This is a genomic window from Fodinibacter luteus (assembly GCF_039541575.1).
Lineage (GTDB): Bacteria > Actinomycetota > Actinomycetes > Actinomycetales > Dermatophilaceae > Fodinibacter > Fodinibacter luteus.
Genome location: NZ_BAABGM010000012.1, coordinates 56,828 through 113,037 on the forward strand (window position 1 = coordinate 56,828; position 56,210 = coordinate 113,037).

Below are 56,210 nucleotides of genomic sequence, written 5' to 3' on the forward strand. Positions count from 1 at the left end.
GTCTTCGACACCGGCTTCCACGCCACCCTCCCCGAGGCCGCGCACACCTACGCCGTGCCGCGGGCGTGGCGCGAGCGTCACGACGTGCGCCGGTACGGCTTCCACGGCAGCTCCTACGCGTGGGTCTCGCGGCGCACCGCCGAGCTCATGGGCCGGGACCCGTCCGACCTCGCGATGGTCGTGCTGCACCTGGGCAACGGGGCGAGCGCCTGCGCGGTCGACGGCGGGCGCAGCGTCGAGACGTCGATGGGCCTGTCACCCGCCGAGGGCCTCGTCATGGGCACCCGCTCGGGCGACGTCGACCCGGCGCTCGGCGGCTACCTCGCCCGGGTGGCGGGGCTGTCCGCCCAGGAGTACGACCGGGCCCTGAACCGCGACAGCGGGCTCCTCGGGCTCGCCGGGGTCTCGGACTTCCGCGAGCTGTCGCAGCGGCGCGAGGACGGTGACGCCGACGCCGGCCTGGCCTTCGACGTCACCGTGCACCGCATCCGCAAGTACGTCGGCGCGTACGCCGCCGTGCTCGGCCGGCTCGACGCCCTCGTCTTCACCGGGGGGATCGGCGAGCGCAGCGCGGCGCTGCGGGCGGCCGTCGTCGACGGGCTGGGCGTCCTCGGGCTGCACCTCGACGCGGCCGCGAACGCGGACGGTCCCGCCGAGCGGCGGGTCTCCGACGCGACGAGCTCGGCCCCGGTGTGGGTCGTGCCCACCGACGAGGAACGCGAGATCGCCCGCGCCGCGCTCGAGGTCCTCGGCCTCGCCAGCGCCCTGTGACCCACAGCTGGCGGGAGGGTGCTGCCGTGCCGACGACGCTCTACCACCGGGCCCGGGTGCGCGCCCCCGACCACGCCGGTGCCACGGCCCTCGTCGTCGGGTCGGACGGGGCGCTCGCCTGGCTCGGTGACGAGGCGGAGGCCCGGGCCCACCGTGACGCCGTCGACGCCGTCGTCGACCTCGAGGGGGGCCTCGTGCTCCCGGCCTTCGTCGACGCCCACGTGCACCTGTCGCACACCGGGATGGGGCTGCGCGGCGTCCACCTCACCGGGACGGCCTCGGTCGCGGCGGCGCTGCGCGCCATCGAGGATGCCGTGCGCCGGGTTCGCGGCCGACCGGTCTTCGCCCTGAACTGGCAGGAGCAGTCCTGGGCCGAGGGGCGCGCGATGACCGCGGCCGAGCTCGACCGGGCGAGCCACGGCGGGGTCGTCTACGCCTCGCGGGTCGACGGGCACTCGGCCGTCGTCTCGAGCGCGCTCGCGATGCTCTCGGGCGCCGACCGGCTCCCGGGCTGGCGCGGCGACGGGTTCGTCGTCCGCGACGCCAAGAACGCCGCGCGGGCCGCGTTCGACGCGGCGCGCAGCGCCGCCCAGCGCCGGGAGGACGTCGAGGCGGCGCTCCGGGTGGCCGCGGCGCGTGGCGTCGCCCTCCTGCACGAGTGCGGCGGTCCACTCCTCACCTCCGCCGCGGACTTCGCCGACGTGCTCGACCTCGGCCGCCGCCCCGACCTGCCCGGCACCGTCGGCTACTGGGCCGAGGCCGTGACCGAGCCCGAGCAGGCCCGCGCCCTCCTCGCCCTCCACGGTGCGGCAGGCCTCGGGGGCGACCTCAACATCGACGGCTCGATCGGATCGCACACGGCGCTCCTGCGGCGCGGCTACGCGGACGACCCGGGGTGCACGGGGACGGCGTACCGGTCGGCCGCCGAGGTGCGTGACCACGTCGCCGCGTGCGCGCTCGCGGGGGTGCAGAGCGGCTTCCACGTCATCGGCGACGCGGGGATGGACACCGTGCTCGAGGGCTGCGAAGCGGCCGCCGCGCTCGTCGGGCTCGACGTCGTGCGCGCCAGCCGCCCGCGCCTCGAGCACGCCGAGATGGTCGACGCCACCGGGGTGCGCCGGATGGCGCGGCTCGGCATGGTCGCGAGCGTCCAGCCGGCCTTCGACGCGTGGTGGGGCGGGCCCGACGGGATGTACGCCGCGCGCCTCGGTGCCGACCGGGTGCCGGGAACCAACCCCTTCGCCGCCCTCCGCACCGCGGGGGTGCACCTCGCGCTCGGCTCCGACTCTCCGGTGACCCCCGTGGACCCCTGGGCGGCCGTGCGCGCGGCGGTGCTCCACCACGACGTCCCCCAGCGCCTCGCCGTGGCGGATGCCGTCGACGCCCACACCGCCGGCGGGTGGGCGGCGGCACGCGCGGACGGGGGAGGGGTGCTGCGGGTCGGCGCACCCGCCACGCTCGCCGCCTGGGACGTGCCGGATGCCGGGCCCGACGGGCTGCCGCTCCTCGAGGCGGGGGCGCCGCTCCCGTCGTGCCGCCTCACGCTGCGCGACGGCGTGCCCCTCCACGGCACCCCCTCGGCCGAACGTGGGTGAAGACCGTCGCCCGGCCGACGATGGTCATCCACGTTCGCGGGGGTCGTGGTGACTCCCGTCGCAGATCCTGTCGTCGAGACCCCGTACCGCCGCAAATGCTTGCGCGATTGTTGGTAGATTGGCCTCGTGTCTTCACGTGCGCGCCGGCTCCTCGACCTCGACCCTTCGACCGTCCGCCGGGCCCGCACCCTCGCGCGGCGGGCCGGGAAACCGGTCGTCGACCTCGCCCGCAGCCACACGACCGTCTCGGTCGAGCGCGCCACGCTGCGCCTCGCCGGGCTGTCCGGGGCCGACCACGAGGGCGTCCCGTGGGTCAACCACCTCGTCGACGCGGTGCGGGCCGACACGGGCCTCGAGCACGGGGTCACGACGCCCGTCTGGGACGCCCTGCGCCGCGACGAGGCCCCCGACCTGCTGACCCTCGCCCAGAAGGCGTCGAGCGGGTCGGTGTCGTTCCGCCTCCCCGAGGGACGGGACGCCACGGCGGCCCGCAAGGCCGCCCGCACGGCCCTGGCCCGTGGCATCCGCACCATCGACCGGCAGCGGGCCACCCGCGACCGCCTCGTGCGTCGCCACGGGAACCCCGCCCGCACCCCGTGGATCTACCTCATCGTCGCCACCGGTGACATCCACGAGGACATCCCGCAGGCCCAGCAGGCGGCGCGCGAGGGGGCCGACGTCATCGCCGTCATCCGCTCGACCGGCCAGAGCCTGCTCGACTTCGTCCCCGAGGGGGCGACCCGTGAGGGCTACGCGGGCACCTACGCCACGCAGGAGAACTTCCGCCTCATGCGGGCCGCGCTCGACGACTCGAGCAAGGAGCTCGGGCGCTACGTGCGGCTCACGAACTACGCGAGCGGGCTGTGCATGCCCGAGATCGCGGCCCTGGCCGGCCTCGAGCGGCTCGACATGATGCTCAACGACTCGATGTACGGCATCCTCTTCCGCGACATCAACCCGGTGCGCACCTTCGTCGACCAGCGCTTCAGCCGCCAGGTCCACGCCCGCGCCGGCATCATCATCAACACCGGCGAGGACAACTACCTCACGACCGCGGATGCCGTCGAGGCGGCCCACACGGTCACGGTGAGCCAGCTGCTCAACGAGTACTTCGCCAAAGAGGCGGGCCTGCAGGACTGGCAGCTCGGCCTCGGCCACGCCTTCGAGATCAACCCCGAGGTCCCCGACAGCTTCCGGCTCGAGCTCGCCCACGCGCTGCTGGCCCGCCAGCTCTTCCCCGACGCGCCGCTGAAGTGGATGCCGCCGACGAAGCACATGACCGGCGACGTCTTCCGCGGCTACCTCCTCGACGGGTTCTTCAACCTCGTCGGGGCGATGACCGGCCAGGGCATCCTCCTCGTCGGGATGATGACCGAGGCGGTCGTCACCCCGTGGCTGTCCGACCGCGACCTCGCGCTGCAGAACGTGCGGTACGTCATGGACGCCGCGGGCGGGCTCACCGAGGACTTCCATCCGCCCCGGGACGGGCTCATCCAGACCCGGGCCCGACAGGTGCTCGGCGAGGCCGTCGACCTGCTCGAGGCGATCGTCCACGACACCGACACCGCGGGCGACCCACCCCTGCTCGCCGCGATCGCCGACGGGACGTTCGGGCAGATGCGTCGCCCCGCGAGCAAGGGCAAGGGCCTCGACGGCGTGGTCCGCACGGCCGACGGCTACGACAACCCCGCGACGACGATGCTCGAGGAAGGGGCCACCCGATGATGCGCCTCCACGACGCCCAGGACGCCCAGCGCCGCATGGAGCACCCGGTCGAGGGCGACGAGAGCCTGCGGGCGCACGGCCCGCTCGTGCGCCCCTACGGCGACACGACGGGCGACGGCATGGTGCAGACCTCGTTCACCCTCCCGCTGCCGCACGACAAGCGTGCCGAGGGGGCCGCCCTGCAGCTCGCGGCCAAGATGGGCCTGGAGCCGGCGCTCCTCGTCCACGCGAAGGCCATGGGCCCCGACTTCACCTTCTTCGTCGTCTACGGCTCGGTCAAGCACCTCGTCGACCTGCGCGACGTGCACGTCGCCGAGCGCGAGTTCCCCCTGCTGTCCTCGAAGGACGTCAACGCCGAGATCCGCAAGCGGCTGCGGCGCAAGCTCGTCGTCGTCGGGGCCTGCATCGGCACCGACGCACACACGGTCGGCATCGACGCGATCCTCAACATCAAGGGGTTCGCCGGGGAGAAGGGCCTGGAGTACTACCGGGAGATGACGGTGGTCAACCTCGGCGCCCAGGTGCTCGTGCCCGACCTCGTCAACACCGCGCGCGAGGTCGGCGCCGATGCCGTGCTCGTCTCCCAGGTCGTCACCCAGCGCGACGCGCACATCCACAACACGACGGCGATGTCGGCGGCCTTCCGGGAGGCCTTCCCGGCCGGGCAGGTGCCCCTGCTCGTCGTCGGCGGGCCGCGGTTCGAGGAGGGCTCGGCGCCGGCGCTCGGCGTCGACCGGATCTTCGGACGCGGCACGACCCCGGGCGAGGTGGCCTCCTACCTCGTCCACGCGCTCGTCACCGCGCGCACCCACCCCGACCCCCGAGGAGCCCAGCGATGACCCCGGACCCGGCCAGCACGGCAACCGGCGGCACGGGCAGCGGCCGCACCCGCGCCGAGGTCGGACAGGTCGTGACGCACCGCCGCTACGTCCCGTACTCGCACGCCCACTACGCCGGCAACCTCGTCGACGGCGCCTACTCGCTCGCCGCGTTCGGCGACGTCGCGACCGAGATGTGCATCCGCACCGACGGCGACGAGGGCCTGTTCGCGTCCTACTCCAGCGTGCAGTTCCTCGCCCCGGTCCGCGCGGGCGACGTCATCGAGGTGTCGGCGACGCTCGTGCGCGTCGGCACCCGCTCGAGGGAGATGGACTTCGAGGTGCGGGTGGTCGGCCGGGGCGCCCCGGAGCGCGGCGCGTCCGCCGCCGAGGTGCTCGACCCGCCGGTCGTCGCGACGACCGCCCGCGGGGTCGTCGTGGTCCCCCCAGCAGGGTGACCTACCGTGGGCGGGTGCCCACACCCCTTCGGTACGTCGCGCGACCGGCTGCCGCCGTCGCCGCCGGCCTGTGCCTGTGGCTCGCCTTCCCCGGCGCGAACCTGTGGTGGCTCGCCCCGGTGGGGGTCGCCCTCCTCGGCGGCGCGACCCTGACGGCGGGCGGCCGCCGCGGTGCCGCCCTCGGCCTGCTCGCCGGGCTCGCGTTCTTCGTGCCGGTGCTGTCGTGGTCGGGCATCTACGTCGGCGCGCTCCCGTGGCTCGCCCTCGCGACGCTGCAGGCCCTCTACGTCGCGGCGATGAGCGGGGTCGTCGGGTTCGCCGGCCGACGCCTGACCACGGCGGGCCACGGCCGCGTCGCGTACCTGCTCATCCCGCTCGGCTGGGTCGTGCAGGAGTGGGCGCGCAGCACGACCCCGTACGGCGGCTTCCCGTGGGCCAGGCTCGCGTTCAGCCAGGCCGACGGCCCCCTCGCGCACGTGGCGCGGTGGCTGGGCGCGCCGGGCGTCACCCTCGCTGTGGCCGCCGTCGGCACGCTGCTGCTCCTCGCCGCGACGCTCGCCGGCGAGGGGGAGTGGGCCACCGCGCTCGTCCCGGCCGGGCTCGCCGTCGCGGCCACCCTCGTCGTCCCCGTGGCGATCCCGCTGCCCGTCGAGGGGCGCACCGTCGCGGTGGGCTTCGTCCAGGGCAACGTGCCGAGGGCCGGGCTGGAGTTCAACGCCGAGCGCCGGGCCGTGCTCGACAACCACGTGCGCGGCACCGAGCTGCTCGGGGCCCGGGCCCCCGACGACCTCAGCCTCGTCGTGTGGCCGGAGAACTCCTCGGACATCGACCCGCTGCGCAACGCCGACGCGGCCGCGCAGGTCGAGCAGGCCCGCCAAGCGGCCGGGGTGCCCCTGCTCATCGGTGCGGTCCTCGCCGAGCCGGAGGGCGCGAGCTCGAACGTGTCGCTGTTCTACGAGGGGCAGGGCGCCTACCCGCAGCGGTACACCAAGCTGCACCCGGTGCCCTTCGCCGAGTACGTGCCCAGCCGCGAGTTCTTCCGGATGTTCAGCCCCGCCGTCGACCTCGCGGGCAACTTCGTCGCCGGCTCGCAGATCGGTCTGTTCACCGTCCCGGCCGCAGGGGGCGCGTACGCGGCCCTGCCGACGATCTGCTTCGAGGTGGCCTACGACGGCCTGATGCGCGACAGCGTGCTCGAGGCCGGTGACGACGAGTCCCTGCTCGTCGTCCAGACGAACAACGCGACGTTCGGCTTCACGGACGAGTCCGAGCAGCAGTTCGCGATCTCCCGCATCCGGGCCATCGAGCACGGCCGCTCCGTCGTGCACGTCTCGACCGTGGGGGTGTCCGGGTTCATCGCCCCCGACGGGTCCGTGAGCGGCCGCACCGGCCTGTTCACCGCCGAGCAGGGCCTCGCCCGCCCCGTCGTGCGGGCCGAGACCACCCCCGCCGACCGCCTCGGCCAGGTGCCCGAGTGGCTCGCGACGGCGCTCCTCCTCGGCCTCGTCGTCGGGAGCGTGCGGGCCGCACGGGGCGTTAGGGTTCTCGAACCAGCCGACCGACCCCGCGAGGACCTGACCGTTGCCTGAGACCGCCCGACCGCCCCTGGAGCGGGTCGCCGTCCTCATCCCGACGTACAACGAGCGCGACACCCTCCCCGTCGTCGTGCGCCGGCTGCACCAGGTCGTCCCCGACGTCGACGTCGTCGTCCTCGACGACGACTCGCCCGACGGCACGGGCGCGGTCGCCGACGCGCTCGCGGCATCCGACCCGCGGGTCAACGTGATCCACCGGGCGGGCAAGGAGGGCCTCGGCGCCGCGTACCTCGCCGGGTTCGAGTGGGCCCTCGCGCGGGGCTACGACGCGGTCGTCGAGATGGACGCCGACGGCTCGCACCGCCCCGAGCACCTGCCCGCCCTCCTCGCGGCGGCGACCGACGCGGATGCCGTCATCGGCTCGCGGTGGGTGCGCGGCGGGTCGGTCGTCAACTGGCCGCTGCACCGCAAGGCCCTGTCGGTGGGCGGCAACCTCTACGTCAAGGTGCTCCTCGGGATGCCGGTCAACGACGCGACCGCCGGGTACCGCGTGTACCGAGCCGACGCGCTGCGCACGATGGGCCTCACCGACGTCGCCTCGCAGGGGTACTGCTTCCAGACCGACCTCACGTGGCGGGCGGTCAGGGCAGGGCTGACCGTCGTCGAGGTGCCGATCACGTTCGTCGAGCGCGAGGTGGGCGACTCGAAGATGAGCCGCGACATCATGACCGAGTCGCTGCGCCTCATCACGAGCTGGGGGGTGCGCCACCGGGCCCGGCAGGTGCGCGACCTCGTCGGCTCCCGCGAGCCGAGGTGGCACGAGCTGTGAGCCGCACCGGCGCCACGCCCTACGCCGCCCGCGGACGGCGGCCGCGGCTGCTGCGCTGGATCTTCCTCGCGCTCCTCGTCGTGCCGATCATCGAGATCGCGGCGATCGTCGCCGTCGGGCGGGTCATCGGTGGGTGGCAGACACTCGCGCTGCTCCTCCTCGAGTCCCTCCTCGGGGCGTGGATCGTCAAGCGCGAGGGGTCGCGGACGTGGACGGCGCTCCAGGAGGCGCTGCGCAGCGGCAGGATGCCGAGCCGCCAGCTCGCGGACGCCGCCCTCGTGCTCATCGGCGGCACGCTGCTGCTCACGCCGGGGTTCGTCACGGACATCGTCGGCTTCTTCTTCATCCTCCCGCTCACCCGCCCGTTGACCCGGGCCTGGCTCGAGGCGCTCGTCGCCCGGCGGCTCCTCGGGCCGATGGGGGAGTGGCCGGCGAGCGGGGGAGCGAGCGCGCCGCCGCGCCGGGGCCGCCCCGACGTCGTCGAGGGCGAGGTCGTCGAGGGCCACGTCGTCGACCCCGACCACCCCTGACCACCCACACGCCGGATGCCGGGCACCTCATGGGGTACCCGGCATCCGGTGTGGGGTCGGTCAGGCCGACTTGCGCTTGCGAGGCCGCTCGCCGCGCGACTCGCGCAACAGGGTGAGCCGCTCCTCGAGGAGCTCCTCGAGCTCAGGGATGGAACGGCGCTCGAGCAGCATGTCCCAGTGGGTGCGCACGTGCTTGGCGGGCTTGGCGTCGGGCTCGGGGCCGCCGCCCTGCAGCTTCGCCTCCGCGCCGCAGCGGCACTCCCAGGTGTGGGGGACCTCGGCCTCGACGGAGAACGGAAGCTTGATCGTGTGGCCGTTCGGGCACAGGTAGGTCGTGATGGTGCGTTCGCTGGGGACGACGTTCTCGTCGGTCTCCATGCTCAGGGCGCCGAGTCGGCTGCCGCGCAGGCTACGTTCTGCCATGGGTACTCCCAGTCCGTGGTGTCCCGGACGGCAGGTCGCCCCGACCGGGTCTAGCGCGTCCAACGCCCGGACGGGTGGGGTTGTTCCGGTCGCGCGGGCCGGTGTGGAGGGTTGGGTGTGAGTGCCCTCACACCAGCCCGGGGCCGGGGTGCGGCGGCCCCTACCCGCGGGTAGGAGTCGCCGACGCGGGCCGGTCCGCTCCGCGTTGCGCGTTCCCCCCGGCCCGCCGCGTCGCTAGCGTCTGCGGCGTGACGACTCCCACGGTCCCTGCCGACGCGGATGCCGCCGGCCCTACCGCCCTCGACGCCGCAGGACCCACCTCGAAGCGCCGCATCCTCGCGTGGGGCATGTGGGACTGGGGGTCGCAGCCGTTCAACACGGTCATCACGACGTTCGTGTTCTCGGTGTACATCACGAGCGAGAGCTTCGGGGGGACGAACGCCACGTCGACCGCCCTCGCCATCTCGACCGCCGTCGCCGGGCTGTTCGTCGCGCTCCTCGCCCCGGTCCTGGGGCAGAACTCGGACCGTACCGGTCGCACCGTGCGCAACCTGCGCCTGCAGACCTGGCTGCTCGCCGGGCTCTCGGCGTCGTTGTACGTCGTCCGTCCCGACCCGGCGTTCCTGTGGGTCGGACTGGGCCTGCTCGCCGTCGGCTCGGTCGTCTCCGAGATCGCCGGGGTCAACTACAACGCCACGATCGACCAGGTGGCGACAGGGCGGACCGTGGGCCGGGTGTCCGGCTTCGGCTGGGGGATGGGGTACCTCGGCGGCATCCTCGTGCTCCTCGCGCTGTACTTCCTGCTCATCCAGCCCGAGGTCGGGCTGTTCGGGGTCAGCGACGCCGACGGGATGGACATCCGGGTGTCGATGCTGCTGTGCGGGCTGTGGACCCTCGTGTTCACGATCCCGGCGTTCCTCGTGCTGCGCGACCGGGAGCGGCCCCGACTGCCGCGGGTCGGTGTCGCGGCGTCCTACGGCCTCGTGTGGGCCTCGATCCGGGGGCTGTGGTCGACGTCGCGGCACACCGTGTACTTCCTGCTCGCCTCGGCCCTGTTCCGCGACGGTCTCGCCGGGGTCTTCGCCTTCGGGGCCGTCCTCGCGGCGGGGACGTTCGGGCTGAGCGCCGGGGACGTCATCGTCTTCGGCGCCGCCGCGAACATCGTCGCCGGCTTCGCGACGATGGGGTTCGGTCTGCTCGACGACCGGATCGGCCCGAAGCGGGTCATCCTCATCTCGCTCGGCTCGCTCGTCGTCCTCGGCCTGGCGATCTTCGTCCTCCACGACGGCGGGCCGACGACGTTCTGGGTGCTCGGCCTGCTCATGACGGTCTTCGTGGGCCCGGCCCAGGCCGCGTCGCGCAGCTTCCTCGCGCGGCTCATCCCGGAGGGCAAGAACGGCGAGATCTTCGGCCTCTACGCGACGACCGGTCGCGTCGTGTCGTTCCTGTCACCGGCGGCGTTCGGCGCCGCGATCGCGATCGGGGCGCTGCTCACCGGCGAGGAGAACACGCAGTACTGGGGCATCCTCGGCATCGTGCTCATCCTCGCCGCCGGGTTCGTCGTCATGCTGCCGGTCAAGGAGCACGGCGAGCACCGGGTGGGGTGACGGCGGTGGAGGCAGGTGCGGGCGGTGCGGGCGACGCGCGCTCGCCGGGTCAGCCGGCGAACTCGAAGTGCCAGGGCTCGGGCAGCGACCCGCCGGCCGCGGCCCACGACGGGTGGAACCAGCCGTAGAGCGGGCCGTTCTGCTTCATCCACCGGTGGGCCGGCGAGCTGAAGTCCTGGACACCCCCGCACATGTCGAGGGCCCGGCCCAGGCCGTGCCGGCTCGTGCCGGGCGTCGCCGCGAAGGCACCGTGCCGGGCCTTGGCCGAGATCTGTCCGGCGAGCGAGCGGTAGGAGTCGGTGATGCACAGCGGTTCACCGGTCTGGGCGGCGTAGGCCTTGCTCAGGGCGTTGAAGGCGGCCGCCGCGGCCGGGGACAGCATCTCGCCGGGCGCACCCCAGAGCGGGCACAGCGCGGATGCCGGGAACAGGCCGTTCGGGTAGACGGTCGTGTCGTCGGTGCAGGGCTCGCCGACGTCGGTCAGCTCGGTGTTCGCCGACCTGAGCGCGTCGCGCAGCCGCTGGGCGGCGCGCTTGGCCTCCGGGGTGCGGGCCCCGACGAGGACGGCGGCGACGGGTCCGGCCTTCTCGACCTCGGCGATCTGCAGCGCGCGCAGCTCGTCGACCTTGGCCCGCTGCTCGTCGACGACGTCGGTGAGGGCCGAGCTGTCGTCCTTGATGCTGCGCGTGGCGGCCGCGGCCTCGCTCGCGGCGGCGTCGAGCACCGAGCTCAGCCGCACCTGCTCGGCGGTGAGGACGCGCACCTCGTCGACGGCGCGGGTGCGCTGGTCGGTGAGGTAGGACAGGTCACCGAGGGGGTTGCCGACGTCCTCGACGTCGGAGGCCATGGCCTCGATCATGTACGCGACGTCGGAGCCCCCGGCGCCACCGGAGTACACGAGGAAGACCCACTCGCGCACGATCGCACGCGCCTCCGCCAGGCGGGCGTCGAGGGCAGCGAGGTCGGCGCGAGCCTGCGCGGCCTCCTGCTGCGCGCCGATCTCGGTCTCGCGCGCGGCGGCGAGCGACTCGAGGAGGGCGTTGGACTTCGCGGCGAGCTTGTCCATCTCGCGGGTGGCGATCGCCACCTTGGAGGTGCTCGCCGACAGGGCGGCGGTGATCCGGTCGGCCTCGGCGATCTGGGACCGGAGGAACCCGCCGGAGAGGGGGACGAAGTAGTCGGCCGGGGCCTCGTAGGACGGCGCGCCGGGCGGGCGCACCGGCTTGGCGGGCGGGATGGGGGTGGCCGTGGGGGAGGGGGTGCGCGTCGCCGTCGGCTGCGGTGTGGTCGGCCCCGGCGTCGGCTCGACGGTGGGGTCGGGCGTCGGCTCGACGGTGGGGTCGGGCGTCGGCTCGACGGTGGGGTCGGGCGTGGGCTCGACGGTGGGGTCGGGCGTGGGCTCGACGGGCGGGGTGGGCGTCGGCTCCAGCGCCTCGACCGCCGCCGCTGAGGTCGAGCCGAGGGTCGGTGCCGCGGCCGGGGCGGCGACGGCGGTCGGCAGCACCGCGGACAGCGCGACCGCGAGCGCAGCCGAGCCGCCCGCCATGCGCATCCTGTGTGCCCAGAGCACGAACGATCTCTTCTCGTGTCGTTGTCAGTGACGCCCCGCGAGGCGCCCGGTCCACGTCCCTGCGTCGCGGCCCGCTTGCCACGATAGGCGCATCCGGGCCGCTCGCGCACCCCATGTGACGCAAGATCACCCGATCGGGCCATGGGAGGTCGTCCACACGGCTGCGCGGCGGGTCCTCTCGTCCACAGGCCGGGGGAGGGCGTCGACACACCGCGGGGACGCGACGACGCTGGGTGTCACGCGGACCAGCGGTCCGGAAGGAGGACGGGATGGATTATGTCAACTCGGTGCGGCTCGTCGGGCGGGTCACCGCCCGGGGGGAGCCGCGCGAGCTGCCGAGCGGCGACGTCGTCGTGACCCTGCGCGTCGTCGTGCCGCGGTCCGGGCGCCGCAGGTCGCCGGGCGAGGCCGGCGCGCGTGGCGACCCCCGGCGCGCCACCGTCGACACGATCGACGTCGCGTGCTGGTCGGCGGCCTGCCGCCGGGCGGCGGCGCGGTGCGGCGTCGACGACCACGTCGAGGTCGAGGGCTCGCTCCGGCGGCGCTTCTTCCGGGCCGGTGCGTCGGTCGCGAGCCGGTACGAGGTGGAGGCGAGCCGGCTGCGCCGGTGCCCACCGCCGGGGTGAGCGGCGGAGTCACCGCCGCGGCGAGCGCCGGCATCACCGCCGGTTGAGCGGCGTGACCGCCGGGGTGAGCGCCGGCGTCACCGTCGCGCGAGCGGGGCCGACCACCGGGGGCCCGGCCCGTCAGGAGCGGTCGTCGAGCATCCGTTGCAGGAGAGCGATCTCGGCGGACTGGGCCGAGGCGATGGCGGTCGCGAGGGTGCGAACCTCCGTGGTGCGGGCCTGCGCGACCGCGGCCTGCGCCATCGCCACCCCGCCCTCGTGGTGCTCGATCATGAGGCGCAGGAAGATGCGCTCCGCCTCGACCCCGTCGGCCGCCCGCAGCTCGTCGAGCTGGGCCCGGGTCGCCATGCCGGGCATCGTCCCGTCCGGTCGGGCGTGGGCATCGGCGTGCTCGGCGCCGATCCAGGCCATCGGCTCCCGACTCCCGGTCTGGTCCAGGCCCCACTGCACGAGCCAGCCGTACATCTGCCCGGCCTGCTGCTGCTGGCTCGTGAGGATGTCGTAGGCCACGGTGCGCAGCTCCTCGTCGCGAGAGCGGTCGCGCACGAGCAGCGCCATCTCGACGGCCTGGGCGTGGTGGGTCTGCATGTCCCGGGCGAACCCGGCGTCGGCACCGAAGTCCGAGGGCGCGGAACCACGGGCCGTGACGACCCACAGGGTGCCGAGGACACCCACGAGCAGCGCGACGAGGCCGACGGCCACGAGCCCGGGCAGGCCGACCCGCCGGCCCGGGTGGCCTGCGTGGCCCTCGGCCGGGCCCTCGCCCGACCCGCCGCTCACCCGGACGTCGTCGGGAGCTCGCCGTCGCTCCCGCCGGTGCAGGCAGCACCCGGTTCGGGCGTCTGGGGTCCCTGGCGGTACTTCTTGACGAACTCCTCGAGGCGGGGGTCGGCGGGGCCGTCGAGGGAGAGCTGGGCGCCCCACGCGCTCGCGACGACCGGAGCGGTCAGCCCGTCACGCGGGGAGAGCACCATGTAGGTGTCCGGGATGGCGTCGGTGAGCGCCTTCACCTGCTCGGCCGGGAGGTCGGGTCGGTACGTCACCCACACCGCACCATGCTCGAGCGAGTGCACGGCGAGCTCGTCGGGGACCGGCTCGGTGTAGACACCGCAGTTGAGCCAGGCCGGGTGGTGGTCGCCGCCGGCCGGCGGGGTCTGCTCATAGGTCACCGGGTCGGTCGTGTGCTCCCGAGTGACGTCGTAGGTCTTCACCGCGTCGAGCGTCGGCCGGGTCGACACGTCGCGCCACACCGTGAAGCCCACGACACCGGCGATGAGCAGGACGACCGTCGCGACCGACGTGATGAGGATGAGCCGGGTCCTTCGCTCCTTGGCCTGCTGCGCCAGGCGCAGCTCGTCGGCCCTGGCCCGGCCGGCCCGGGCTCCACCCTTGGCCTTGGACGACGCGCTCACCCTGGTGCTCCTTCACTGCGGACGATGGACGGACTGAACGGCTGCTGGTCGACGGACGCGCCGGCCCGGGCGGGTCAGGGCCTGCGACGTCACCGGTGCGACGTGGCACCGGTCCGGGACGACCCGACGACCGGCATCCGTGTCAGCGTTCGAGGTCGGCCGTGCGTTCCCGCTCCGGCCGACCATTGTCACCCACGACGGTCATTGGCGACGACGGAGTCCGCCGCAGTTCCCCACGGTACGCAAACGCCGATAATCGACATTATGTCAGCTCTTCTACCGGATGCCCGTGCACCGGTCCCCCGCCCGACCCTGGGGAGACACGCCTCTGACGCCGAGCCCGCCCCTCAGGCGCGCAGCGCCTGGGCGAGCTGGCGGAAGTCCTCGACGAGGGTCGACATGTCCTCGTCGGTCGTGACGAGGGAGACGAGCCACTGCTCGTCGAGTCCCGGCGGGGTGAGGATGTGGCGGTTGACCCCCCACAGCCAGGACAGCTCCGCGAGGCGGAAGTCGGTCGCCTTGTAGTCGCGGTAGTTGCGCACCGGGGTCGGCGACCACGTGACGCAGCCCTTGACGCCGAGGCCGACGGTGTGGGCGGGCAGCTCGTACTCGTCGATGATGGCGTCGATGGCCCGCAGGGCCCGGACGTTGACCGCCTCGGCCGCCGCGAGCGCCTCGTGGGTGCAGATCTCGTCGACGGCCCGCGCCGCCGCCATGACGAGGGGGTTGCCGTTGTAGGTGCCGAAGTGCGCCATCCGCCCGTCGACGACGACCTCCATGACCTCGCGCCGGCCGCCGAACGCCGCGAGCGGCAGGCCGCCGCCGATCGACTTGGCGAGGGTGATGAGGTCGGGTCGCACGCCGAGGCGCTGGGCGGCCCCGGCGTAGCCGGCGGTGAGACCGGTCTTGACCTCGTCGAAGACGAGCACGACGCCGTGCGCGTCGCAGGCCGCCCGGACCCCCTCGAGGTAGCCCTCGTCGGGCACGACGATCGACAGGTTCTCGATGACCGGCTCGACGACGAGCGCCGCGATGTCGCTGCCGTGCTCGTCGAGGACCCGGTTGAGCTGGCCGAGGTCGTTGTACGCGACGACGTGGACGGTGCCCGCCTCGACGTCGAAGGGCACCTGGGGCACAGGGGCGTCGGCCGGACCGATCTCGTCGAGCTCGGGCTTGACCGACACCTGCAGGGCGTCGTAACCGCCGTGGTAGCCGCCCTCGATCTTCACGATGGCCTTGCGGCCGGTGTAGGCGCGGGCGCACCTGATCGCGTACATGAGGGACTCGGTCCCCGAGTTCGTGAACCGCAGCATGTCGAGCTGGAACCGCTCGCAGAACCGCTCGCTCATCTCGGTCGCCTGGGGCGACGGGGTGACGAAGAGGGTGCCCGTGTCGGTGAGGGCCTGCGTGACCCGCTCGACGACCCGGGGGTTGAGGTGGCCGACGAGCATGGCTCCGAAGCCCATCGACAGGTCGAGGAGGCGGTTGCCGTCGACGTCGGTGAGCCAGGCACCGCGCGCCGACGCGATGGAGATCGGGTACGGCTCCCAGTGCTGGAACGAGCTCGTGACCCCGAGCGGCAGGGTGCTGCTCGCCTGCTCGTTGTGCGCCCCCGACCCCGTCGACCACGACGTGAAGCGCTCCCACTCCGCCGCGAGCAGCCGCTCGACGACGGCCGGGTCGACCGGCCGGCTCGAGGCCGGGAGGCGGCGGTAGGTGCCGGGGTCGTGCGCGGGCAGGGCCGGCGCGGCTCCGGTCTGCAGGTCCTGGCTCATCGGGCGTCTCCTCCCCCACCCTCGGGTGGGCTGTCGGTTAGCGTCGGTCTCCGGCGGCTGGTCGTCGCACGCGCACAGCCACGGATACCGCGACGATACACGATGCTCACCTTCGGAATCCGATGCCCTCGGCGTATCCGACACACGGTCCCGCAAACGTGCCCGTGCGGCATCCCGACCAGCGGCGAGCGCACGGCCTACGCTGGCGGCACCATGGAGTGCGACTACTTCGACGCCGGCCGCTGCAGGTCGTGCACGCTCCTGGGCACGCCGTACGAGGTGCAGCTGGCGGACAAGCAGGATCGGGTGGCCGGCCGGCTCGCCCCGGTCGCCGCGCAGCTCGCCTGGCTCGAGCCGGCCCGCAGCCCCGCCTCCCACTACCGCAACAAGGCCAAGCTCGTCGTCGGCGGCCGACCCGGGAACCCCACCCTCGGCATCCTCGACGAGCGCGGGCGCGGCGTCGACCTCCGCCGGTGCGGGCTGTACGAACCCGGGCTCGCCGCCACCTTCGACCCGCTGCACCGCTTCGTCGCCGACCTCGGCCTCGAGCCCTACGACGTGCCGGCCCGGCGTGGCGAGCTGAAGTACCTCCTGATCACGCACTCCCCCGACGGCGAGCACCTCGTGCGCTTCGTGCTCCGGTCCGAGCGCCATCTCGGCGACCTGCGGGCCGCCCTCCCCCGCCTGCTCACCGGCCTGCCCTCGGTGCGAGTGGTCACCGCGAACCTCCACCCCGAGCACAAGGCCGTGCTCGAGGGCGACACCGAGGTGGCGCTGACCCCTCGCACCCACCTGCCGATGCGGGTCGGCGACGCCACCCTGCTGCTCGGGCCCGGCGCGTTCTTCCAGACCAACACGACCGTCGCCGCGGCGCTGTACCGCCAGGCCCGGGACTGGGTCGCGGACGCCGCTCCCCAGGTCGTCTGGGACCTCTACTGCGGGGTCGGCGGCTTCGCCGTGCACGCCGCGGCCCCGGGTCGTCGCGTCGTCGGCGTCGAGACGTCCGCCGAGGCCGTCGCCGCGGCCCGTGCCGCGCGCTCGAACGCGCCGGATGCCGGCCCGGTCACCTTCGTCGTCGGTGACGCCACGACGACGGTCCTCTCGCCCCCTCCCGACCTCGTGATCGTCAACCCCCCGCGGCGCGGACTCGGGCCCGACCTCGCCGCGTGGCTCGACGTCTCTCCCGCCGGCCACGTCGTCTACTCCAGCTGCAACGTCGACTCGCTGGCGCGCGACCTGGCGGCGATGCCGTCGCTGGAGCCGGTGACAGGGCGCGTGTTCGACATGTTCCCGCAGACCCCGCACACCGAGGTGATGGTGCTCCTTCGCCGAGGCGGCGGGGGCGGTCGGGCCGGGCCGGCTGCGGCACCCGCGCGTCTACGCTCGCGTCCATGACCTTCTCCATCGTCGCCCGCGACGGCGACGCCTGGGGTGTGGCCGTCGCGAGCAGGTTCCTCGCCGTCGGCGCGATCGTCCCGGCCGTGCGCCCGGGCGTCGGGGCGGTCGCGACCCAGTCGCTCGCCCGGCTCGCCTACCGCGACGAGGTCCTCGACGCGCTCGGGGTCGGCACGGACGTCACGACCGCCCTCGAGGCGGCCGTCGCAGCCGACGACGGTCGGGCGCTGCGCCAGGTGGGTGCGGTCGGGGTCACGGGGGCGGCGACGTACACCGGGGTGCAGTGCCTTCCCCATGCCGGGGGGATCGCCGCCGGCGACGACCGCTGCGCCTACGCCATCCAGGGCAACGTGCTCGGCGGACCCGAGGTGCTCGAGGCGATGGAGGCGGCCTGGCTCGGTTCACCGGGCGAGCCCCTCGACGCACGCCTGCTCGCCGCCCTCCTCGCCGGGGATGCCGCCGGCGGCGACTCCCGCGGCCGGCAGAGCGCGGCGCTCGTCGCGCACGCCCCGGGGGCGGGCTACGACGGGTGCGGGGTGCTCGCCGACCTGCGGGTCGACGACCACCCGGACGCACCCCGCGAGCTGGCCCGCCTCCATGAGCTGGCCACGCTCGTCTTCGGCACCCCGCAGGACGTCCTGCCCCTCGACGACGGGCTGCGTGAAGAGGTCGCCGCCGCCCTGACCGTCCTCGGGCACGGCGGTCCCGACGTCGAGGCCGCGCTCGACGCATGGATGTCGGTGGCCAACCTGGAGAACCGTCGCTCACCGGGCGGCATCGACTCACGGGTCCTCGACGAGCTCCGCCGAGCCGTCGAGGGCTGACCCGCTCCTGACCCGGAGCGGCACAGTCCTGACCGCCGCTTTGCCCTCCCTTTGCCGGGTCCGACCTAGCGTGACCGGGTGTTGCCCGTCCCACTCCACCGGCCGGGCCCGACCCGAAGGAGCACCTCATGAGCCGATCCCTCGCGCGCACCGCCGCCGCGGTCGCGGGGACGACCCTCGCCGTGACGTCCGCGCTCGCGGCCACCGCCTCAGCCGCGCCGACCGGCGACGGCACCGTGCCGACGTTCCAGGAGTTCGTCGCCTCCACCTTCCAGGACGAGGACAAGGGCTACGTCGTGAACGGCGACGAGCCGGCGACGAGCCAGGGCGCGCTGCGCCAGTTCTACGACACGATGGTCGCCGAGCCCGACACGGCGATCGACGGCCTCATCGTCAACACGGTGCAGGGCCGGGACGACAAGTGGTCGGGTCCGCAGGCGCTCAACCTGACGTACTGCGTCAGCACGAAGTTCGGCACCGACTACAGCCGCGTCGTGTCGGCGATGACCGCAGGCGTGGGCCAGTGGGAGGCCGCTTCGAGCAAGGTGGACTTCGTCCACGTCCCCAGCGCGGACGGCAGCTGCACCGTGCGCAACAGCACGGTGCTCTTCTCGGTCGAGCCGACGAAGACCCAGCAGTACATCGCCCGCGCGTTCTTCCCGAGCACCCCGAAGTCCTCGCGCAACATCCTCGTCAACGCCAGGAGCCTTTTCAGCGCCGGATCCTGGACCCCGGCCAACATCATGGCCCACGAGCTCGGCCACACCCTGGGCTTCCGACACGAGCACACCCGGCCCGAGGCGGGCACCTGCTTCGAGGACAACAACTGGCGCCCGCTGACGGCCTACGACTCGGCGTCGATCATGCACTACCCCCAGTGCAACGGCTCGTCCGACGACCTCAGCATGACCGACAAGGACCGGGCCGGCATCCGCGCGCTCTACGGCAGCTGACGGGACGGCATCCGACCACCCGGGGGTCGGCGGGACCCCTCGTGCTCACTCGAAGCGCGAGGGGTCCCCCGAGCCGACCCGCACGACCTCCGCGACGCCGCTCGAGAAGTCGACGACGGTCGTCGGCTCCGTGCCGCACTCGCCCGAGTCGATGACGACCTCGACGAGGTGGTCGAGGGCCTCCTTGACCTGCCAGCCGTCGGTCATCGGCTCGGCGCCACCGGGAAGGATGAGGGTCGACGACAGCAGCGGCTCACCGAGCTCGGCGAGCAGGGCGCGCACGACCGGGTGGTCGGGGATGCGCACCCCGACGGTGCGCTTCCTCGGGTGCTGCAGGCGGCGTGGCACCTCGTGGGTGGCCGGCAGGATGAAGGTGTAGGGACCCGGCGTCGAGGCCTTGACGGCCCGGAAGACCGAGTTGTCGACGTGGACGAGCTGGCCGAGCTGGGCGAAGTCACGGCAGATGAGGGTGTAGTGGTGGCGGTCGTCGAGGCGGCGGATCTCACGGATCCGGTCCTTGCCCGCCTGGTTGCCGACCATCGCGCCGAGGGCGTATCCCGAGTCGGTCGGGTACGCGATGAGCCCGCCCTCGCGCAGCACCGCGACCGCCTGCGCGATGGCGCGCGGCTGGGGGTCGACCGGGTGCACGTCGAGGTAGCGGGCCATGGGCCAACCCTAGGCCGGTCGCCTCAGCGGCGCAGGCCGCGGTTCCACAGCTCGACGGTCTGCAGACCCGGAACACCGCGAACGAGCACGATGAGGACGAGGCACGCGCCCATCGTCACGAGGAACGCCTCCACGGCGTTCGCTCCTTCCGGCCCCCGGGTGGCTCCCGGCACCTCCCCGGCGCGGGTCAGGCCTCGCGCATCGCGACGGGGGCGCCGCGCTGCACGGTGCGGGACACGGTGCACAACCGGTCGCGGCTCTGCTCGATCGAGCGGGGCAGCCGGGCCCGGGCCCGGTCGCCGTCCTCGCCCTCCGGGAAGCGCACGGTGAAGGTCACCTCGATGTCGCCGAGGTGGTTCTCGACGCCGTCACGCAGCTTCTCGCCCTCGGCCGTGACGTCGAAGCGCACCGGCTCGGCGATCCGGCTCGTCATGTAGTCGACATCGGTGGCACTGCACGCCGCCATCGCCGTGAGGAACAGCTCGACGGGGGTGAACAGGGACGACTCCCCTCCCCCGCCCACGCTCAGCGTGCCGCCCCGAGCGTTCGTCACGAGGTAGGTGCCCCTCTCGGTGCGGGTCATCGTCACGCTGCGGTGGCCGAGCCCCGTGCCGCCGGTCGTGGTCTCGTGCTGCTCCTGCGCCATCAGGCACCCCATCTGTCGTCGATGGCGCGCACCACGGTCAGGTCGCGCCAGGTGGTGGTCCGCCCGGTGATGCGCTCGATGCGGGCGTTCGTGAGCGTGGTCCGGTGGAAGCCGATCGTCAGCTCGGCGAGCACCTCGGAACCGAGGACGCGGGCCCGCTCGCCGGGCCGGTCCCAGGCATCGAGGGTGGTCGCCGCGTCGTCCGGCACCGGGCCGTCGGCGAACGCGAGGTAGCGCCGTGCGCCCGGCTCGAGCATCGGGGGGATGCCGTCGGCGGCCGACAGCGCCGCGCGCACCTGCGCGGGCGTGCGGACGATCGCCGGCACGTCGAACCCCGCGAACGCGCCGAGCACCTTGGACACCTCGGCCGCGACCGCTGCGGTCGACCGGCGGCCGCTGCGCACGAAGACGTTGCCGGACTGGATGTGCGTCGCGACGTCGGTGAAACCGGCATCCTCGAGGGCGGCCCGCACCCCGTCCATCCGCACGACCCGGCCGCCCACGTTGACGGCCCGTAGGAACGCGACGTAGGACGGCATGCCGCTCATCCTCGCACCGGGGTGCGACAGTGGTGGGCATGCCTCCAGCAGCCGAGCCGCAGGGCCGCCTCGTCCTCGTCCGCCACGGGGAGACGGAGTGGAGCCGCACCGGCCGGCACACCGGCCGCACCGACGTTCCGCTCACGCCCGCCGGCGAGCGCGACGCGCGGCGGCTGCGGGCCCGGCTGGACGAGTTCGACCTCGCCGTCGTGCGGTCCTCGCCCCTCGTGCGCGCGCGGCGCACGGCGGAGCTCGCCGGGTTCGACCCCGTCGCGGACGACGACCTCGTCGAGTGGGACTACGGCGCCCACGAGGGACGCACGACCGCGCAGATCCGCGAGGAGCTCGGCGACCCCGGCTGGCGGGTCATCGCCGACGGGGTCGTGCCCGGAGAGACGCCCGGCGAGACGATCGAGGAGGTGGCCGCACGGACCTCCCGGGTGCTCGAGCGGGTCGCCGGGCCGCTCGAGACGCGCGACGTCGCCCTCTTCGCCCACGGGCACCTCCTGCGCGTCCTCGCGGCGACCTACCTGCGCCGCGAGCCGCGGTTCGCGGCGCACCTGCTCCTCGACGCCGGGGGGCTGTGCGTCCTCGAGCACGAGCACGGCGTGCCGGCCATCCGCTCGTGGAACGACACCGGACGGTGACCGACCCGGCTCAGGGCAGCGGCCAGGTGTGGACCGGCTCGTTGGAGTCCATGTGCACGGCGTACAGCTCGAGCATCCGACGCAGGGCCTCACGCCGCTCGACGCCCCGGTCCGCGAAGGCCTTGACCGCGCGCGTCGACCACTCCGCACCGTTGACGCCGGTCGTGCAGCGCCCCTCGATGACCCCGAGGTACCGCTCGCGCACGGCATCCGAGACCCCCCACTGCCGCAGCCCCTCGTGGGCGAGCGGGAGGAGGTGGCGCAGCACGAGCTCGTCGGCGGAGAGCTCGCCGAACCCCGGCCAGTAGAGCCGCGCGTCGATGCCGTCGCGGGCCGCGCGACGGAAGTTCTCCTCGCACGCGGCGAAGCTCATCTTCGTCCACACCGGGCGGTCCTCGTGGGCGAGCATCCGGATCGAGCCGTAGTAGAACGCGGCGTTGGCGAGGACGTCGACGATGGTGGGGCCCGCGGGCAGGACGCGGTTCTCGACGCGCAGGTGCGGCGTGCCGCCGACGATGTCGTAGATCGGCCGGTTCCACCGGTAGACGGTGCCGTTGTGCAGGCGCAGCTCGCTGAGCTCGGGGGCCACCCCGGCCTCGAGCTTGGCCATGGGGTCCTCGTCGCTCGTCTCGGCGAGCAGGGTCGGGAAGTAGCGGACGTTCTCCTCGAACAGGTCGAAGATCGAGGTGATCCACCGCTCGCCGAAGAAGACCCGCGGGCGCACCCCCTGGTTCTTCAGCTCGACCGGCCGGGTGTCGGTGGCCTGCTTGAACAGCTCGATGCGGGTCTCGGCGTGCAGCCGCTTGCCGAAGAAGAACGGCGAGTTGGCCGCGAGCGCGACCTGCGGCGCCGACAGCGCCTGGGCGGCGTTCCAGTGGGCGGCGAACTCGGCGGGCGCGACCTGCAGGTGCAGCTGCACCGACGTGCACGCGGACTCGGGGGCGATCGAGTCGCAGTACGTCGCCACGCGCTCGCCGGTGGGGCCCTCGATGTCGAGGTAGATGTCCTCGCCACGGGCGACGAAGATCGAGTCGTTGAGGGCGGTGTAGCGGTTGTTGCGGCTGATCCAGTCGCCCTCGTAGTGCTCGGGCATGATCGTCGGCAGGATGCCGATCGCGACGATCTTGGAGCCGACCTGCCCGGCCGCGCGGTCGGCCCGGTTGAGGCTGTCGCGCAGCTCGGTCTCGAGCTCGAGCGCGGCGTCGCCCGGGAGCGGCCGCGGGGGGACGTTGAGCTCGATGTTGTACTGCGCGAGCTCGGTCTGGTAGTCCTCGTCCGCGATCGCGGCGAGCACCTCCGCGTTGTGGAAGTGCGGCTGCATGTCACCGTCGACGAGGTTGAGCTCGATCTCGAGCCCGGTCATGGGGCGGTCGAACTCGAAGGAGCTCGTGTTGAGCATCCGCTCGAAGACGTCGAGGTTCTGGCGCACCTTCTCGCGGTAGCGCTGCCGCTCCTCGCGGGTGTAGCTCTGCGCCTGCACCTCTGCTCCCATGCGGCCACCCAACCACGTCGTGCGCCGACGTGGAACCCGGAACCCGCGTTTCGGTCACGGGCCGTGTCGGACGGACCTCCTAGCGTGGGACCCGTGCGGCTCATCCACACCTCCGACTGGCACCTGGGGCGCTCGTTCCACCAGGTGGGGCTGCTCGGCGCCCAGGCGAGGTACCTCGACCACCTCGTCGACGTCGTGCGCCGCGAGCGGGTCGACGCCGTGCTCGTCAGTGGCGACGTCTACGACCGGGCGATGCCCTCCCCCGACACCGTCGAGCTGCTCTCGCAGACGCTCGTCCGGCTCGTCGACGCCGGGGCGCAGGTCGTCGTGAGCAGCGGCAACCACGACTCCGCCACCCGGCTCGGGTTCGCCGCCGGGCTCCTCGAGCGCGCCGGAGTGCACCTGCGCACCACGCTCGCCGACGTCGGCCGACCGGTCGTCGTCGGCGACACCGCGGTGCACGCCCTGCCCTACCTCGAGCCGGCGCTCGCGGCGGACGCCCTCGGCGCGGCCGAGCGCACGCACGCGGGGGTGCTGCGCGCCGCCATGGAGCGCGTGCGGGTCGACGCCGGGCGCCGACGTGGCCACATCGTGGTCATGGCGCACGCGTTCGTCGTGGGCGGGGTCACGAGCGAGTCCGAGCGCGACATCTCGGTGGGTGGTGTCGCGGCCGTCCCACCCGAGGTCTTCGCGGGGGCCGACTACACCGCGCTCGGCCACCTCCACGGCCGCCAGGAGGTCGCGCCGGGGGTCCGCTACAGCGGCTCGCCCGTCGCGATGTCGTTCTCGGAGGCGGCGCACCGCAAGGGCAGCCTGCTCGTCGAGCTCGGTGCGCGCGGGCCGGTCGTCGAACACCTCGAGGCCCCGGTCGAGCGGCCCCTCGCCGTGCTGCGCGGCGCCCTCGACGCCCTGCTCGCCGACCCCGCGCACCGCGCTGCGGAGGGCGCGTGGTGCCAGGTGACGCTCACCGACGCCGTCCGTCCGGTCGGTGCCATGGAGCAGGTGCGCCGCCGCTTCCCGCACACCCTCGAGCTGCGGTTCGAACCCGAGGGCCGCGCCGTGCCGCTGCGGCCCTATGCCGCCCGGGTGCGCAGCGCCTCCGAGGTCGACGTCTGCTGCGACTTCCTCGCGCACGTGCGTGGCGGCCGTGGCGCGACCGACGACGAGCGCGAGCTGCTGTCGGCTGCGGTCGAGGCCTCTCGCCTCACCCGTCGGGTCACCGACGACGAGGGCGTCGTGCGTCGCGACGCGGGTCCGCGCACCAGCGGTATGGGGGCCGCGTGAGGGTCCACCGGCTCGAGATCGAGGCGTTCGGCCCCTTCGCCGAGCACGTCGTCGTCGACGTCGACGCCCTGTCGTCCGAGGGGCTGTTCCTCATCCACGGCCCGACCGGGTCGGGCAAGACGAGCGTGCTCGACGCCATCTGCTTCGCGCTCTACGCGGATGTCCCGGGCTCGCGCTCCAAGCGCGGCCTGCGCAGCGACCACGCCGCCTCGGATGCCGTGCCGTGCGTCACGCTCGAGCTCACCGCCGGGGTCCGCCGGTTCCGGATCCGCCGCTCCCCCGAGTTCCACCGGCCCAAGAAGCGTGGCACCGGGCTGCTCAAGGTGCAGGCGTCGGTGACCCTCGAGGAGCACCTGGGCGGCCGGTGGGTGGCCGTGAGCACGCGCCACGACGAGGTCGCCGACGTCGTCAAGGACGTCCTCGGCATGGGCATGGACCAGTTCGCGAAGGTCGTCCTGCTCCCCCAGGGCGAGTTCGCGGCGTTCCTGCGCTCGACGCCAGAGGACCGTCGCGAGGTGCTCGAGCGCCTCTTCGACATCTCCGCGTTCAGCGACGTCGAGGCGTGGCTCGCCGAGGCGCGGCGCGCCTCCGGGGCCGACCTCGAGCAGGCGCGATCCGCCCTGGCGACCGAGCTGGCCCGTGTCGAGGACGTCCTCGCCGACGCGGGGCCGACCCACACCGACCTCCCGGCGGCCGCACCGGTCGACCTCCCGGCGGCCGCACCGGTCGACCTCCCGCCGGGCCCACCGGCCGACCTCTCCGTCCCCGTCCTTTCCGACCTCCCGCCGGGCGCACCGGTCGACCGCCCCGTCCCCGCACTCGCCGACCTGCCGGTGGCCGACGTGCCGGGCCACCTCGGCGAGGTCGCCCGGCACCTCGACGCCCGGGTGACCGCCACGATGGCGGCGTTCGACACGGCATCCACCGCCGAGCGCGCCGCCGCCGACGCGCTGGCCGCCGGTCGTTCCCTCGACGACCTCCGGGTGCGCGGCACGAGGGCCCGCACCCGGCTCCTCGAGCTCGAGGCGGCTCGATCCACCCACCTCGGGCACGTGGCCGCCCTCGGGGCGGCGGAGCGGGCGGCGGCCCTCGCCGGTCACCTCGCCGCCCACGAGCGGGCCGTCGACGACGAGGCGTCCGCCCGGGCACGATCCGGCGCGACCCGCGATGCGCTGCGACCCACCCCGCTCGCCGACGTGGCCGACCGCGAGGTCGGGCCGCTGCTGCGACGGCTGCACGACCTCGACGAGACCGTCGCCTCGCTCGCGCGCGAGGCCGAGGACACCTCCGCCCGGGCGCACCGGCGGGCCGAGCTCGAGGCCCGGTGCGAGGCGCTGCGCACACGGGCGGCCGAGCTGCGCCTCGACCTCGACACGGCATCGACCGAGCGCGACGGCCTGCGCGCGGAGGTCGAGGCCAGGGCCGCCGGTGCCGGCCGGGTCGCCGGGCTCGAGCTGCTGCTCAGCGCCACCCGCGAGCGCCTCGCCCAGCTCGACGCCGCCGACGACGACCTCGCCCGGGCCGCGGCCCTGGCGCCGCGGCGTTCGGCCCTGCGCGAGGCGGCCCTCGACCGCCGCAGCGAGCTGCTCGACCTGCGTCAGCGCCGCCTCGACGGGATGGCCGGCGAGCTCGCCCGGTCCCTCGCCGAGGGCGACCCCTGCCCGGTGTGCGGCGGCACCGAGCACCCGGACCTCGCCACGGTGTCCGACCCGGTGCTGCCGAGCGACCTCGACACGGCCGAGGCCCGGCTCGAGGCGGCCGACGCCGGGCTGCGCGCGGTCGACGCCGAGGCCGAGGCCCTCACGACACGTGCCCGGACCAGGCACGCCGCCCTCGGCGGTGCGTCCCGCGACACCCTCGAGGCCGACGTCGCCCAGGGCCTGAGCCGGCTGGCCGCGGCGCGGGAGGACGCCGCCGCTCACCGCGCCCTCACGTCCCGCCTCGCTGGCGTCGACGCCACCGTCGACGAGCACCTCGCCTCCCTCGCGGCCGCCACGGCCCACGCAGAGGCTGCCTCCGCGCTCCTGCTCGAGCTCGACCGGGCCGACGAGGTCGCGTCGACCAAGGTCGCCGAGCTCCGCCGCGAGCACGCTGGGTGCCCGTGCGGCAGCGACGACCCCTCGGCGCACAGCCGCGCCGCGCGGCTCCTTGACGACCACCGGGCCGCGGTGGCCGAGCTCGCTGCGGCCCGCACCCGGGCCGGTGCCGCGCAGTCCGCCCTCGACGCCGCGATGTCGGCTGCCGGCTTCGACGCCCCTGACCGGGCCCGGGAGGCGCTGCTGCCCGATGACGAGGTCGCGCGCCTCCGGGCGCGCGTCGCCACCCACGACCAGGACGCCTCCGCCGCCCGCGCCGTCGCGGAGGACCCCGAGGTCGCCGCCGCCCTCGTGGCCGACCCCCCCGACCTGGAGGCGCTGCGCGCCGCAGAGCGCGCCGCCCGCGACGAGCTCCTCACGGCCGCGGCCGCGCAGGAGGACGCCGCCCGCACCCTGCGCGCCCTCGAGCGCCTCCTGCCCCTCGTCGACACCGCGTGCACGGCCCTGGTCACCGCGACCGAGCACGACGCCAGGGTGCGCGACCTCGCCGACACGACGAGCGGCACCGGTCCCGACAACACGCTGCGGATGCGGCTCACGTCCTACGTGCTGGCCGCCCGGCTCGAGAAGGTCGCGACGCTCGCGAACGAGCGGCTCGCCGTCATGGGCGGGGGGCGCTACGTCCTCGAGCACTCCGACGAACGCGCCGCGCGGGGGGCCCGGTCCGGGCTGGGCCTTCGGGTGCACGACCAGTGGACCGGCCGGGTGCGCGACACCGCGACCCTGTCGGGCGGGGAGTCGTTCATGGCCTCCCTCGCCCTCGCCCTCGGCCTTGCCGACGCCGTCCGCGAGGAGGCCGGTGGCCTCGACCTGGGCACTCTGTTCATCGACGAGGGCTTCGGCAGCCTCGACGAGGACAGCCTCGAGCAGGTGCTCACCGTCCTCGACGGCCTGCGCGAGGGCGGCCGGGCCGTCGGGGTCGTGAGCCACGTCGCCGACCTTCGCGCGCGGATCACCCACCAGGCCGTCGTCCACAAGGGCGCGTCGGGGAGCAGCGTCGAGGTGCGCACCGGCCGGCGAGCGGACGAGCCCGCCGCCTGACCGGCATCCGGGGGTCTCCGCGTCGCTTCTCCCGACGCGTCGGTGCACCCGACAAACCCCCTCTGCCTCGGGGAACCCTCGTCCGGTGAGGCCGGGGTTCTCGGGTGACCCGACAGACCCCGGCCACCGGGGTCAGTCCTCGAACGCCTCCGGGGCCGGGCAGGAGCACACGAGGTGCCGGTCGCCGTACGCACCGTCGATGCGGCGCACCGGCGGCCAGTACTTCGCAGCCGGGTCGACACCGTCGGGGAAGGCCGCGGTGCGCCGGTCGTAGGGGTGTTCCCACGCGCCGGCGAGCGCCTCGGCCGTGTGCGGCGCCCCGCGCAGCACGCTCTCGGCGGCGGTCACCGCCCCGGACCCCACCTCGTCGATCTCGCGGCGGATCGCGATCATCGCGTCGCAGAACCGGTCGAGCTCGCCCTTGTCCTCGCTCTCGGTCGGCTCGACCATGAGGGTCCCGGCGACGGGGAACGACATCGTCGGTGCGTGGAACCCGTAGTCGATGAGCCGCTTCGCGACGTCGTCGACGGTGACCCCGGTGTCCTTCGTGATGCCTCGCAGGTCGAGGATGCACTCGTGGGCGACGAGGCCGTCCTGGCCCGAGTAGAGCACGGGGTAGTGCTCGCGCAACCGGGCCGCCACGTAGTTCGCGTTGAGCACGGCCACCTCCGTCGCACGGCGCAGCCCGGCACCGCCCATGAGGCGCACGTAGGCCCAGGAGATCGGCAGGATGCTCGCCGACCCGTACGGGGCCGCCGAGACCGGTCCGACGCCCCCGGCCGGTCCGGCGAGCTCGTCGAGCGGGTGGTTCGGCAGGTGCGGCGCGAGGTGGGCCCGGCAGGCGACCGGGCCGACGCCGGGTCCTCCGCCGCCGTGCGGGATGCAGAACGTCTTGTGCAGGTTGAGGTGGGAGACGTCGGCGCCGAACCGGCCGGGGCGCGCGACGCCGACGAGGGCGTTGAGGTTGGCCCCGTCGACGTAGACCTGGCCGCCGGCGTCGTGGACCATCGCGCAGAGGTCGGTGATGGTGTCCTCGAAGACGCCGTGCGTCGAGGGGTAGGTCACCATGATCGCCGCGAGCGTCTCGCGGTGCTGCTCGACCTTGGCGGCGAGGTCGTCCATGTCGACGTTGCCGGTGACCGGGTCGGTCTTGACGACGACGACCCGCAGCCCGGCCATGACCGCGCTCGCGGCGTTCGTGCCGTGGGCACTGGAAGGGATGAGGCACACCGTGCGCTGCTCGTCGCCGCGCGAGCGGTGGTAGGCCGCGATCGCGAGGAGGCCGGCCAGCTCACCCTGCGACCCCGCGTTGGGCTGGAGCGAGACGGCGTCGTAGCCGGTGATCTCGCACAGCCACCTGCTCAGCTCGTCGACGAGGCCCCGGATGCCGCGGGTCTGCTCGTGCGGCGCGAAGGGGTGCACGTGCGCGAACTCGGGCCACGTCACCGCGACCATCTCGGTCGTCGCGTTGAGCTTCATCGTGCACGAGCCGAGCGGGATCATCCCCCGGTCCAGGGCGAAGTCGCGGTCGGCGAGGCGACGCAGGTAGCGCAGCATCGACGTCTCGGAGTGGTGGGCGGAGAACACCGGGTGGGTGAGGTAGGGCGAGGTCCGCACGAGTGCGTCGCCCCAGCGTGGGGTCGCGACGGGCACCTGCTCGGGGGCGGTGACCCCGAAGGCCTTCGCGACCCGGCCGAGCTCGACGAGCCCGGTCGTCTCGTCGACGCTCAGCTGCACGGTGTCGTCGTCGACCAGCCAGAGGTTGACGCCGGTCGCCAGGGCCGCGTCGACGACCTCCCGGGCCCGCCCCGGCACCCGCACGCGCAGGGTGTCGAAGACCGGGCCGCCGGTCACGTCGACCCCCCCGGCAACGAGGGCGGTGCGCAGCGCCTCGGCGTGCGCATGCACCCCGAGGGCGATGCCGCGCAGCCCGCTCGGCCCGTGGTAGACGGCGTACATGGCCGCCATGACGGCGAGCAGCACCTGGGCGGTGCAGATGTTCGACGTGGCCTTCTCGCGGCGGATGTGCTGCTCACGGGTCTGGAGCGCGAGGCGGTAGGCCGGGGCGCCCTCGGCGTCGACGGACACCCCGACGAGCCGGCCCGGCATGGTCCGTTCGAGTCCCGGACGCACGCTCATGTAGCCCGCGTGGGGTCCGCCGAAGCCCATCGGCACACCGAACCGCTGGGTCGTGCCGACGGCGACGTCGGCGCCCCACTCCCCCGGAGGCGTGGCGAGGGTGAGCGCGAGGAGGTCGGCGGCGGCGGTCACGAGGGCGCCCGCCTCGTGCGCGGCGCCGGTGAGTGCAGACAGGTCGTGGAGGGTGCCGTCCATCGCCGGGTACTGGACGAGGACGCCGAAGACCTCGGCGCCGCCGGCCGCCTCGCGCAGCGCCTGCGCGGTCGTCACGCCGGTGAGGTCGGCGACGACGACCGGCAGGTGGAGCGGCACGGCGCGGGTGCGGACGACGGCCAGGGTCTGCGGGAAGACCTCGCGGTCGACGAGGAGCACCGCGTCCGAGGGTGCCTTCGACGAGCGGCGCATGAGCGTCATCGCCTCGGCGGCGGCGGTCGCCTCGTCGAGGAGCGAGGCCCCGGCGACGGGCAGGCCGGTGAGGTCGCTGACGACCGTCTGGAAGTTGAGCAGGGCCTCGAGCCGGCCCTGGGAGATCTCCGGCTGGTACGGGGTGTAGGCGGTGTACCAGGCCGGGTTCTCCAGGACGTTGCGCTGGATGACCGCGGGCGTCAGCGTGCCGTAGTAGCCCAGCCCGATCATCGAGGTGACCCGGCGGTTGCGGGCCGCGACCTGGCGCAGCTCCTCGAGGACGGCGGCCTCGGAGGCGGCGGGCTCGATGCCGAGGGACTCGGTGCCGCGGATGCCGCCCGGGACGGCCGTGTCGACGAGGTCGGCGAGCGAGGCTCGCCCGACGACCTCGAGCATGGTCGCGACGTCCTCGTCGCGGGGGCCGACGTGGCGGGCGACGAACGCGGGCAGGTCGGGGGTCGTGGTGCTCACGGTGCTCCTCGGGGCAGACGGCGACGACGTCTCCCCCTCTGTCACGACCGGTCGGTCACCGGTTGCTCCAGAGGTGCCTGACCCGTGCGGTCCCTTGCGCCTGAGAGGTTCCGGGGAGGTTTGCCCCTTCGGCGCCCCGCCGCGGGTGCGGCGAGGACTCTCCCACACGGTGTGAGCAGCGGGGTCAATCTACCATCGGGCCCCGCGCGGCGGCGGTCAGGCGAGGCGCTGGGCGCGGCGCGCGCCGAGCTCGTCGCCCGGCTGCGGGGTGACGGCCACGTCGTGGTCGGCCCGCTCGCTCGGCAGGCTGGCCAGCTCGCCCTCGACCTCGCGCCAGACCTTGCCGACCGCGATGCCGAAGACGCCCTGGCCGCCCTGGAGCAGGTCGATGACCTCGTCGTTCGACGTGCACTCGTAGACCGAGGCGCCGTCACTCATCAGGGTGATCTGGGCGAGGTCGTCCACGCCGCGCGAGCGCAGCACCGCGATGGCGACGCGGATCTGCTGCAGCGACACCCCGGTGTCGAGGAGCCGCTTGACCACCTTGAGCACGAGGATGTCGCGGAAGCCGTAGAGCCGCTGGGTGCCCGAGCCGCCGGCGGGGCGCACCGAGGGCTCGACGAGCCCGGTGCGTGCCCAGTAGTCGAGCTGCCGGTAGGTGATGCCGGCCGCCTTGCAGGCCGTCGGCCCGCGGTACCCCACCTCGTCGTCGAGCTCGGGGAGGTCGTCGGTGAACAGCACGCCCTGCGCCGGGACCGGAGCACCCCGGGTGCTTCGTGCTTCTCCCGTGGAGACCACGGCTACCTCCTCGACTCGCCCGTCCAGACGACTGTACGCCCACGAATGACATCACCGTCACTCATCCGGGCCACGAGTGCGACGGGTGTGACAGGAGTGACGCTAGGGGTCGGTGTGACCCACGTCAACGACCGGCGCGATCGGGACGGCGGCGTGTCGCGGCATCCGGGCCGGCCGTTCGCTCCAGCTCTCACGTCATGGGTGCGCAAACGGTCACCCGGGCAGCCGCTTCCGCACTCACGGCGAGGAGGGGGGTGGTCGCGACGGGGTCTAGCTCTCGGCCTCGGTGTCGAAGTCGTCGGCCGACACCTGGTCGAGGAACTCCTTGAACTTCTCGACCTCGTCGTCCTCGCTCTCGGCCATCTCGACCCCGGCCTCCTCGAGCAGGCCCTCGTCGGCGACGATCTCGGCGCCGGCGCGCAGGGCGAGCGCGATGGCGTCGGACGAGCGGGACTCGATGTCGGTGCCCCCGGCCTCGGCACCCCCGTCGAGGTCGAGCATCGCGTGGAAGACACCGTCCTTGAGCGCGACGATCCGCACCCGGGTCAGCGTGTGGCCGAGCTCGTCGATCACGTTGCGCAGCAGGTCGTGGGTGAGCGGCCGCGGGGGGACGACCCCCTGCTGGGCGTAGGCGATCGCCGTGGCCTCGGCCGCGCCGATCCAGATCGGCAGGTACCGGTCGCCGTCGCGCTCGCGCAGGAGCACGATGGGCTGGTTGGTCGGCATCTCGACCCGCACCCCGAGGACGTCCAGGACCTTCACGCCACCACGGTACCTCGCGTCGCCGAGTGGGCGTCAGACCTTCCGCGCGCCCAGGCCGGCACGCACGAGCGCGGCGTGCAGGCTGAGGCACAGGTGGGCCACCTCGGCGGCGTGCCGCTGCCCGTCCCTGCCGCGCCGCGGGCCGACGACCTGCTCGACGAGCCCAACCTCCCGGTCGGCCGCCGCCCGGAACCCGCGCAGGTGGCGCGGCTCGACCCCGTAGCCCGCGAGCCCGGCCGCGGCCCGGGCCACTCGCAGGTCCGACTCGTCGTGGAGCCCGTCCGGGCCCGGCCGCAGCAGCCCGTGGGCGCCGAGGTCGGCCACGACCGTGGGCGACAGGCCGCTGGCACGGGCCAGCTCGGCGGCCGTGAGGCGCAGGTCCGGGCGGGCGGCGAGGTCGCCGGCATCCGGCACCGCGGGGTCCGGCGCCGGCGCCGGCGGGACGGGGTGGGCGTCCGGGCCGTCGCCGGGGGTGAGCCCTCGGTCGATCGCGTCGAGGTTGTCGCGGATGACGCGCAGCGGCCAGAACCGGTCGCGCTGGGCCCGCAGGACGTACCGGAGGCGCTCGACGTCGGCCGTGCTGAACTGGCGGTAGCCCGACGGTGTCCGCTGCGGCGTGACGAGCCCCTCGGCCTCGAGGAAGCGCACCTTGGAGATCGTGACGTCGGGGAACTCCTCGGCGAGGGCACGCACCACCGCGCCGACCGTGAGACGGCCCGCGGTGGCCTCCGGGGACACGGGGTGCGTCAGGCCTGGCTCGCGTAGAAGACGAGGCGGAACTTGCCGATCTGCACCTCGTCACCGGTGCGGAGGGTGGCCTCGTCGACGAGCTCGCGGTTGACGTACGTGCCGTTGAGCGAGCCGACGTCGCGCACGACGAAGCCCTCGCTCGTGCGGCGGAAGATCGCGTGCTTGCGCGAGACGGTGACGTCGTCGAGGAAGATGTCGCTGTCGGGGTGGCGGCCCGACATGACCTCGTCGTCGTCGAGGAGGAAGCGGGCCCCGGTGTTGGGCCCGCGCAGGACGACGAGCAGGGCGGTTCCGGGGCGTAGCGCCTCGACGGTCGCGAGGTCGGCCTTGGTGAGGACGTGCTCGCTCTCGGGGACCGTCTCGGACGGCTCGACCCCCTGGACCGCCTGGAGCCGCATCGTCGTCGGCTCGGGGACGGCGCCCTTGGGGTCCACCGGCTCGTCAGTCATACGCCATCCAGCCTCTCGTCGTCGGTCCCTGTGGAGTGTCACACCCTAGATCAGGGCCCTGCCGTTGCCCACCCCAAGGAGCGGGCGTGCTCTCAGGATCTCAGGACAGCTGCGAGGTGTAGCCGTCGACGTCGAGCAGGCCGTCGAGGGCGTCGGGGTCCGTGGGCCGCAGCTCGTACATCCAGCCCTCGCCGTACGGGTCGGAGTTCACGAGCTCGGGGGTGGCGTCGAGGGCGCCGTTGACGGAGGTGACCTCGCCGGACACGGGGGCGTACAGGTCGCTCACCGACTTCGTGGACTCCACCTCGCCGCAGGTGTCCCCCGCGACGACCGCGTCACCGACGGCCGGCAGGCTGACGTAGACGACGTCGCCGAGCGCCTCCTGGGCGAACGAGGTGATCCCGACCCGCAGGACGTCCCCCTCGGCGCGGACCCACTCGTGCTCGGCGGTGTAGCGCAGTCCGGCGGGGTACTCGAGGTCGCTCATCGGCTCTCCTTGGCGCGGGGCGCAGTGGGCCCAGTCAGGGGGTGGTGGTGGGTACGGGGCGAGCGTACTGAGGGGGGGTGAGGCTGAGCAACGCGTCGACATCGACCTCGTCGCGGATCTGGGTGTCGGTGCCGCCGCCGGCCCGCCGCACCGTGGCGCTCACGCCGCCGGGGATCTCCATGGCGCCCGCCAGGGTGTTCGCGTCGCCGATGGCCCGGATGACGTACGGTGCCGCCACCTTGGTCCCGGACACGGTGAGCTCGCCGTCGCTCTCGCTGATCCACGTGTCGGCGACGACCCGCACGTCCCCGATCTGGATCGCCTCGGCGCCGGCGTCGCGCAGCTCCTGGATGGTGTCGAGGACGATCGGCGCGCCGACCCTGCCGTCGAGCCCACCGATGGTGAGGACGATGCCCGGCCCGGTCGCCGGTGCGGTGCCGGCGAGGATGCCGAGCGCGTCGAGCCGCTCCTGGGCGGCCCGCTGCGCCTCCTCCTCGTTCGTCGACTGGCTCTGGAGCAGCTCGAGGGAGGACTCGAGCCCGCGGATGTCGTCGGCGAGGCGGTCGCCGTCCTGGTCGACGCCGGCGAAGATCCGGACGAGCTCGTCCTCGCGCAGCGTCTCGAGCCCTTCGATCGAGGTCTGCCGGACCTGCGCGATGATCGCGAAGCCGAGGGCCCCGGCGAGGACCATGGCGAGCACGTTGGCCCGGGTCGCGCGCGGCGACCCGGCCCGCAACAGCCGGCGCCACGCCCGCTGGGGTCCGCGAGCGGGCCCGGGCCCCTCGGGGTCGGACCCCTCCGGTGCGACCCCCTCGGGGTCAACCCGCTCGGGGTCGACACCCTCGCGGTCGACACCCTCGGGGTCGAGGTCGGGTGCGGCGTCCGGGGTGCTCATGCGTTGAACAGGTGCCGGCGGATCGCCGCGACGTTGGAGAAGATGCGCACCCCGAGGACGACGACGACCCCGGTCGAGAGCTGGCTGCCGACCCCCAGCTTGTCGCCGAGGAAGACGATGAACGCCGCGACGACGACGTTGGACAGGAAGGAGACGACGAAGACCTTGTCGTCGAAGATGCCGTCGAGGATCGCCCGGACCCCCCCGAAGACCGCGTCGAGCGCCGCGATGACGGCGATCGGCAGGTAGGGCTGGAGCCACACCGGCACCGCGGGCTGGAGGAGCAGCCCGATGATGATGCCGAGGGCCAGACCGATGGCCGGGATCACGACGGGCTCCTCTCGGGCGTGACGGACGGCGACGGGGCGGCGCCGGGGGTCGCGCCCGCGTCGCCAGTATCCCCGGTCGTCGCCCATCGGGTCGTCAACCCCACCGCGGCGGGCACGGTGAGCTCGTCGGACACCTCGGTGTCGACCCGGATGCCGAAGGACTGGCGCAGCGTCGACAGGTAGGTGCCCCCGGGGCCGTCGGCGAAGTCGGCGGGGAAGCGCTGCGGGTCCCCGAGTGCGGTGATGACGTAGGGGCGGGTCAGCGGCCGGTAGTCGACGATGATGGCCGACCCGGCGAAGCGGATCGCCGAGGTGGCCGTCAGCCGCTGCCCGTTGATGCTCACGGCCTCGGCGCCGGACTCCCACAGGGCGTTCGTGACGAACTGGAGGTCCTTCGCGAAGACCTGCCCCTCCTCGGCCTCGTCGCTGCCGCTCTCGGCTCCCTCGTCGGCACCGGACCCCGGGGCGTCGTCGAGCGTCACGGTGAAGCCCGGTCCCTCGAGCGGAAGGGCCCCGACGGCTGCCGCCAGCTCGCGGCTGCGCTCGGCGTCCGCCGCCCCGCCGAGCTGGGCGGCCTCGAGGGCGGTGACCTCCGACTGCAGCGCCGTCGCGCGCGCCGTGAGCTCCTCCACCTGGGCGCGTCGGTCCTCGATCTGGCCGATGAGCTCCGCCCGGGCCTGGGCCCGGGGGGTGTCGGCCGCCGTGAGGTTGTACGAGGCCACGCCGACGACGAGCCCGAGGAGCAGCGTCGCGACGAGGAGGCGGGGGGACCGCAGCGAGGTCGCGCGCGGCATCCCCTGCGCCTCCCGCCGGTCGGCGGCGGCGGCGTACCCCGGGTCGAGGGGCCGCTGGATCATCGTCGTGAGGAGCGTCATCGACTCGTCCGGCCGGCGCTGCGGAGGGGCGGGGGCGCTCACGCGACCACCGCCGTCCGCGCCGCGAGCAGCCGGCGCAGCTGGACGGCGTACAGGATGCCGGCGAGCCAGTAGAGGCCCGTCCCCCACCACGCGAAGGCCCACCCGACGGGCTCGGCGATCCGCGCCCACGTGCCGTCACCGTCGGCGAGCAGGAGGAGGGGGAAGGCGTAGAGGAGGTTGAAGGTCGCGGCCTTGCCGGCGAAGTGGACGGGCAGGCCGAGCCAACCGTGCCGCTTCGCGACGAGGACGACGACCGCCATGAACGCCTCCCGCGCGAAGAGCACCGCGACGAGCCACCACGGGATGATCTCGCGCCAGGCGAGGCCGAGGAGCGTCGAGACGATGTAGAGGCGGTCCGCCACGGGGTCGAGCAGCTGTCCGACCCGGGTGACGAGCCCGTAGTGCCGGGCGATCTTGCCATCGAGGTAGTCCGTGATGCCGGAGCCCGCGAGGAGGACGAGCGCCAGCCCGTCGCGCTCGGTGACGATGGCCCAGAGGAACACGGGCACGCCGAGCAGGCGCAGGGCGGACAGGATGTTCGGCAGCGTGAGCACCCGGCTGCTCACCTGCTCCTCGGGCACCCCCGTGGACATGACCGCAACTGTATGCGCTCCCGGGGGGCAGCCCCGCACGGTCCTAGGGTGGCGGCATGCCCACCCCCCTCCTGCGTGCCCCCGAGGCCGAGCTGCGTCGCGACCGCACGAGCGTGAAGTGGGTGGCGTTCCCCGCGGACGTGCTTCCCCTGTGGGTCGCCGAGATGGACGTCGACCCCTGCCCCGCGGTCGTCGAGGCGGTGTCCTCGGCCGTGCGTCGCGGGGACACCGGCTACGGGTGGGGCCCGCGCTACGCGGCCGCCGTCGCGCGCTACGCGGACGACGCGTGGGGGTGGGAGGTCGACACCGAGGCGGCGATGATCGTCCCCGACGTCATGATCGGTGCTGCCGAGCTGCTGCGCCTGCTCACCGAGGAGGGCGGCCCGGTCATCGTGTCGCCCCCCGTCTACGACTCGTTCTTCGGGTTCGTCGAGGCGATCGGGCGCCGTCGGGTCGACGCCCCCCTCACGGCGGAGGGTCGCCTCGACCCGGACCGGCTGCGTGAGGCGTTCCGGGAGGCGACCGCGCGCGGTGAGCGGGCGGCATACCTGCTGTGCAACCCCCAGAACCCCACGGGCACGGTGCACTCCCCCGCCGAGCTCGCCACCCTCGCCGCGCTCGCCGAGGAGCACGGGGTGCGCGTCGTCGCCGACGAGATCCACGCACCCGTCGTGTATGCCGGAGGTCCGCGGTTCACGCCGTACCTCACCGTCGCGGGGGCCGAGCGCGGCTTCAGCGTCTTCTCCCCCTCGAAGGGGTGGAACCTCGCGGGCCTGAAGTCGGCGCTCGTCATGGTGGGCCCCGGCGCCCGCGAGGACCTGCGGCGCCTCCACGAGGTGCACACCCACGGCTCGTCGCACGTCGGAGCCATCGCGCACGTCGCGGCGATGGACGCCGGGCGGGCCTGGCTGGCCCGGCTCCTCGGCGAGCTCGACGCGAACCGGGCACTGCTCGGGCGGCTGCTCGCCGAGCACCTCCCCGCGGTGCGGTGGCGGGCTCCCGACGCGACCTACCTCGCGTGGCTGGACTGCCGCGACCTCGGCCTCGGGGACGACCCCGCGGCGGTGTTCCGTTCCCGTGCGCGGGTCGCGCTCGGGTCGGGACCGGCCTACGGGCGCTCCGCCGGGCGCGGCTTCGCGCGCCTGAACTTCGCGACGTGCCCGGCGGTCCTCGAGGATGCCGTGCGGCGGATGGCCGCGGCGACCTGAACGGCGCCGTTCACGACCCGACGAGCACGGGCGAGACGCTGATGCTGTCGCCGTGGCCGCGGGTCAGCACCGGGTAGGACTCGGTCGTCACGAGGTCCCCCCGCTCGACCTCGGACCCCCCGCGCGGCCCGCCCGTGACGTGCACCCGGACGATGAGGTCGGCGCGCGGGTCGACGGGGTCGACGTCGAGCGCGACGACGGGGCCATCCTCGAGGTCGAGCTCCGTGACGACGGTCTCGGCGACCACCCTCGAGGGGGCGTCGGCGCGGCTGACGTCCTCGACCGTGATGCGGGCCCGGGCGTCCGGGGGAAGCCGGGTGAGGTCGGGGGGCCAGACGATGCGGACCGTCAGGGTGGGCATGCGGCTCCTTGTCGGTGTCGGTGCCGGGCGGTGCGCGCGGGACGGCGAGTCGTCACGTCGAGTCGTCACCCCCGGTCGTCACGCCGCGTCGAGCCGGGCGAGGAGCGAGGAAACCGCCGACGTGATCGGCTGGCCGGTCACCTGCTCGACGAACAGCCACTGCCCCGCCGGGTTGACCTCGAGGAACACGTGTCGCCCGTCGGGGGTGCGCCGCAGGTCGAACGCACCGTACCGCAGCTCCGCTGCCGTCATGAGGCGCAGCAACGCGTCCTCCACGTCGCACGGCAGCGTGGCGGGCTCCATGCGCACGCCCCCCGGGCGGTCGAGGTACAGCCGGAAGTCCAGGCCGTACGGAAGCTCCTGCGAGTGGATCGCCGCGGCGAACACCTGCTCGCCGACCACCGTGACCCGAAGGTCCACCTCGGCCGGGACGAACTCCTGGAAGATGACCGGTGCGACGGCGACGCTGTCGAGCCGGTCGTACTCGTCGGGGCCGACGAGCCGGGTCTCGCGCCAGTGCTCCTGCGTCGCGGAGAAGGCCTTGCAGATGACGCGGCCCAGCCCCAGCTCGTCGATGAACTCCCGGGCCCGCCCAGGGTCGCTCGTCACCACGGTGCGCGGCACGAGAAGGCCTGCCGCGCGAGCGGCGGGCAGCTGCCAGGTCTTCATCATCGCCTTCTCGACGGCTCGCGGCGGGCTGACCCAGGCGACCGGCACCGAGTCCCAGAAGCCGGCCATGGCCTCGTAGGTCTCGTTGGCCGCCCACAGGGCCTGACCCGGGTCGCGGACCCGGTCGTCGACGGCGGCGGGGAGCGCCCGTCGCCACCACCCGGCGCCGCACCCGGCGAGGTCGACCGACGGGCCGTCGTCGAAACGCAGCCACCAGCCGTCACCCCCTGCGGAGTGGGCCGCGGTGACCGCGGTCGAGGCAGGGATCCTCGAGGTGTCGACGACGACCGCCTCGGCCCCGGCCCGAGCGAGCTCGGACAGGACCGGGGCGAGGTGGTCGTCGTCGGCGTGCGAGACGAGCAGGATCACTGGCCACCCAGGTCCTGCAGGGTCGCGAGGAGGGCCTCGTAGCCGCCCTGCGCGCGGGCGAGCTCCGCGGTGGCCCCGGTCAGCGCGGTCTGGAGGGCGACGACGTTCGCCCGTGCCTGCTCCACCGCGGCCGCCGCCTCCTCGAGGGCCTGCACGGCAGCGGCCTGGACCTCGGCCACCTCGGCCGCCTCGCCGGCCCCCACGACGTCGGCGTGGTGCCCGGTGGCGAGCAGGAAGGGCGAGAGCCGGTCCCCGAGCGGGCCGATCGGCGGCCTCGGGAACGGGAACGGGAACCGCCGCGGGACGTCGTCGGTCACCTTCTTGAGGCGGCCCTGGGGGCCGTCGTCCCGGATCTTCTTGAACGGGGCCGGGTCGTCCAGCCGCTTCTTGAACGGGGGGTCGTCGCGAAGCTTCTTGAACCCGCCTCCCGGCGGGTCGTCGAGCAGCTTCTTGACGGGCTGCCGCACGACCGGGGGCTGGGGCGCGCCGTACATGCTGGCGATCGCGGCGATGTCACCGGGACTCAGGCCGTCCCGTTGCCCGATCGTCGCCGTCGGCGGGTTGATCGGCGTGACGGTCTCGAGGCCGTTGCGGCTGAAGGCGGTTCGCTCGTAGTGCATGATCGAGCCGTAGTCGTAGGGCCCGACGTCGTCGCCGTCGGTGATGTGCTGGTTGAAGTTGTGCTCCCGCCCGGCCTGGACGTTCTCGAGGTGGATCCTGACGAAGAGGTCCCGGTCCTCCCGGCTCTGCTCGTGCCAGAGCCCGAGGGCGTGGCCGATCTCGTGGATGCCCCGGCCGGCATCGCACCCGGTGCCGAGGGAGATGTCCTGTCGGCCGCCGCGCATCCCGACGGCGCTCGAGCAGCCGCTGCCGTGGACGAAGCGGACGTAGTTCGGCAGGCTCGCGGCGTTCGCCGGCGTCCGCAGGACGAACCGGATCGCGGTGTTCGCCTCGACGTGGGCGATCGCGTCGGTGACCCGCTGCTGGTCCGGCATGGCGGGGTCGACCTCGTAGGGGACCCGCCCGCCGGGCCAGCGGAACTGGCTCCCGGGGAGCACGACCCCCGCCTCGATGCCCTCTCCGCGCAGGGCGGCGTTGGCCGCCTCGACCTCCTCGACGCTGCCGAGGTCGATGTCGCCCTCGAACATCGCGCGCCCGTCGACGACGGAGTACTGGACGGCCTTCGGCCCGAACGTCAGGCCGGTGATGAGCGCGGTGCGGACCTCGTCGGTCCCGCTGAGCTCCGGGTTCACGTCGACGGCGTCCGTGCCGTTGTCGGGCACCTTCGCCCGGGCGGTGCGCTTGCTCGTGCTGCTCTTCCTCGCGGGGCCGCGCCCCGGTGTCTCGGCCATGCCTGACCCCTCTCACGGTCACTCGGCAGGCGGCGGAGCAGTGCGGAGACCACGGTCGAGGACGAGAGGCCCGCGGCCCCCCGCGCGGGCCGCCCGGCCCAAGGTTAGCGACTCGCGCCGCGCCGCGACAGCACCTGACGGATCGGAGCGAGAGCGGATCGGAGCGAGGGGCCTCCGCGCGAGCGCTGGCCCTCGCGTACCGGAAGGGTCCATCATCGTCGTGAGCCCGGGTGCGTCGACCGCCGTGGGCGAGGGAGGTCACGGTGGAGCCGGAGGTCAAGCCCCTCAACCCGCGGATGTCCCCGCGGCTGGACATCCTGATGTCGGCGACGGACGAGGTCAACCGGGGCCGGGCCGAGCAGTGCGCGTCCCTCGCGGTGCCCCTGGATGAGGAGCGCGCGGTCGGGGTCGAGGTGACCGCGGCTGCGGTCGACCTCGCCGACCCGACCCAGCGGGCGCAGGTGGCGCTGGAGGCGGTCCGGCAGGCCCGCTCCCCCACCGAGCAGGTCACTCCCGTCGTCGAGGTGCGCACGATGTCCCCCGAGGACGTCGCTGACCGCGTGTCGGAGCGGGAGCGCGACCCGGAGCCCTCCGCCGACGTGCGGATGAGCCTGTTCATCGAGCTCGACGGCGACCTCGACCCGGAGCGTCGTCGTCAGGTGGAGGAGTCGGTCTCCCGGCGCGCCCTGCGGGTCAGCTGGAAGCTCGACACCGCGGCGGTGGAGATGACGGCATCCGATGTGGCGGCCCTCGTCGGCGAGGAGGCCATCGCCTACATCGAGACCGGGCAGTCCCTGCGCGAACCCCAGCCACTCGTCGACCAGGGCGGGGTCCTGCGGCCCCCGGTCGGACGCTCGGTGCGCTCGGCGCGTCGCCGGCACCGGGACGGGCAGGACGTCCTCGTCGGGATCATCGACGTGGGTGGGTTCGACTTCGCCCACCCCGACTTCCTCGCCCACGGGAAGACCCGCTGGGAGTCGATCTGGGACCAGGGCGGCACGACCCGACCCCCGCCCGACAGCCCCGACAGCCGCACGGGCCTCTCGTACGGCAGCGAGATCAGGCGCGAGCACATGGATGCCGCGATCGCGGCGGCGCCCCGCCGGCAGATGGCCGCGACCCAGCTCGAGCCGCAGTCGACGATGGTCCCGCGCTCCCACGGCACGCACGTGGCCTCCATCGCCGCCGGCAACAGCGGCGTCGCCCGCAAGGCACGCCTCGCCGGCGTGCTGGTGAGCCTGCCGAGCGCGGGTGACGCCGCCGCGACGAGCTTCTACGACTCGACGAGGATCGCCGACGCCATCGAGTACCTGCTCCGTCTCGCGGCCACACTGGGCGACGGGACGCCGCTCCCCCTGTCGATCAACATCAGCCTGGGCACCAACGGCCACGCCCACGACACCTCGAGCGCCATGGCACGGTGGATCGACAACGCCCTCGCGACCCGCGGTCGCTGCGTGAGCGTCGCGGCGGGAAACGCCGGTCAGGTCACCGCGGATGCCGGTGCCCCGCACGGCCTGCTCCTCGGTCGCATCCACGCCGGTGGGGTCCTCGCCGCGACCAACCTGCGCCAGGAGCTCGGGTGGGTCGTCGGCGGCGACGGCATCTCCGACTACTCCGAGAACGAGATGGAGATCTGGTACGGGCCGCAGGACCGGTTCGACGTCGAGGTGCGCCCGCCGGGGGGCACCTGGGTCGGGCCGGTGCCGCTCGGCAAGGCCATCCGGCACACGTTCCTCGACGACGGGACCGTGCTGAGCATCCACTCCGAGGCCTACCACCCGGCGAACGGCCTCAACCGCATCTCGGTCCTGCTCTCCCCCTTCTACGGCGACCGGCAGGGTGGCACCCAGGACAAGCGACCGATCACCTCCGGCGAGTGGCGGGTGCGACTCACCGGTGTCGTCGTGCGCGACGGTCGGTTCGACGCCTGGATCGAGCGTGACGACCCTCGGCCCCTGCCGGGGCGCGGGGGGATGTGGAACTACCCCTCCACCTTCAGCGAGGGGTCGTACACGAGCGACCGGATGATCGGCTCCCTGGCGTGCGCCGAGCGGCTGCTCTCGGTCGCGAACGTCGACCTGTCCCGCAACGCGGCGCACGTGACCTCGAGCCGCGGGCCGACCCGCGACGGCCGCAACAAGCCGGACATCGCGGCGGACGGCACCGAGGTGGTCGCCGCCTCGGGCTTCGACAGCAGGACGCCGTGGGTGCGGATGACCGGGACGAGCATGGCCAGCCCGTACGTCTGCGGCGTCGCGGCCCTCATGCTCGCCGTCGTCCCACAGCTCACGTCCGCGCAGATCCAGGGGATCATGCGCTCGACGTCGTCCCCGCTCCCGGGTCAGACCTTCGGGTGGCGCAACGACACCGGGTTCGGTGTCATCGACGCGGATGCCTGCCTGAACCGCACCGTCGAGTTCCGCGAGATGTTCGACGCGGTCTCGGCGGCCGCGACGGCGAAGGGGGGCGCACGGTGAGGCTCGAGGTCTTCCACGCCGCCGACGGCGACTGCCTGCTGCTCAGCTCTGCCGACGGCCACCACCTCCTCGTCGACGGTGGCCGCTCGGCGACCTTCGCCGACCACACCGAGCCCAGGCTGCGCGAGCTGGCCGGCGCCGGCGAGGTGATCGACCTCGTGGTGGTGAGCCACATCGACGCCGACCACATCTCGGGGATCCTCCGGCTCCTGCGCGACGTCGGGGACTGGGCGGTGTTCGACCACCAGCGCTCGGCCGGGGCCAACCCCACCTACCCCGAGCCGAAGGCGCCGAGGCCGCCCGACGTCAAGGCCCTCTGGCACAACGCCTGGACCACCCAGGTCGGCGACCTCGAGGGCCCGATCGCCGCGCTCGCCCTGCAGGTCACGGAGGCAACAGCCCTCGCCGCCGCACGGGTCGCCTCCGCCACCGAGGAGGCCCAGCTCGCCCTGGCCGACCTGTCCGGCCTGGCGGAGAGCATCGCCGACGGCGTCCAGCTGGCGCGCCTCGTCGAGGAGCGCACCCCCCTCCAGCGCAACAAGGGCTTCCCGGACCACCTCGTCCTGCTCCGCGACCGTCCCCACCGCCGCAGGCTGGGCAGCACGCGACTGACCGTCATCGGGCCGACGCAGCACCACCTCGACGTCCTGCACGAGGAGTGGCGGGAGTGGTTCGAGAAGAAGGGCTTCACCCCTCCCCCAGCTCGGTCCACCCCGTCGTCGCCGACCGGCGCCGGGGGGCCGGGGGACGCTGTCGAGGCCGGACTGGTGCTCGGCGGGCGCCAGCCGACGTCGCTGCAGGAGGCGGCGCAGATCATCGAGAAGGCCGGCTCGGCGCACGTGACGCCCCCCAACCGCTCCTCGATCACGCTGCTCGCCGAAGAGGGGGGGCGCTCGGTGCTGCTCACCGGTGACGCCGCGGAGCAGGAGCTCGTCGAAGGGCTCACCGCCATCGGGAAGCTGGGCGCGGCCGACGGCAAGCGGGCCCGCTTCCACTGCACCGTCCTGAAGGTCCAGCACCACGGGGCGAGCCACAACCTCAGCAAGGAGTTCGCGCAGCGGGTGGTCGCCGACCACTACGTCTTCTCCGCGGACGGCGCGCACCACAACCCGGAGCCGTCGGTCATCGCGACCATCGCGGAGGGCCGGCCCCATGATGCCGGGCCCTACACGTTCTGGTTCACGAGCTCCGAGCAGCGCTCGTCCAGCGACGCCCGCCGAGCCGCCATGGCGCAGGCCCTCACGGAGGCTCGCGAGGCCGCGACACGGCATCCGGGCCTCACCGTCCGCGTCCTCCCGGACGGTGACCCGTCATTCGTCATCGAGGTGTGAGGCCATGGGTGCCGCGTGCGAGCGGCGGAAGGACAGGACATGAGCGACGACGAGACCTACCCGGGTCCCCGTGAGGTGGTCACCGGCGACCAGCCGGTGTCGCAGATCCCCGGCGACGACGTCCCCCCGACGTCGGGCACCGGCCTGTGCCTGTCCGGCGGCGGCTACCGCGCGATGCTCTTCCACCTCGGTGTCCTCTGGCGGCTCAACGACGCGGGGATGCTCCCCCGGCTGGACCGGGTCTCGAGCGTCTCGGGTGGCTCCATCACCGCCGGGGTCCTCGCCCTCAACTGGAACGCGCTGCGCCTCGACAGGGCCGGCGTCGCGCAGGACTTCGAGGGGCAGGTCGTCGACCCCGTGCGGCGTCTCGCCGGGGTCGGGATCGACGTGGCGTCCGTCGTCGCGGGCCTGGGCCTGCCCTTCACGTCCGTCTCCGACCGGGTGGTCAAGGCCTACCGAAGGCACCTCTTCGGCTCGGCGACCCTGCAGGACCTGCCCGACCGGCCGAAGTTCGTCATCAACGCCACGAACCTCGAGTCCGGGGTGCTCATGCGGTTCAGCAAGGCCTACCTCGCCGACTACCGGTGGGTCAGGTGCCGAACCCCGCCCTGCCCCTCGCCGTGGCGGTGGCCGCGTCCTCTGCCTTCCCCCCGGTGCTGTCACCGTGCACGGTCGACCTCGAGCACGAGCACTGGGTGACGCAGCCGGGCAACGACCTGACCGGGCCGCAGTTCCGCGGGCAGGTCAGGCTCAGCGATGGCGGCGTCTACGACAACATGGGCCTGCAGACCGCGTGGAACCGCTGCCGCACCATCCTCGTCGCCGACGCGGGCGGCCACATGGGGGCCGACCCCACGCCGGCCACGGACTGGGCCCGGCACATGGCGCGCGTCCTGCACGTCATCGACAACCAGGTCCGCTCACTGCGCAAGCGCCAGGTCGTCGACGCGTTCCGGTCCGGCCAGCGGGACGGCTGCTACGTCGGCATCCGGAGCGAGGTCGCCGACTACGGGCTCGCCGACCCGATGCCTGCCGACCCGGCGGTCACGCTGCCGCTCGCCGCCACCCCGACCCGACTGGACGACCTGCCCGCGCAGCGCCAGGAGATGCTCGTCAACTGGGGCTACGTCATCACCGACACCGGGGTGCGTCGGCACGTACGACCCGACCTGCCCCCGGGCACCCTGCCCTACCCCGCTCGCCCGCTCGTCAGGTGACCTGATCGATGCACGAGGGGTTGGCAGGTGGGTGGCGCGGCTCCTTCCCGTGCGCCCCCCGTCACCACGGTGGCGGCGCGCGCAGTCCACCGCCGGTGGCACTTCCAGGCCGGCCCGCGTCAAGGCGGAGCCACGTGCAGACGTGGAGGAGCAGTGCGTCCAGCTCGCCGGCTGCCGTGCGGGGCCGCCCCGACCAGGGGCTACAGTCCGGCTTCTGCCTCGAGGCGGCCGGACTTCACGGCATCCACCAGGGCTTGGTAGTCCCGCTCGTTCTGGTCGGCGTACGCGCTGGAGAAGGAGGCAATGGCCCGGTCGAACCGGTCGCTGGTGCCCAAGTACCCCGCGATGGCGATCCGATCCCCGGAGCGCGCATGGGCCCGGGCAAGGGTCGCTCCGCAGATGCGGGAGTAGGCCGTCATCAGGCTCGCCGACATGTTGTCGACGTCGGCCGACCCCTTCCAGTCTCGCAACTGTCGCAGGTAGAAGTCGCGGACCTGCCCGTCGAGCCCGGTGACCCGCTGCCAGCCGAGGAAGATGTCGCTGGCCGCCTGCATCAGCCGTTGCCCCGCCACGACGCGTTGGCCGTGGTTGGGGTACTTGCTCTTGCCGACGAACCGCTCCAGCACGGACTCCTGCGCCTCCTTGGCCTGCAGGAACAGCGGGTCCTGACCGTCGCGGCCGAGCAGCAGCAGGATCCAGGCGCGGGTGCCGACGCTCCCGACGCCCACCACCTTGCGGGCGGCGTCGACGTACTCGAAGGACTCGAGCAGCTCGCGGCGGTCGGTCTCCAGGGTGCGGCGGTAGGACCTGATCAGGGCCCGCAGCTCGTCCTGCACCTCGGCGACGCTCGTCCCCGTTGTCACGAGCTCGTCGATCGGCACGATCAGCGGGGGGTCCGACACGATCCGGCGCTGGCCGTCGACCTCGTGGGTGAGCTTGCTGAACGCCTGCATGCTGTCGCGGGTGCGCGCCTTGCTCAGGCTGGCCCGGGCCCGCGCCTGCTGCTCCTTCGTGGCGCTCGCCTCGAGCAGCGCGAAGAGCTTCGTGACCTCGATATGGGCGTACCAGACGTCGAGGTTGCGTGCGGCCGCCATCTGCTGCATGCGTTCGCGGTACTCGGCGACCCCTGCTGCGACGACGGCACGGCGCTCCTCGGGCGCGAACCCCCGGTCGCGCCCGGCGATCTCGAAGCTCGCCGCGAGGCGTTTGACGTCCCATTCCCATGGTCCTGGCGCAGTCTCGTCGAAGTCGTTGATGTCGAACATCAGCTGGCGCTCCGGGGAGGCGAACACCCCGAAGTTCGACAGGTGCGCATCGCCACAGATCTGCGCCCTCAGCCCGGACCGGGGGGTCGCCGCGAGGTCGGACGCCATGATCAGGGCCGCGCCACGGTAGAACGTGAACGGCGAGACCAGCATCCGGCCGTAGCGGATGGGCACCAGCTCCGGGACCCTCGTCACCGCCTGCTCCTCCAGCAGCGCGATCGGGTCCGGGCGGTTCGCCACCGGTTCCCATCGCCCGTGGCTCCTTCGCGGGGTCTCAGTGCGCGCGGCCATCCCTCTCGCGGCACGTTCCTTCGGGCTCAGGTGGGCAACCTTGCTCACTCCGGGCCGGCGAACGCCCGCACCCGAGTCTCCACCTGGCTGTCGTGGACCTGTCACGATGACCTCCAACCTCCGGGACGCCCCTCGACTGGGTGCACCGCCGCATCGGACGATGCCGCCGGAGCCTTGGTGGTGACATCACCTTGTCGGGGTGATGTGTGCGCTGCCAGCCGAAACCCCTCGTCACTTGCCTTCCCGCGGTCGCCGAGCTGATCAAGCTGCGCAGCCTACGGCCGACAACGTACGCGTTTGCAGTCTCGGCGCTGAGCATCCTCGGAATGGCCACCCTCACCGCCGTCGGGGCAGTTGCCGGGCAGGTCTCGAGACCGGTGTAGGCGAGACCCCAGCAGCGATCCCACCGGCGACGCACTCTCGGGCATCAACATCGCCTACTTCGCGGTCGCCACGCTCGGCATGCTGACGGTGACATGTGACTACGCCAGCGCCATGAGCTTGATGCTCTGTTCAGCGACGCGCGTTGTGTCGCCGGCTCGCACCGACCCCGGGACGGGAGCACTGACAACCACCGTCTGCAAGGTCGACTGGCGGCGGCATGCAGGGTGTCGTTGAGCCCAGTCGCTGGGGCCAGTTTGGGTCTGGTGCGCGGCCGGAGGGACCCGACTTCGTACCCGATGAGCCCGTGCTCCTCTATGTGACTTAACGACTATCATTGTTTACGATGATCGTAATACCAACACGGGGGAGAAGCCATGCCCGATCAGCCCACCGGCCGACTGGCCCGCACCCAGGCCACTACCCGCAGCGTGGTGCTCGACCTGCTCAGTGCGCTGATCCTGCTCGGGTCGATCGGGGCTGCCGTGGCCGCGCTCGTACTGCCGGTCAACCAGCTGACCCAACCCGGCGGGGCCACCCGCGTTGAGCTCAGCGGCCAGGCACAGGAACAGGCCGCGGACGCGATCACCGGCCTCCCCGCGGGGTCGTGGCTGGAGTTCCTGCCCGACCTCTACTCGATGTCGCTGCACGTCTTCGAGTTGAGCTGGCCCCTACGGCTGCTCACCGAGGCCGGGACCAGCCTGCTGCTGGCCTGCCTGGCCGGCTCCGGGTTGCTGCTGTTCCGCACTCTGCGCACCATTCGCCTCGGCGCCCCGTTCGACCCGGCCAACCCGTACAGGCTGCGCCTGATCGGGCTCCTGGTCCTCGTCGGCGGCCTGGGCGGTCAGGCCCTCGACGCGGTGGCGCGGTTCGCCCTGCTCGACGCCGCCGGCCCAGTCACCCCCGACCCGATCCTCACCTCGGCCACCCTGGACCTCACCTGGGCCGTGACGGGCCTGGTGGCCCTGGCCCTGGCCGAGGCCTTCGCAGTCGGCCGGCGGCTCACCGACGACGTCACCGGCCTCATCTGACATGACCCCCACCCCCGCCGAGGACCACCGCGTCGTCTGCCACATCGACAGCCTGCTGGCCGCCCGCGGCATCACCCAGACCGAACTCGCCGACCGCATGGGCCTGAGCCTGGTCAACCTCTCCATCCTGAAGAACAACCACGCCCGCGCCATCCGCTTCACCACCCTGACCGCCCTCTGCGACGCACTGGACTGCCAACCCGGCGACCTATTCACCGTCACCGCCCCCCACCAGCCATAGCCCGCGAGCCGGCCGACCACCGCCCCGACCAGCCTGTCGCCCGCTCGGTGTCCATGGCAGGGGCCGGCACCGCATCCGAACACGGGGCAATGCGACAGGGGCAATGACACACGCTGGGGTTGGTTCTTACGCCGCTGAGCGGGCGAGTGTCTCTGGTGGTTCTGGCAGAGGCGAGGAGGTTGGTGGTCTGGGCCAGGCCGTGACGATTCCGAACCAGAGGAACCACACGATCGTCAGCAGGCCGGTGACGACTTCCAGGGCCCCCAGGCCGGGCACCGCCGAGAGCAGCGCAGCGCCACCGACCGTGAGGCCGACCCAGTTCATTGCGCGCGAAAACTTCCTGGCTCGAAGTGCGGCCCAGCTGACCAGCAGCAGCCAGACGCCGACCAGGACGTCACCGCCGCTTCCACCCAGGGCGTCTGCGACGGGCTCGATCACCTGCCACGTGGCGGCCGCCTGCTGGGGGTCGGTGGCCTGCTGGTCCACGACCACGGACATGCCTTGGTCGAAGACCATGACGCTTGCCAGGAGGAGCCCGGCACGGATCAGCCCGACGGCGCAGGCCACCAGCATCGTGGCGGGAGCGAACTGGTACAGGTGCTCGTGGACCCCGAGGGTGACCACAATCAGGGCGAGCGCGACGAGCTCGAAGGAGACCAGGTGCATCAGGTACATGCTGGTGTGGTGCTCAGCCAGAAGAGCGACCTTGTCGCCCGGGTCGGTGATGCTGGGGTAGTCCACCAGGAACACGAAGTAGGGGATCGCCGCCAAGTAGGCGGCCGCGACGTACAACGCCGCGAACCCGCCTGCCCGCTTCAAGCGTGGAGCGTGTACGCGCATGGTGTTCACGGCCGGTTCTGCGCCGGCGGGAGCGTGGTTTGCGGGTTGAATCCCTTGACGATCAACCAGAGGGCCAGCGCCATCTCCTGCAGGCCGATGGGGGCGTTCAGGGCGGTGCTCAACGTGGCCATCCCGAAGTCCTGGGTGAACCCGGAGTACACCGTGGCCACCAAGGACAGCCCAACAGCAAGCAGCCCCCACACCGACAGCCACCTCGGGACGATACGCGAGCGGTACATCAGGACGTAGTACAGCCCGGCCCCGAGCAGGAATGGCAGCAGGATCATGAAGTTCGGCACCCACTCCCGCACGGCCAGAAGCACCTGCACGGACGCGTCGGTCGCAGCCGTGCCCGTCACCCCGGCGTCAACGGACTCCTGGGCCAGGGAGAGCAGTGCCAACAGGCTGAGCGTGCTCACCAGCACCAGTGCCGCCTCGACGACTCGTGCAGCCGCGGCCCCGAACGCCATGGCAGGACCGTAGCGGCGCAGCACCGGGTACAGGGCAATCGCGATGCCAGCGCAGCTGGCTGCCGCCACGAACTCGATCAGGGCGGTGAGCACCACCGCGTTGTCGTTCGCCGCCAGCTGCGCCAAGTCCACCGGGCTCTCCAGGAGGGAACCCAGTGGTGCCACGCTGGAGAGTGTGGCCACCGAGCACACAATCAGTAGCGTGCCGACCACGCGGGCCGTGCCCCGCCAGGCCGCCCCCCGCACGACCTTCACATCTTGGCCGTGCACGTTTGTGGTGTCAGTGACCATCGCGACCTCCTCGGTCCGTTTGTGCCATCGACGGCCCGGCCCCCCGCGCGTTCACCCGACGCGAGATGAGCCGGTGACCGGTCTGCGGCCGTGAAGAGTCCGCGGCCTCACAGGGAGCGCTCGGTTCACGCACCAAGCACTGAACGCCAACCAGCGAAGCGCGGACACACACATCAATCCTCGCCGTGTTGACCAACGCCGAAGCAGCCTTGTGGCGGCCCTCACCAACGGGGGCAAGTACGCTAGCGGAGAGACACACTCGTCGCGGCCTACCACGCGATCCGGAGCGCCGCTCGCCGCCCCAGGACCCTTGGCCGGGCGGGGCAGGCGCCTTAGCCTTGGACGTGGTCAGAATCCGGGAGGCTGAGCTACCAGTGGATGTTGACGCCATTGGCCGGCTTTGGCTCGACTACCTCAACTGGGGCAACGACGGGCTTGATGCCCGGTTCGGATTCCGCCTTCCGGTGCAGGAGTTCGTCGAACGCGACCTGGCCTCGATCGAGAGGTTCCTTCCCCCGGCGGGTCGTCTTCTTCTCGCATTCGAGGACGGTGAGGCGGTGGGCACAGCTGCGCTGCAAAGCCTTGGGACGTCTACTGCGGAGGTCAAGCGCATGTGGGTGGCGCCCGAGTGCCGTCGCGGTGGTATCGGAGGGGACATGCTTGATCGGCTCATATCCGTTGCCGAGGCCGCTGGGTATGGGTCGGTGAGACTTGACAGCCCACTGTTCATGACCGCAGCGCACGCCCTCTATCGTTCACGTGGCTTCATGGATATCGCCCCGTACCCCGAAAGCGAGATCCCGGATCGCTACAAGTCCCACTGGGTGTTCATGGAACGACCGATCCCCTAGGCAGCTCGCCGAACGCTCGGCCCGACCGTCATCACGGCGGCCAACGGCAAGGTCTGTCGAGGACTACGGCTCGCCCGCCTCGCGGAGACGCACGTTCGTGATTGCGGATTCGGTGGGCCGGTCCCTGACGGAGTGGGCTTCGACCCCACCACGAGCGGTCGCGCCGGTCACCTGGGGATGCGGTTGTTCTCGGCGACGGTGGCGGCTGCCGGGGGGACGTTGAGCATCGAGTCCTCAACCGGGAGCGGGTCCCGGGTGCGCGGCGAACTGTCCTTGTGACCTGGCGGCATGCGCCACCCCAATGTGGGGGACGCGCGCGGGGATTCTCCTCGGCACGATCACCCCGTCGCCGCGCGCAGTGGCCCACGATGGAGTCGGATGCCCGTCGTCAGGGCCCTCGCCTGAGGCGCTAGGTGTCCAGAAGGGCTGGCGATGTCTGAGCCTTCGTCCGCGCGGTCGCAACGATCCTCCGGGTCGCGTGGTTGCGTTCCCGAGCCGATTCGCGTCGCGGTGGTCGATGACCACGAGATCCTGCGCAACACTCTGCGGCTGGTCCTGGTCGGGGCACCCGACATGGAGTGGGTGGGTGAGGCCCAGGACGGAGCCGAAGCGCTGGACCTCGTGGTGCGCACCCTGCCTGACGTTGTCCTGATGGACCTGATCATGCCGGGCACCGACGGCTTGCAGGCCACGCAGACGATCGTCGGCGCCTGCTCGAGCACCCGCGTCCTCGTGCTCACCAGCTCCACCGACCCCGCCCACGTCAGGCTCTCGCTCGGCGCCGGAGCGTCGGGGGTCCTCACCAAGGACGGGAACCCCGCAACGATCCTGACCGGTATCCGATCGGTCGTTCGCGGGGAGCAAACCGGACCCACAACAGACCCGGACTCCTGAACGGCCTCTCCTCAGTACTCGGAGCTGCACCTGCTCGGGGACGAGAGCGAACTTTCCGTCACGCGGCGATGAGACTCTTTCCGACCCTTCCTACCCCTCCGACCCCTCCGCGTCTGGGCGTCGTCCACGTTTGCTGCAGATCAGAAGCTCAAGCCCCAGAAGCTCCAGAGAAGCAGGGGGCAGACCACGAGGAGTGCTGCTAGTGAGGCGGTCACGCGTCCGCGACCCGGGTCCCTCCGGTGGGCGCTGACTGCCACGAGGGCAAGGGCAATCGCGGGCATAGCGAATATTGCGATCCCTCCGGCGAAGTAGTACCCGACCCAGGCCCAGTCGTCCCCGGTGGCTGGCGTCAATGGCTAGGGCACCCGCGGCCAGCAACTGGGCCCCACCGACAGCCAGGGCCGCGTAGGTGAGCATGACTGGCCACGTGCGTCGTTGGACGGGGCGACTCGTCGGCGCCGGGAGCTCCATCATGCATCCACCATCGGCCTGCGGATGGCTCGTGGCATGAGCGCCATTACTCAACTCTCGTTCGAGGCACACTCATCGTGGCGAATCGGACGACCCGCGACGGCTTCTCGCTGATGGCCTAGCAAAGCCGCCTTGGGCGCCTCGCCGGCGGTGGTGTGCCGACTCCCCCGGATGGCACAGAAAGGCCCTGTGACGCACAACCAGGGGCCGTCGCACGCGGCGAAGTGCAGGTGTGGTTCGTGCTCATGTCGAAGCCCCGCGCCGAGGGCTGCCTCAGGCTTGGATCGCTTCCTGGTAGGTGGTGAGCATCTTCTCCAGTTGCCGGCCCTGGCTACGAAATGCCCGATTCAGGATCCTGTTGCCCAGGGGCAGTTTCGTGGTGATCGCGAAGGCCAGGTACAAGGTGGTGCCGGTCGGGTCCGGCTCGGTCCTGTAGGTCCATGTCACCCCGGTCGATGCGCGATCCACGATCCGCCGGTTCGGGACGAACTCCGCGCGGGTCACTACCGCGTGAAGTGGCAGGCCGAATGCACGCCACGACGTCTCCCACGTGGAGCCGACGCCCTCTGGCGTCAGCGACACGTTCGACAGGTGCACTGGCTCGGGGTCGGCCGCGACGAAGTTGCTCGGATCCTTGATGTGGTCGAACACCTTCTCCACGGGCGCGTCGATGTGGATGCTGCGCTGGTTCGGTGTGGACGTCATGGCGTGCGAGCCCCTGACCGCGAGACGCTAGAGGTTGGCGGCTGTCAGAACAACCGCCCCGACGCCCAGTAGGGCCGCCAGCACCGCAGGCACAAGCCCAGCGCGAACGCCCGCCCGGACCGCCCGCCACCCATAGACGACGCCGGCGACGCAAGGGACGAGCACGATGGCCAGACCGGGGAGCCCGGCGGCCAGGTTGGCCCACAGCGGCACGGTTCCCGAGCTCGGGTCGTAGCCCGTCAGGGCGTAGATCACCGTCTGCGCCACGAACGACACAACGAAGAACAAAGGGATCGAGGCTACTGAGGTCCATGCCCGGGCCAAGGGGGTGCGCTTCCGCGGCTGGGGGCTGACTGGAGCGGGGTGGGTCGAACTGGTCGAATCTGAAGTGGTGACCATGACAACGCCTCCTCTCCCAGCGTAGATCTGGGCGCACTGCCCGCACAGGCGAGAGTGACCCGTGCCTCGCAGTCACCAACGACGCTTGCACCTCGCGCCGTGACGGCCCGCCGGCTCGCGGCACTGTGAGGCGGGACATAGTCCCGGCTCATGACACGCCTTGGCGGCCACGATGGGATGAGCACAGTGCTCCATCAATTCTTGAGCGGTGACCTGATGCCAGCGACCATGAATGGCAGCGCCAGCCTCTTCTATGAGGACATCGGCACTGGACCCGCGGTGCTGCTCAGCCACAGCTGGCAGTGTGATGGCCGCCAGTGGCCGCAGGTGCCGGCCCTCGTCGAGGCTGGCTATCGGGTCCTCAACCTGGACAACCGTGGCCACGGCCGCTCGGGGCCTCACCGGCAGCGCTTCACGATGTGGGACATGGCCGAGGACCTGATCGCGGTGCTCGACGATGCCGACGTTGACGACGCCGTTCTGGTGGGCCTGTCGGTCGGCGGCTTCGCAGCCATCCGGGCAGCGTTGGTACACCAGCCGCGGGTGCGAGCGCTTGCCCTGGCCGACACCGGTGCCGGTCCGGCCGCCTGGCGCGGACGTGCCAAGGTCGCGGCATTGGGGCGGCTCTCGGTGACCCCCGCCCGCAACCTCACCGTCGGCGTTGTCCTCAAGCAGCTCTTCGGTGCGACGGCGCGGCGGCAGCAGCCGGAGCTGGTCGCTCAGTGGCGGCGGCGCTTCCTCGACCAGGACCCTGCATCCATGCTGGTGGCGATCCAGTCGATCATGGCTCGCGACGACGTGACGTCCCGCCTCGGGCAGGTCTGCGTCCCCACGCTGGTGATCGTCGGCGAGGAGGATCGCGACCCCGGGGTGATGGCGTCGGTGTCCTTGGCGGCGGGCATCCCGGGTGCCCGGTTCAGCGTGCTCCCGGACACCGGCCACCTCGCTGCTCTCGAGCAGCCGCAGGCCTTCGAGTCGGCACTGCTGGGGTTCCTCGCCGATCTCTGAGTGCCGGGCACCCACCGGCTGGCCGACAGCCCCGGCCCGTCAGGGCAGACTGCGGGCCTGCGTCAGACCCGTTGCGGTGCCCGTCTCATCGCGCAGGACAGCGGCCGGAGTCTCGGGCTTTCGTGGATGTTCACAGGACCGCGGCAACACGAAGAACCACCTTCCAACGACGGCGTCCTTGCCAGGACTGTCCAGAGCTACCCCTGTCGAAGCGGTCGTGCCCAGAACAGCCCAGGTCGAAGCGGTCGACTGGCGGCTACAGACGCAAGTGTTCGGAGTGTGTTCTTAGCGAAGTCTGTGCTGTGGGTGGCTTTAGGCGCGGCGTCCTTGGCCCGGGTGCAGTGCTTCAAGCGCGCGTGCATCCGCTGCCGCACCTTGAAAAGGGCGGGGACGTCTCGACCTGGGTGGCGTCTGGGATGACGTAGTTGACGAACCGCAGGACCCAGGGTTCGGTCTCACGTCGCCGATGTTGGCGAGCCTTCTGGAGGTGCGCCCATGTGACTGGGCCGGACTTCTTTGCGCTGCGGTACGGAGTCGTAGTGGACGGACGCGATCCGCTACAGGGTCGGCGAGGACAGTTCCGGCAGCGCGATTTGTCCCGGGTCCGGACGGCCTCCACGCGTATCACTGGCGCCAGCCGGTGTTCCTGATGTGTGGAGTGGGCCACACCTGGCCTGTCGCGCAGGTCGAGCCGTGCGGCGGTAGGCGCGGAGTACGAGCAGGGAGGCAGACATGAGCCGGCGATTGAGTCCCGCCGCGGCCGAAGTGACCACAGCGACAGTGGCGACCGCCCGGGCTGGAGTGACCACCGCGACCGTGACGACCGGTCCGGCAGGGGCGACCGCCCCGGCAGTGGCGCCCACCCCGACCCACCGCATCGTCTCCACCCCAGGGCACACTGCGCAGGCCTCGTTGCATCCATCTGCCGGGACGCCGAGGTCAGAGCCCTCGGCCCCTGCGGAGCAGGGCTCGCCGCGTCGCCCCAGCGCGGCTCCTCACCGTGCGGGCGGCAACCCGCCCGTGGGCGGCCCGGTGTCCGCCGGGTGGCGTGAGGGGACGCTCACCCGGGCACGGGAGCTGACCACTTTGTGCGACTGGGCGTCGGTGAACACTGAGGTGGCTGAGTCCTGGGTCTTCGTCGACTCGATCACCCGGCACCTGGAGGCGGCGAAGGAGGCCGCCGAACTGGCAAAGACCAGTCCCAGGGACCGACTTCCCAGATTCCGCACCGGAGCCCTGCGCGAGCGAGCGAAGAGCAACCTCGACGCCGCCGAGGCCCAGCTGCTCAACTTCGCTCCGCCCGACTATCTGTTGGGCCAGCTTCCTAGCCTGCTCACCCATGTCCAGTGTCACCTCATCACGTCCGACCCGAGGCGGACGCAGTTCGAGCGGCTGGCGCGCAGGTTAGGCATCAACGACGTGTCTCCCACCACGCCCGAGCCCGACGCACCCAAGGCGCGGGAGCGGATCAAGGAAGAGCGCCTCGGGATCGTTCGGGCGGAACGAGGCGCGATTGTCTCGGCCGTGCGGGCCGCCAGCTCGGCGTCGATGCGCGAGCAGGTCCGCGTACGCAGCTTCCGCGACGTCCTGGTGACCACGAGCGCGCTGATGGGGGTGCTCGTCGTTGCCGTTGCCGCCATCGGCTTCATCTGGCCGACCATGATCCCCCTGTGCTTCGCACCGCAGGACGGTGGGAATGCCATGGTGGTGTGCCCGACCGCACAGTCCGAGCCATTCGCCACCACGCAGCAGGGCGACGGGGCGCAGTCAGCGGCCCAGCAAGCCCAGGACATCGATGACTACGTGCGCACGACCGTCTCACCGCACGACATC

At 72.9% G+C, this 56,210-nt stretch carries 55 protein-coding genes and 1 riboswitch (2 of these 56 running past the window's edge); of the genes, 27 read left to right on the plus strand and 28 right to left on the minus strand.

The window, feature by feature from the left end; translation table 11 throughout:
- The 8 genes from ABD899_RS09400 to ABD899_RS09435 all read left to right on the plus strand — a co-directional run.
- Positions 1-771, plus strand: the 3' portion of a protein-coding gene (locus ABD899_RS09400) for an acetate/propionate family kinase (protein WP_345205001.1). Its footprint begins 435 nt before the window's first position; only the last 771 of its 1,206 coding nucleotides appear in the window; its start codon lies off the left edge, out of view; it ends in the stop codon at positions 769-771.
- A gap of 26 nt (positions 772-797) precedes the next feature.
- Positions 798-2,366: an amidohydrolase gene (locus ABD899_RS09405; RefSeq protein ID WP_345205004.1), complete on the plus strand. Its 1,569-nt coding sequence runs from the start codon at positions 798-800 to the stop codon at positions 2,364-2,366.
- Positions 2,367-2,492: 126 nt separating this feature from the next.
- Positions 2,493-4,091: a lysine 5,6-aminomutase subunit alpha gene (kamD, locus tag ABD899_RS09410; protein WP_345205006.1), complete on the plus strand. Its 1,599-nt coding sequence runs from the start codon at positions 2,493-2,495 to the stop codon at positions 4,089-4,091.
- Complete coding sequence (gene kamE / locus ABD899_RS09415) at positions 4,088-4,930, plus strand: lysine 5,6-aminomutase subunit beta (protein WP_345205008.1); 843 nt, start codon at positions 4,088-4,090, stop codon at positions 4,928-4,930. The genes kamD and kamE overlap by 4 nt, the downstream gene beginning before the upstream one ends.
- Positions 4,927-5,367, plus strand: coding sequence for a 3-aminobutyryl-CoA ammonia lyase (gene kal / locus ABD899_RS09420; RefSeq protein WP_345205010.1), 441 nt, complete (start codon positions 4,927-4,929; stop codon positions 5,365-5,367). Before kamE ends, kal begins: the two co-directional genes overlap by 4 nt.
- Before the next feature lie 14 nt (positions 5,368-5,381).
- The gene (gene lnt, locus ABD899_RS09425; RefSeq protein WP_345205012.1) at positions 5,382-6,956 is read left to right on the plus strand and encodes an apolipoprotein N-acyltransferase; all 1,575 of its coding nucleotides are present in this window, start codon (positions 5,382-5,384) and stop codon (positions 6,954-6,956) included.
- A complete protein-coding gene (locus ABD899_RS09430; RefSeq protein ID WP_345205014.1) occupies positions 6,949-7,731 on the plus strand; it encodes a polyprenol monophosphomannose synthase in 783 nt (260 codons plus the stop codon). Before lnt ends, ABD899_RS09430 begins: the two co-directional genes overlap by 8 nt.
- Complete coding sequence (locus ABD899_RS09435) at positions 7,728-8,261, plus strand: FxsA family protein (RefSeq protein WP_345205016.1); 534 nt, start codon at positions 7,728-7,730, stop codon at positions 8,259-8,261. The genes ABD899_RS09430 and ABD899_RS09435 overlap by 4 nt, the downstream gene beginning before the upstream one ends.
- A gap of 60 nt (positions 8,262-8,321) precedes the next feature.
- Here the strand turns inward: ABD899_RS09435 and ABD899_RS09440 are convergent, their stop codons facing one another.
- Positions 8,322-8,684 carry an RNA polymerase-binding protein RbpA gene (locus ABD899_RS09440; protein ID WP_345205018.1) on the minus strand — a complete coding sequence of 121 codons (363 nt, stop codon included), beginning with the start codon at positions 8,682-8,684 and terminating at the stop codon, positions 8,322-8,324.
- 248 nt (positions 8,685-8,932) lie between these two features.
- Here ABD899_RS09440 and ABD899_RS09445 point away from each other — a divergent pair, with 248 nt between their 5' ends.
- Positions 8,933-10,291: an MFS transporter gene (locus ABD899_RS09445; protein ID WP_345205020.1), complete on the plus strand. Its 1,359-nt coding sequence runs from the start codon at positions 8,933-8,935 to the stop codon at positions 10,289-10,291.
- 49 nt (positions 10,292-10,340) lie between these two features.
- Here ABD899_RS09445 and ABD899_RS09450 read toward each other — a convergent pair whose 3' ends face one another.
- A complete protein-coding gene (locus ABD899_RS09450; RefSeq protein ID WP_345205022.1) occupies positions 10,341-11,837 on the minus strand; it encodes a D-alanyl-D-alanine carboxypeptidase family protein in 1,497 nt (498 codons plus the stop codon).
- A gap of 293 nt (positions 11,838-12,130) precedes the next feature.
- On the opposite strand from ABD899_RS09450, the gene ABD899_RS09455 reads away from it, so the two are divergent.
- Positions 12,131-12,487, plus strand: coding sequence for a single-stranded DNA-binding protein (locus tag ABD899_RS09455; RefSeq protein ID WP_345205024.1), 357 nt, complete (start codon positions 12,131-12,133; stop codon positions 12,485-12,487).
- Positions 12,488-12,607: 120 nt separating this feature from the next.
- On the opposite strand, the gene ABD899_RS09460 is transcribed toward ABD899_RS09455, so the two are convergent.
- The 3 genes from ABD899_RS09460 to ABD899_RS09470 all read right to left on the minus strand — a co-directional run bounded on the left by ABD899_RS09460 (position 12,608) and on the right by ABD899_RS09470 (position 15,674).
- On the minus strand, positions 12,608-13,267 hold the full coding sequence (locus ABD899_RS09460) for a DUF305 domain-containing protein (RefSeq protein WP_345205027.1): 660 nt from the start codon (positions 13,265-13,267) through the stop codon (positions 12,608-12,610).
- A complete protein-coding gene (locus ABD899_RS09465) occupies positions 13,264-13,899 on the minus strand; it encodes a thioredoxin-like domain-containing protein (RefSeq protein ID WP_345205030.1) in 636 nt (211 codons plus the stop codon). Before ABD899_RS09465 ends, ABD899_RS09460 begins: the two co-directional genes overlap by 4 nt.
- 347 nt (positions 13,900-14,246) lie before the next feature.
- Positions 14,247-15,674, minus strand: a complete 1,428-nt coding sequence (locus ABD899_RS09470; protein WP_345205033.1) for an aspartate aminotransferase family protein — start codon at positions 15,672-15,674, stop codon at positions 14,247-14,249.
- Positions 15,675-15,887: 213 nt separating this feature from the next.
- Between ABD899_RS09470 and ABD899_RS09475 the strand changes: the two genes are divergently transcribed.
- The 3 genes from ABD899_RS09475 (at position 15,888) to ABD899_RS09485 (ending at position 18,846) form a co-directional block, all read left to right on the plus strand.
- Positions 15,888-17,069 carry a methyltransferase domain-containing protein gene (locus ABD899_RS09475; RefSeq protein WP_345205035.1) on the plus strand — a complete coding sequence of 394 codons (1,182 nt, stop codon included), beginning with the start codon at positions 15,888-15,890 and terminating at the stop codon, positions 17,067-17,069.
- Entirely contained in the window at positions 17,066-17,893 is an 828-nt protein-coding gene (locus ABD899_RS09480; protein WP_345205038.1) for a DUF1028 domain-containing protein, read from the plus strand. Before ABD899_RS09475 ends, ABD899_RS09480 begins: the two co-directional genes overlap by 4 nt.
- 128 nt (positions 17,894-18,021) lie before the next feature.
- The gene (locus tag ABD899_RS09485; RefSeq protein ID WP_345205041.1) at positions 18,022-18,846 is read left to right on the plus strand and encodes a M57 family metalloprotease; all 825 of its coding nucleotides are present in this window, start codon (positions 18,022-18,024) and stop codon (positions 18,844-18,846) included.
- Positions 18,847-18,891: 45 nt separating this feature from the next.
- On the opposite strand, the gene ABD899_RS09490 is transcribed toward ABD899_RS09485, so the two are convergent.
- The 3 genes from ABD899_RS09490 to ABD899_RS09500 all read right to left on the minus strand — a co-directional run bounded on the left by ABD899_RS09490 (position 18,892) and on the right by ABD899_RS09500 (position 20,697).
- Positions 18,892-19,512, minus strand: coding sequence for an L-threonylcarbamoyladenylate synthase (locus ABD899_RS09490; RefSeq protein WP_345205044.1), 621 nt, complete (start codon positions 19,510-19,512; stop codon positions 18,892-18,894).
- A 187-nt stretch (positions 19,513-19,699) separates the two neighbouring features.
- Positions 19,700-20,158, minus strand: a complete 459-nt coding sequence (locus tag ABD899_RS09495) for an OsmC family protein (protein ID WP_345205046.1) — start codon at positions 20,156-20,158, stop codon at positions 19,700-19,702.
- On the minus strand, positions 20,158-20,697 hold the full coding sequence (locus ABD899_RS09500) for a DUF1697 domain-containing protein (RefSeq protein ID WP_345205048.1): 540 nt from the start codon (positions 20,695-20,697) through the stop codon (positions 20,158-20,160). Before ABD899_RS09500 ends, ABD899_RS09495 begins: the two co-directional genes overlap by 1 nt.
- 38 nt (positions 20,698-20,735) lie before the next feature.
- Between ABD899_RS09500 and ABD899_RS09505 the strand changes: the two genes are divergently transcribed.
- Positions 20,736-21,344: a histidine phosphatase family protein gene (locus ABD899_RS09505; protein ID WP_345205051.1), complete on the plus strand. Its 609-nt coding sequence runs from the start codon at positions 20,736-20,738 to the stop codon at positions 21,342-21,344.
- 10 nt (positions 21,345-21,354) lie between these two features.
- Here the strand turns inward: ABD899_RS09505 and ABD899_RS09510 are convergent, their stop codons facing one another.
- Positions 21,355-22,836: a glutamate-cysteine ligase family protein gene (locus ABD899_RS09510; protein ID WP_345205054.1), complete on the minus strand. Its 1,482-nt coding sequence runs from the start codon at positions 22,834-22,836 to the stop codon at positions 21,355-21,357.
- Between the two features lie 93 nt (positions 22,837-22,929).
- Here ABD899_RS09510 and ABD899_RS09515 point away from each other — a divergent pair, with 93 nt between their 5' ends.
- On the plus strand, positions 22,930-24,120 hold the full coding sequence (locus tag ABD899_RS09515; protein WP_345205057.1) for an exonuclease SbcCD subunit D: 1,191 nt from the start codon (positions 22,930-22,932) through the stop codon (positions 24,118-24,120).
- Entirely contained in the window at positions 24,117-27,257 is a 3,141-nt protein-coding gene (locus ABD899_RS09520) for an AAA family ATPase (RefSeq protein ID WP_345205059.1), read from the plus strand. Before ABD899_RS09515 ends, ABD899_RS09520 begins: the two co-directional genes overlap by 4 nt.
- A 132-nt stretch (positions 27,258-27,389) precedes the next feature.
- Here ABD899_RS09520 and gcvP read toward each other — a convergent pair whose 3' ends face one another.
- The 10 genes from gcvP to clsA form a co-directional block, all read right to left on the minus strand.
- Positions 27,390-30,272: an aminomethyl-transferring glycine dehydrogenase gene (gene gcvP, locus ABD899_RS09525; RefSeq protein ID WP_345205061.1), complete on the minus strand. Its 2,883-nt coding sequence runs from the start codon at positions 30,270-30,272 to the stop codon at positions 27,390-27,392.
- Between the two features lie 77 nt (positions 30,273-30,349).
- Positions 30,350-30,447, minus strand: a riboswitch (glycine riboswitch).
- A 41-nt stretch (positions 30,448-30,488) separates the two neighbouring features.
- Positions 30,489-31,070, minus strand: coding sequence for a MerR family transcriptional regulator (locus ABD899_RS09530; protein WP_345205064.1), 582 nt, complete (start codon positions 31,068-31,070; stop codon positions 30,489-30,491).
- A 270-nt stretch (positions 31,071-31,340) separates the two neighbouring features.
- Entirely contained in the window at positions 31,341-31,832 is a 492-nt protein-coding gene (locus ABD899_RS09535; protein WP_345205067.1) for a bifunctional nuclease family protein, read from the minus strand.
- Between the two features lie 33 nt (positions 31,833-31,865).
- The gene (gene ftsR, locus ABD899_RS09540) at positions 31,866-32,570 is read right to left on the minus strand and encodes a transcriptional regulator FtsR (RefSeq protein WP_487249867.1); all 705 of its coding nucleotides are present in this window, start codon (positions 32,568-32,570) and stop codon (positions 31,866-31,868) included.
- 8 nt (positions 32,571-32,578) lie between these two features.
- Entirely contained in the window at positions 32,579-33,031 is a 453-nt protein-coding gene (locus ABD899_RS09545; RefSeq protein ID WP_345205071.1) for an FHA domain-containing protein, read from the minus strand.
- Positions 33,032-33,131: 100 nt separating this feature from the next.
- Entirely contained in the window at positions 33,132-33,518 is a 387-nt protein-coding gene (gene gcvH, locus ABD899_RS09550) for a glycine cleavage system protein GcvH (protein WP_345205073.1), read from the minus strand.
- Positions 33,519-33,552: 34 nt separating this feature from the next.
- Positions 33,553-34,413, minus strand: coding sequence for a DUF881 domain-containing protein (locus ABD899_RS09555; protein ID WP_345205075.1), 861 nt, complete (start codon positions 34,411-34,413; stop codon positions 33,553-33,555).
- Complete coding sequence (locus ABD899_RS09560) at positions 34,410-34,742, minus strand: small basic family protein (protein WP_345205077.1); 333 nt, start codon at positions 34,740-34,742, stop codon at positions 34,410-34,412. The genes ABD899_RS09555 and ABD899_RS09560 overlap by 4 nt, the downstream gene beginning before the upstream one ends.
- On the minus strand, positions 34,739-35,659 hold the full coding sequence (locus tag ABD899_RS09565) for a DUF881 domain-containing protein (protein WP_345205079.1): 921 nt from the start codon (positions 35,657-35,659) through the stop codon (positions 34,739-34,741). Before ABD899_RS09565 ends, ABD899_RS09560 begins: the two co-directional genes overlap by 4 nt.
- A complete protein-coding gene (gene clsA / locus ABD899_RS09570; RefSeq protein ID WP_345205081.1) occupies positions 35,656-36,252 on the minus strand; it encodes a cardiolipin synthase ClsA in 597 nt (198 codons plus the stop codon). Before clsA ends, ABD899_RS09565 begins: the two co-directional genes overlap by 4 nt.
- Positions 36,253-36,308: 56 nt before the next feature.
- On the opposite strand from clsA, the gene ABD899_RS09575 reads away from it, so the two are divergent.
- On the plus strand, positions 36,309-37,460 hold the full coding sequence (locus ABD899_RS09575; protein WP_345205084.1) for a MalY/PatB family protein: 1,152 nt from the start codon (positions 36,309-36,311) through the stop codon (positions 37,458-37,460).
- A 10-nt stretch (positions 37,461-37,470) separates the two neighbouring features.
- Here the strand turns inward: ABD899_RS09575 and ABD899_RS09580 are convergent, their stop codons facing one another.
- The 3 genes from ABD899_RS09580 to ABD899_RS09590 all read right to left on the minus strand — a co-directional run bounded on the left by ABD899_RS09580 (position 37,471) and on the right by ABD899_RS09590 (position 40,211).
- A complete protein-coding gene (locus ABD899_RS09580; protein ID WP_345205086.1) occupies positions 37,471-37,821 on the minus strand; it encodes a YbaY family lipoprotein in 351 nt (116 codons plus the stop codon).
- Between the two features lie 78 nt (positions 37,822-37,899).
- Positions 37,900-38,859, minus strand: coding sequence for an MvdC/MvdD family ATP grasp protein (locus ABD899_RS09585; RefSeq protein WP_345205089.1), 960 nt, complete (start codon positions 38,857-38,859; stop codon positions 37,900-37,902).
- Positions 38,856-40,211, minus strand: a complete 1,356-nt coding sequence (locus ABD899_RS09590) for a M12 family metallopeptidase (RefSeq protein WP_345205091.1) — start codon at positions 40,209-40,211, stop codon at positions 38,856-38,858. The genes ABD899_RS09585 and ABD899_RS09590 overlap by 4 nt, the downstream gene beginning before the upstream one ends.
- Positions 40,212-40,474: 263 nt before the next feature.
- Here ABD899_RS09590 and ABD899_RS09595 point away from each other — a divergent pair, with 263 nt between their 5' ends.
- Genes ABD899_RS09595 through ABD899_RS09610 form a run of 4 tightly spaced genes read left to right on the plus strand, consistent with a single transcriptional unit; the run spans position 40,475 to position 45,239 of the window.
- Positions 40,475-42,691: a S8 family serine peptidase gene (locus ABD899_RS09595; protein ID WP_345205094.1), complete on the plus strand. Its 2,217-nt coding sequence runs from the start codon at positions 40,475-40,477 to the stop codon at positions 42,689-42,691.
- Positions 42,688-44,022: an MBL fold metallo-hydrolase gene (locus ABD899_RS09600; RefSeq protein WP_345205097.1), complete on the plus strand. Its 1,335-nt coding sequence runs from the start codon at positions 42,688-42,690 to the stop codon at positions 44,020-44,022. The genes ABD899_RS09595 and ABD899_RS09600 overlap by 4 nt, the downstream gene beginning before the upstream one ends.
- Before the next feature lie 39 nt (positions 44,023-44,061).
- Positions 44,062-44,721 carry a patatin-like phospholipase family protein gene (locus ABD899_RS09605; protein WP_345205099.1) on the plus strand — a complete coding sequence of 220 codons (660 nt, stop codon included), beginning with the start codon at positions 44,062-44,064 and terminating at the stop codon, positions 44,719-44,721.
- Positions 44,718-45,239, plus strand: a complete 522-nt coding sequence (locus tag ABD899_RS09610; RefSeq protein WP_345205101.1) for a hypothetical protein — start codon at positions 44,718-44,720, stop codon at positions 45,237-45,239. Before ABD899_RS09605 ends, ABD899_RS09610 begins: the two co-directional genes overlap by 4 nt.
- Positions 45,240-45,439: 200 nt before the next feature.
- Here ABD899_RS09610 and ABD899_RS09615 read toward each other — a convergent pair whose 3' ends face one another.
- Complete coding sequence (locus ABD899_RS09615) at positions 45,440-46,699, minus strand: DUF2252 domain-containing protein (protein ID WP_345205104.1); 1,260 nt, start codon at positions 46,697-46,699, stop codon at positions 45,440-45,442.
- A gap of 854 nt (positions 46,700-47,553) precedes the next feature.
- Between ABD899_RS09615 and ABD899_RS09620 the strand changes: the two genes are divergently transcribed.
- Both ABD899_RS09620 and ABD899_RS09625 read left to right on the plus strand, forming a co-directional pair.
- Complete coding sequence (locus tag ABD899_RS09620; protein ID WP_345205106.1) at positions 47,554-48,207, plus strand: DUF2975 domain-containing protein; 654 nt, start codon at positions 47,554-47,556, stop codon at positions 48,205-48,207.
- 1 nt (position 48,208) lies between these two features.
- On the plus strand, positions 48,209-48,448 hold the full coding sequence (locus tag ABD899_RS09625) for a helix-turn-helix domain-containing protein (protein WP_345205108.1): 240 nt from the start codon (positions 48,209-48,211) through the stop codon (positions 48,446-48,448).
- Positions 48,449-48,574: 126 nt separating this feature from the next.
- Here ABD899_RS09625 and ABD899_RS09630 read toward each other — a convergent pair whose 3' ends face one another.
- Both ABD899_RS09630 and ABD899_RS09635 read right to left on the minus strand, forming a co-directional pair.
- Positions 48,575-49,288 carry a DUF4386 family protein gene (locus tag ABD899_RS09630; RefSeq protein WP_345205139.1) on the minus strand — a complete coding sequence of 238 codons (714 nt, stop codon included), beginning with the start codon at positions 49,286-49,288 and terminating at the stop codon, positions 48,575-48,577.
- A 5-nt stretch (positions 49,289-49,293) separates the two neighbouring features.
- Positions 49,294-50,049, minus strand: coding sequence for a DUF4386 domain-containing protein (locus ABD899_RS09635; RefSeq protein WP_345205111.1), 756 nt, complete (start codon positions 50,047-50,049; stop codon positions 49,294-49,296).
- Between the two features lie 344 nt (positions 50,050-50,393).
- On the opposite strand from ABD899_RS09635, the gene ABD899_RS09640 reads away from it, so the two are divergent.
- Positions 50,394-50,900, plus strand: a complete 507-nt coding sequence (locus ABD899_RS09640) for a GNAT family N-acetyltransferase (RefSeq protein WP_345205113.1) — start codon at positions 50,394-50,396, stop codon at positions 50,898-50,900.
- A gap of 167 nt (positions 50,901-51,067) precedes the next feature.
- On the opposite strand, the gene ABD899_RS09645 is transcribed toward ABD899_RS09640, so the two are convergent.
- On the minus strand, positions 51,068-51,190 hold the full coding sequence (locus ABD899_RS09645; RefSeq protein ID WP_345205116.1) for a hypothetical protein: 123 nt from the start codon (positions 51,188-51,190) through the stop codon (positions 51,068-51,070).
- A gap of 142 nt (positions 51,191-51,332) precedes the next feature.
- Between ABD899_RS09645 and ABD899_RS09650 the strand changes: the two genes are divergently transcribed.
- A complete protein-coding gene (locus tag ABD899_RS09650; protein WP_345205119.1) occupies positions 51,333-51,794 on the plus strand; it encodes a response regulator in 462 nt (153 codons plus the stop codon).
- Positions 51,795-52,538: 744 nt separating this feature from the next.
- On the opposite strand, the gene ABD899_RS09655 is transcribed toward ABD899_RS09650, so the two are convergent.
- Together ABD899_RS09655 and ABD899_RS09660 are read right to left on the minus strand one after the other, a co-directional pair.
- Entirely contained in the window at positions 52,539-52,970 is a 432-nt protein-coding gene (locus ABD899_RS09655; RefSeq protein ID WP_345205121.1) for an SRPBCC family protein, read from the minus strand.
- 27 nt (positions 52,971-52,997) lie between these two features.
- The gene (locus ABD899_RS09660) at positions 52,998-53,258 is read right to left on the minus strand and encodes a hypothetical protein (RefSeq protein ID WP_345205123.1); all 261 of its coding nucleotides are present in this window, start codon (positions 53,256-53,258) and stop codon (positions 52,998-53,000) included.
- Positions 53,259-53,546: 288 nt separating this feature from the next.
- On the opposite strand from ABD899_RS09660, the gene ABD899_RS09665 reads away from it, so the two are divergent.
- Positions 53,547-54,377 carry an alpha/beta fold hydrolase gene (locus tag ABD899_RS09665; protein WP_345205126.1) on the plus strand — a complete coding sequence of 277 codons (831 nt, stop codon included), beginning with the start codon at positions 53,547-53,549 and terminating at the stop codon, positions 54,375-54,377.
- Positions 54,378-55,493: 1,116 nt separating this feature from the next.
- Positions 55,494-56,210 carry the 5' portion of a hypothetical protein gene (locus tag ABD899_RS09670; RefSeq protein WP_345205128.1) on the plus strand. The gene runs 342 nt beyond the window's last position, so the window shows 717 of its 1,059 coding nt (coding positions 1-717); it begins with the start codon at positions 55,494-55,496; its stop codon lies off the right edge, out of view.

What these genes read in the sequence shown, in the direction of transcription:
- kamE (WP_345205008.1), top strand. Translation starts at nt 4,088, where the DNA reads ATGATGCGCCTCCACGACGCCCAGGACGCCCAGCGCCGCATGGAGCAC.
- kal (WP_345205010.1), top strand. Translation starts at nt 4,927, where the DNA reads ATGACCCCGGACCCGGCCAGCACGGCAACCGGCGGCACGGGCAGCGGC.
- ABD899_RS09440 (WP_345205018.1), bottom strand. Translation starts at nt 8,684, where the DNA reads ATGGCAGAACGTAGCCTGCGCGGCAGCCGACTCGGCGCCCTGAGCATG.
- ABD899_RS09450 (WP_345205022.1), bottom strand. Translation starts at nt 11,837, where the DNA reads ATGGCGGGCGGCTCGGCTGCGCTCGCGGTCGCGCTGTCCGCGGTGCTG.
- ABD899_RS09455 (WP_345205024.1), top strand. Translation starts at nt 12,131, where the DNA reads ATGGATTATGTCAACTCGGTGCGGCTCGTCGGGCGGGTCACCGCCCGG.
- ABD899_RS09470 (WP_345205033.1), bottom strand. Translation starts at nt 15,674, where the DNA reads ATGAGCCAGGACCTGCAGACCGGAGCCGCGCCGGCCCTGCCCGCGCAC.
- ABD899_RS09475 (WP_345205035.1), top strand. Translation starts at nt 15,888, where the DNA reads ATGGAGTGCGACTACTTCGACGCCGGCCGCTGCAGGTCGTGCACGCTC.
- ABD899_RS09480 (WP_345205038.1), top strand. Translation starts at nt 17,066, where the DNA reads ATGACCTTCTCCATCGTCGCCCGCGACGGCGACGCCTGGGGTGTGGCC.
- ABD899_RS09485 (WP_345205041.1), top strand. Translation starts at nt 18,022, where the DNA reads ATGAGCCGATCCCTCGCGCGCACCGCCGCCGCGGTCGCGGGGACGACC.
- ABD899_RS09490 (WP_345205044.1), bottom strand. Translation starts at nt 19,512, where the DNA reads ATGGCCCGCTACCTCGACGTGCACCCGGTCGACCCCCAGCCGCGCGCC.
- ABD899_RS09495 (WP_345205046.1), bottom strand. Translation starts at nt 20,158, where the DNA reads ATGGCGCAGGAGCAGCACGAGACCACGACCGGCGGCACGGGGCTCGGC.
- ABD899_RS09500 (WP_345205048.1), bottom strand. Translation starts at nt 20,697, where the DNA reads ATGCCGTCCTACGTCGCGTTCCTACGGGCCGTCAACGTGGGCGGCCGG.
- ABD899_RS09505 (WP_345205051.1), top strand. Translation starts at nt 20,736, where the DNA reads ATGCCTCCAGCAGCCGAGCCGCAGGGCCGCCTCGTCCTCGTCCGCCAC.
- ABD899_RS09510 (WP_345205054.1), bottom strand. Translation starts at nt 22,836, where the DNA reads ATGGGAGCAGAGGTGCAGGCGCAGAGCTACACCCGCGAGGAGCGGCAG.
- ABD899_RS09545 (WP_345205071.1), bottom strand. Translation starts at nt 33,031, where the DNA reads ATGACTGACGAGCCGGTGGACCCCAAGGGCGCCGTCCCCGAGCCGACG.
- gcvH (WP_345205073.1), bottom strand. Translation starts at nt 33,518, where the DNA reads ATGAGCGACCTCGAGTACCCCGCCGGACTGCGCTACACCGCCGAGCAC.
- ABD899_RS09555 (WP_345205075.1), bottom strand. Translation starts at nt 34,413, where the DNA reads ATGAGCACCCCGGACGCCGCACCCGACCTCGACCCCGAGGGTGTCGAC.
- clsA (WP_345205081.1), bottom strand. Translation starts at nt 36,252, where the DNA reads ATGTCCACGGGGGTGCCCGAGGAGCAGGTGAGCAGCCGGGTGCTCACG.
- ABD899_RS09575 (WP_345205084.1), top strand. Translation starts at nt 36,309, where the DNA reads ATGCCCACCCCCCTCCTGCGTGCCCCCGAGGCCGAGCTGCGTCGCGAC.
- ABD899_RS09580 (WP_345205086.1), bottom strand. Translation starts at nt 37,821, where the DNA reads ATGCCCACCCTGACGGTCCGCATCGTCTGGCCCCCCGACCTCACCCGG.
- ABD899_RS09590 (WP_345205091.1), bottom strand. Translation starts at nt 40,211, where the DNA reads ATGGCCGAGACACCGGGGCGCGGCCCCGCGAGGAAGAGCAGCACGAGC.
- ABD899_RS09605 (WP_345205099.1), top strand. Translation starts at nt 44,062, where the DNA reads ATGAGCGACGACGAGACCTACCCGGGTCCCCGTGAGGTGGTCACCGGC.
- ABD899_RS09620 (WP_345205106.1), top strand. Translation starts at nt 47,554, where the DNA reads ATGCCCGATCAGCCCACCGGCCGACTGGCCCGCACCCAGGCCACTACC.
- ABD899_RS09625 (WP_345205108.1), top strand. Translation starts at nt 48,209, where the DNA reads ATGACCCCCACCCCCGCCGAGGACCACCGCGTCGTCTGCCACATCGAC.
- ABD899_RS09630 (WP_345205139.1), bottom strand. Translation starts at nt 49,288, where the DNA reads ATGCGCGTACACGCTCCACGCTTGAAGCGGGCAGGCGGGTTCGCGGCG.
- ABD899_RS09635 (WP_345205111.1), bottom strand. Translation starts at nt 50,049, where the DNA reads ATGGTCACTGACACCACAAACGTGCACGGCCAAGATGTGAAGGTCGTG.
- ABD899_RS09645 (WP_345205116.1), bottom strand. Translation starts at nt 51,190, where the DNA reads ATGCCGCCAGGTCACAAGGACAGTTCGCCGCGCACCCGGGACCCGCTC.
- ABD899_RS09650 (WP_345205119.1), top strand. Translation starts at nt 51,333, where the DNA reads ATGTCTGAGCCTTCGTCCGCGCGGTCGCAACGATCCTCCGGGTCGCGT.
- ABD899_RS09655 (WP_345205121.1), bottom strand. Translation starts at nt 52,970, where the DNA reads ATGACGTCCACACCGAACCAGCGCAGCATCCACATCGACGCGCCCGTG.
- ABD899_RS09665 (WP_345205126.1), top strand. Translation starts at nt 53,547, where the DNA reads ATGAGCACAGTGCTCCATCAATTCTTGAGCGGTGACCTGATGCCAGCG.